Source organism: Pseudoxanthomonas sp. GM95, from assembly GCF_900109775.1.
In the GTDB taxonomy this organism is placed as follows: domain Bacteria; phylum Pseudomonadota; class Gammaproteobacteria; order Xanthomonadales; family Xanthomonadaceae; genus Pseudoxanthomonas_A.
In genome coordinates this window covers 1,144,627-1,201,203 of the sequence record NZ_FOAX01000002.1, presented here as the reverse complement: position 1 = coordinate 1,201,203, position 56,577 = coordinate 1,144,627, and the positions used below count along the sequence as shown (strand labels likewise).

Genomic DNA, 56,577 nt, shown 5'->3' with positions numbered 1-56,577 from the left:
CCGAATGCGCTACCCGGCGCCAGGCCGAGTTTGGCTTCGACCACCAGCTGTTTCGCCAAGGCCAGCGCATCGGTGTGCCCGGCCAGGCGCAGCAACACGTACATGCCACCATCGGCCGGCACGACCTCCACCCCGGGCAACGGCGCCAGCGCCTGCACCAGCGTGTCGCGGCACTGACGGAAATGCGCGACCAGCGGCGCAACCGTCGCCGAAGCCTCGATCGCCGCGATCCCGGCGCGCTGCACGAACACCGGCGCGCACGAGGTGTTGTATTCGATGACCACGCCTGCCTGGCGCAGCAGCGCCGGCGGAACGACCAGCCAGCCCAATCGCCAGCCGGTCATCAGGAAGGATTTGGAAAAGCTCTGCACGGCGATCAAGCGGTCGTCGGCGTGGGAAATATCGAGAAAACTCGGCGCGGCCGTCGCACCCTGCACGTAGTACAGGCGCTCGTAGACCTCATCGGCCAGGATCCACGTGCCGGTGCCGCGGCAGTGATCGAGGATGCGCTGCTGCTCGTCGCGCGTCAGCGTCCAGCCGGTCGGGTTGTTGGGCGAACTCAGGATCAGCAGGCGCGTGTCCGGCGTGATCGCGGCGAGCAGTTCGTCCAGATCCAGCTGCCAGCCATCGGCCGCAGGCGACAGGCTGACCTCGCGCACGCGCGCACCGAGCAGGCGCGGTTGCCAGACCAGGTTCGGCCACACCGGCGTGATCGCCACGACCTCATCGCCGGCTTCCAGCAACAGCTGGTTGGCGATCATCAACGCACTCACGCCCGAGGACGTCACCGCAATCCGGTCGGCACCGATCGGGCCATGCAACGCCGAGGCATAGCTGGCGATGGCTTGGCGCAACTCAGGCAATCCCAGGTTGTGCGAGTAGAACGTCTCGCCGCGTGCCAGCGCCGCGGTGGCCGCTGCCGTCACTTCCGGCGCGGTCGGCATGTCCGACTCGCCGAACCAGAACGGCAGCACGCCCTCGATGCCGATGCCGGCGTTGGCCACTTCGCGAATCTGCGATTCGGGCATGTCCGCCACCAAAGGACGGATGCCGAGGGAGTTATGCATGGAGAACCTTTGCGGGCACATGGAGAAGGCCTGCTAGCACTCTCATTCAAGCCAGCGCCCGAACCCAAGTCAATCGTGCACCCATAGGCAACTCGCCGATTTCGCGGCCACGCGCGCATGAAAAAAGCCCCGGCTTGCGCCGGGGCCTTTTCTGGATCACACAGCCGCTTTGGATCAGGCGAACGGATCCTGCAGGACCATGGTGTGGTCGCGGTCCGGGCCGGTCGAGACGATGCTGATCGGGCAGCCGGCCAGTTCTTCCAGCGCGCGCAGATAGGCGCGCGCGGCGGCGGGCAGCTTGTCCCACTCGGTGACGCCGTGGGTGTTTTCGCTCCAGCCCGGGAACTCCAGGTACACCGGCGTGCACTCTTCCCAGCCCTGCGCATCCAGCGGCGCGTACTCGGTGCGCTTGCCGTTGTACTCGTAGGCGATGCAGATCTTCAGCTTCTCCATGCCGTCCAGCACGTCCAGCTTGGTGATGCACAGGCCGGAGATGCCGTTGATGGCCACGGCGCGCTTGAGCGCGACGATGTCCATCCAGCCGCAGCGACGCGGACGGCCGGTCGAGGCGCCGTACTCGGCACCGCGATCGCGGATGCCCTGACCGACTTCATCGTCCAGCTCGGTCGGGAACGGACCGCCGCCCACGCGCGTAGCGTAGGCCTTGGCGATGCCCAGCACGTAGTCCAGCGACTGCGCGCCCACGCCGGTGCCGGCCAGTGCGCCGCCCACAGTGGTGTTGGAGCTGGTGACGTAGGGATAGGTGCCGTGGTCGATGTCCAGCAGCGCGCCCTGCGCACCTTCGAACAAAACACGCTTCCCCTGCTTGCGCAGGTCATGCAGGATGCCGGCCACGTCGGACTTCATCGGCTGCACGTATTCGCCGAAAGCCAGCGCTTCTTCATAGGTCTTCTGGAAATCGACTGCTTCCACGCCCAGGTACTTGGTCAGGACGAAGTTGTGATAGTCCAGCGCGGTGCGCAGCAGCTCTTCCAGCTGCTTGGGGTAATGCAGGTCGGCGATGCGGATGCCGCGACGCGCCACCTTGTCTTCGTATGCCGGACCAATGCCGCGACCGGTGGTGCCGATGGCCTTGCCGCCGGCGGCCTTCTCGCGGGCCTGATCCAAGGCGATGTGGTACGGCATGATCAGCGGCGCGGCCGGGGAAATCTTCAGACGGCTACGCACTTCGACGCCGGCCGTTTCCAGCTCGTCGATTTCCTTGATCAGCGCGGCCGGGCTGATGACCACGCCGTTGCCGATCAGGCACAGCGCGTCTTCGCGCAGGATGCCGGACGGGATGAGGTGCAGGACGGTCTTCTTGCCCTTGATGACCAGCGTGTGGCCGGCGTTGTGGCCACCCTGGAAACGCACGACCGCACCGATTTCCTCGGTGAGCAGATCGACGATCTTGCCCTTGCCTTCATCGCCCCACTGGGCACCGATAACGACGACTGACTGACCCATGACGGGTAACTCCTGGTTTGTTGCGGCCATCGGGGCCGCGGACTTGGATCGTGTTGGCTGGAGGTTGGCCTTCCGGGCGTCGATCAGGCGGCCATCGGGGCCCCCTGCGCACGGCGCCGTGCCCCAGGACACGGAAAAAGCCGGTGGGTGTGCTTCTGGTGGGAAGCGCCCGGCCGGCTTTTGTGCATTATCCGGGTTTTGGGGGACCGGGGCCACCATAGGGGGCGGGAGTGCCGTTCAGGTTACGGAGGTCATGGCATCGCCTTGGCCATTCTCTGAAATCCGAGATCGATTGGCGACGCATACGGCTGAGCGACGTTAAGCGTTAGAGCAACGGCTTTCGTGCGGCTTCGCCGCCCGACCTACTTTCTTTGCTTGTGCAAAGAAAGCTAGGCAAAGAAACACACTCCGGGCGGCACGCCTGCGCTTTGCGCAGGTCCGCTACGTGGCGAGGGATTTTTGGAAGGGACATCCATGTCCCTTCCAAAAACACCGTGCATCCATGCACGGTGCCCTGCGGGTCTTTGCCTCGCCCCCTCGCCGTGCCTCACGGAGATCTACAAGCGCAAGCAAGAGCAGCACCGCGCGCGGTGCGGATTTTGCTTTTGCTGTTGCTCTGCTCTTGATCTTCAGCGCCTTCAAAGCGAGCCGAGCACCGCAGGCGGAAACGGCCGAAGAGGCGCGGGTGTTTGAGCGAAGCGAGTTCCCGCGCCGTGCCGTTTCCGGTGAGGAGCACAGGGCACCGATGCGCAGCATCGGCGAGTGTCAGGCGCTGGCGGTTTTGCTTCCTTTTGCCAAGACAAAAGGAAGACGCGCCGCGTAGCGGCGTGGAAGCCCTGCACTTGATCTCGATCAGACAAAGAAACCTTCACCCCAAAACAAAGCGAGGCGCCCAAAGGCGCCCCGCTCCACGACATTCAATCGATCAACACCAACCGGTCAACGATCACTCTTCAGGTACTGCAGGAACGGATCGTTCTTGTCCAGCACGATCACCGCATTGCCATCGGCGAACGAATTCCGGTACGCCTCCAGGCTGCGGTAGAACGCGTAGAAGCCCGGGTCGGCCGAGCTGGCCTTGGCATACAGCTGGGCCGCTTGCGCATCGCCTTCGCCGCGCATGCGCTGGGCATCGCGTTCGGCTTCGGCGGCGATCACCACCTGCTGGCGGTCGGCTTCGGCACGGATGGTACGGGCCTGTTCCTCGCCTTCGGCGCGCAGCGCGCTGGCCACCTGCTGGCGCTGGGCACGCATGCGGTCGTAGACCTCGCCGAGCACCTTGCTGTCCTGCGGCAGGTCGATCTGCTTCAGGCGGATGTCCACCAGCTGCATGCCGAGATTCTTGATCGCCGCATTAATCGAGACCAGCTGCTTGGCGATGATCTCGCTGCGGTCGCCGGAGACCAGCTGGGTCAGCGTGCGGGCGTTGATCTCGTTGCGCAGCGAGTTGGTGATGATCGGCGCCAGGCGCTTGTTGGCCGTCTGCGCATCGCCGCCGGTGGCGCGGTAATAGGCGCGCACGTCGGAGATGAAGCCGATGGCGAAGAAGTCGACCGACACATCCTTCTGCTCGGAGGTGAAGTAGCGCTCAGGCGCGGTCTCCAGGATCTGGAAGCGACGGTCGAACACGCGCGCGGTTTCCACCACCGGCAGCTTGAAGTGCAGGCCGGGCTTGAGGTCGGCGCGGGCGACGCGGCCCAGGTTGAGGACCATCGCGGTCTGGTCCTCGCGCACGACGAACACCGAGCCCATCAGCCCCAGCAGGACGGCCACGATCACGGCCACGGTCAGGGAAGTCTTCATGGGCGGGCCTCCTGGCGGCCGGTGGGTCGCGGCGGACGCAGGCTGTCGGACGCAGATGAACTGCTGGCACTGCTGTCCACGGGAGGCAGCAGCGTGTCGGTCGGCAGGCGCGGCAGGCTGGACGCCGGCGGCAGCTTGCCTGCCTGCGCGCCCGTCTCCATCGGCACGTAGATCAGCTGGCGACCGTCGCCACCAACGACCTTGCGGTTATGGGCCAGCACCTGTTCCACCGTCTCCAGCCACAGGCGCTTGCGCGTGGACTCGGGGGCGTTGGCGTATTGCTGCTCCAGCAGGGTGAAGCGGTCGGCGTCGCCCTGCGCGTTGGCGATGGCGGCCTCCTTGTAACCCTGGGCGGCGGTGCGGGTGCGCGCAGCTTCACCGCGGGCCTCGGGCACCACGCGCGCGGCGTAGGCCTGGGCCTCGTTGACCAGGCGCTCGCGGCTCTGCTGGGCGCTGTTGACGTCGTCGAACGCCGGCTTGACCTCATCCGGCGGACGCGCGTTGGGCAGGGTCAGGTCGGTCACGACCATGCCCGAGCGATAGGCGTTGAGGGCGGCCTGCAGGCGGTCCTTGGCGGCGGTGGCCAGCGGGCCGCGCTTGTTGAGCACGTCTTCCAGCGTCGCCCGGCCGACCTGCTCGCGCACCGCGCTCTGCGCGGCCTGGGTCAGCACCTGGTCGGCGGCGGCAGTGCCGTAGAGATACTGGCGCGGGTCATCGATGCGGTACTGCACGTTGACCGTGACGCTGACGATGTTCTCGTCGCTGGTCAGCACCGGCAGGGTGTTGCTGAAGGTCTGGATGGTGGTGACCTCCACATTGGTCACGCTCTCGATCGGCCACGGCCACTTCAGGTTGGGGCCGGGCTGCATGATCCGGGCGAACTGGCCGAAGCGCAGGACCACGCCGCGCTGCTGCTCGCCAACCAGCTGGAAGCTGCTGAAGGCCACCACCAGCGCTACGGCAATGCCGATCCAGCGCAGCGGGCCGTTATTGCCGCCGAACAGATTGCGCAGCTGGCCCAGCAGGCCGTCGAGCCCGTCGCGTCCCGGCTTCCAGGAATTGCGCCCCCTGCCCGGCCCGTTGCCGTTTCCGTTGTCTCCCGAACCGCTACCAGGGGTGTTCCAGGCCATGCCCACTCCGAATTGATGAATTGCACGCGTGTCCCGCAAATCCCGGGGCGCAGCGCCGTCCGATTCTACCCGCTCGCCACCGGCGTGCCCGCTGACAGGCCCGTCATGGCGCCGCAACCCCGTCAACACAAGGCCGGACACGCCCACGGCAGGATGAATCGTCCTGTCGCAATGGCGCCCATGAGCACGCAGGGATGACACCGGCGCTGGTAGGAATGGCCCGTTTTCCTTGGAAGCAGGTTGCATGTCCACGCCGATCGAGCACTACGCCATGCTGGGCGACTGCCGCAGCGCCGCCCTGGTTTGCCGCAACGGCTCCATCGACTGGTTGTGCCTGCCGCGGTTCGACGCCGAAGCGGTGTTCGCCGCGCTGTTGGGCACCCCGGACCACGGCCGCTGGCTGCTGTGCCCGGAAGACGAGGCCGCCACCAGCCAACGCCAGTACCGCGATGGCAGTCTGGTGCTGGAGACCACCTTCACCGCCGAGGCCGGCGAAGTACGCGTGGTCGACTTCATGGTCGCCAGCCAGAACGGCCACACGCACAGCCACCTGGTGCGTCTGGTCGAAGCCGTACGTGGCGAGGTCGCGATGCGGACCGAACTGGTCATGCGCTTCGGCCACGGCCACATTGTGCCGTGGGTGACCCAACAGGACGACGGCCTGCGCGCGGTCGCCGGCCCTGACCAACTGGTGCTGCGCACGCCGGTGCCGATCGAAGGCCGCGACATGACCTCGCAGGGCCGCTTCACCCTGGCCGAGGGCGAACGCACCTGGTTCGTACTGAGCCATGGCGCCTCGCACCTGCCGCCGCCGGAGGCGGTCGATCCGGACGATGCGCTGGCGACCACGCTGGACTTCTGGGAGAGCTGGTCCGGTCAGTGCGCACACGCCGGGCGCTGGAGCGAGCAGGTCAAGCGCTCGCTTGTGGTGCTCAAGGGCCTGAGCTACCTGCCCACCGGCGCGATCATCGCCGCGCCCACCGCCTCACTGCCCGAGCAGCTGGGCGGCGAACGCAACTGGGACTATCGCTATTGCTGGCTGCGCGACAGCAGTTTCACCCTGCTGGCGCTGATGAATGCCGGTTACCGCGACGAGGCTGTGGCGTTTCGCGACTGGGTCAAGCGCGCGGTGGCCGGCACGCCAGGCCAGCTGCAGGCGCTGTACGGGGTCGGCGGCGAGCGGCGCCTGGCCGAATGGTCGGCCGACTGGCTGCCCGGCTACGAGGACTCGCGACCGGTGAACTTCGGCAATGCCGCCGCCGGCCAGTTCCAGCTCGATGTGTATGGCGAACTGATCGCACTGTTCGAAATCGCGCGCATGCGCGGCATGCCGGCCGGCGCGTATGGCGACCAGCTCGAACGCGCCTTCCTGCTGGAGTTGGAGAAACGCTGGCGCGAGCCGGACGAAGGCATCTGGGAAGTGCGCTCGGGCCGACGCCACTTCACCCATTCCAAGCTGATGGCCTGGCTGGCGCTGGACCGCGCCGCGCAGAACGACGAAAGCGACTTCAGCGACGAGGACCGCCAGCGCTGGCGACAGACCGCCGATGCGGTCCACGCGGACATCATCGCCCATGGCCTGCACCCCGATGGCTACTTCGTGCAGAGCTACGGCAGCGAGGAACTCGACGCCGCCCTGTTGCTGATGCCGTTGGTGGGCTTCCTGCCGGCCGACGATACGCGCGTGGTCGCCACGGTCGATGCGATCGCCCAGCGCCTCACCGTCGATGGCCTGGTCCAGCGCTACAGCAGCCACGGCAGCGCCGACGGCCTGCCGGCCGGAGAAGGCACCTTCCTGGCGTGCAGTTTCTGGCTGGTGGAGGCGCTGGTGATGATCGGCCGCATCGACCACGCCACCACGCTCTATGAGCACCTGTGCGGGCTATGCAACGACGTCGGCCTGCTCGCCGAGGAGTACGACCCGCGCAGCCAGCGGATGCTCGGCAACTTCCCGCAGGGCTATTCGCACGTGGCCCTGGTCAACGCCGCCTACCGCCTCAACGATGCCCACAACGCCACGCGCACCAGCGCAGAGGTTCATGCATGACCGATACCATATCCCCCGGCGTCAGCAATACCGATGCCCTGGCTCCGCCCTGCCTGCTGGTGCTGTTCGGCGCGCGTGGCGACCTGGCCCGCCGCCTGGTGATCCCGGCGCTGTACAACCTCAAACGTGCCGGGCAGCTGGATGAGCGCTTCGCCATCGTCGGTTTCGACCATGGCGATATCAGCGAAGCGTCGTGGCGCAAGAACATCGGCGATGCACTGCGCAAGCAGGCGTCTTCGCGCGGCGGTGAATTCCAGGCCGATGGCATCGACGAGGACACCTGGCGCTGGCTGAGCAAGCGCATGTATTACCAGCGCGGCGACTTCACTGCCGCCGCCGACTACCGCGCGCTCAAGGCGCGCCTGGCCGAGCTGGATGGCAAGCACGACACCCAGGGCAACGTGCTGTTTTACCTGGCGACGGCGCCACGCTTCTTCGGCGCAGCCGTGAAAGAACTCGGCCGCGCCGGCCTGGTCAAGCAGGCTGAAGAAGGCCCGTGGCGCCGGGTGATCATCGAGAAACCCTTCGGCCACGACCTGGAAAGCGCGCGCGCCCTCAACGCACAGGTCGCGCAGGTGCTGGCAGAGGACCAGGTGTTCCGCATCGATCACTTCCTGGGCAAGGAAACGGTGCAGAACATCCAGGCGTTCCGCTTTGCCAATGGCCTGTTCGAGCCGGTGTGGAATCGCGATCGCATCGACCACGTGCAGATCACCGCCTCGGAGACCATCGGCGTGGAAGGCCGCGGCAGCTTCTACGAACCCACCGGCGCGCTGCGCGACATGGTGCCCAATCACCTGTTCCAGCTGCTGGCGATGGTGGCGATGGAACCGCCCAGTGACTTCACGCCCAAGGCGATGCTGCGCCGGCGCTCGGAAGTGATCGAAGCCGTGCGTCCGCTCGCGCCGGAGGATGTGGTGCGCGGCCAGTACGCCGCCGGTTCGGTCGACAGCACCCAGGTGCCCGCGTACCGCGACGAAGACACCACCTCTTCCACATCCGAAACCGAAACCTACGTGGCGATGAAGCTGGCCATCGACACCTGGCGCTGGGCCGGCGTGCCGTTCTACCTGCGCACCGGCAAACGCCTGCGCACGCGCACCACCGAGGTCGCGATCCGCTTCAAGCCCGCGCCGCTGGCGCCATTCCGCAACACCGCCGTCGGCGGTTACGGGCCCGACTGGCTGGTGCTGCACATCCAGCCCGACGAAGGCATCTCGCTGCAGTTCGACGTCAAGCGCCCTGGCTATCCGGTGGCGCTGGCGCCGGTGCGGATGGACTTCCGTTATCGCGACTGGTTTCCGCAGGAAAACACCGTCGGCTACGAGCGCCTGCTGCACGACTGCATGCGCGGCGAGGCGGCGTTGTTCCAGGATGCGGCGATGGTCGATGCGGCTTGGCGCATCGTCCAGCCGGTGCTCGATGCCTGGGCGCACCAGCCGGCCACCGAGTTCCCCAATTACGCCGCCGGCAGTGCCGGTCCGACCGCCGCCGATGCGTTGCTGGCACTCGACGGCGGCCGCACTTGGCGTGCTCTGACGCCGGGCCGCACGCGCCCACCGCAGCGTGCACGACCGAATGCCGAAGTCAGGAAACCCTCAAAAAAATCCACCGCAGCCGCAGCCAAGCCTTCAACCCCGGACGCCTCGGGCAAGCCCAAGCGCAACGCCGCGAAGAAAGCGACCACACCTGCCGTGGCGAAAAAAACCGCAGTCAAAAAGCCCGCGACCAAGCGCGCCAGCAAACGGGCGCCCGCTTCCCGCTGACGCCACGACGCCACCTTCGACCGCACGCAACAGGAGCCAGGCCATGAACACTCCCAAGACACTCGTGGTGATGGGCGTTTCCGCCTCGGGCAAGACCACCGTGTCCAATGTGCTGGGCGCGGAACTGGATTGCCGCGTGCTGGATGCCGACGATCTGCATCCGCCGGAGAACGTCGAGAAGATGCGCGAGGGCATCGCGCTCACTGACGTCGATCGCCTGCCCTGGCTGAAGAAAGTCGCCGCCTGGATCGCCGACCAGAAGGCCGCCGGCGTGGGCGCAGTGGTGTCGTGTTCGGCGTTGAAGCGCCGCTATCGCGACGTGCTGCGCGAGGCCGATCCCGCGCTGTGTTTCATCTGGCTGGACGTGGACCGGCAGACGCTGGAGGCCCGGCTGAAGCACCGGCGCGGCCATTTCATGCCGGCCAGCCTACTCGACGATCAGCTGGCCACGCTGGAGCCGCCAGATGCCGACGAATGCGCGGTGCGCGTGGTGCCGCAGGACACGGTGGACGCCACGGTGGCCGACGCGCTGGCCGGCCTGGCCGAGCTTCGCTGACGCGCAGCTTCAGTCTTCGTCCGGCCAGCGGATCTGCGGCTTGGCCGCTTCCTGGCGCGGCATCGTCACCGCATCCACTGCGGCCCACACCTTCAGCGCATCAACCGTGGCGGCCACATCGTGCACGCGCAGGATCATCGCGCCGCGCTGCGCGGCCACCAGGTGCGCGGCGACAGAGCCGGCCGCACGTTCGGACGGCACGTCGCGCCCGGTCAGCTCGCCGATGCTGCGCTTGCGCGACAGGCCCGCTAGCACCGGCACGCCGAGCTCGGTAAAGCGCTGCAGCTGCGCCAGCAGGGTCATGTTGTGCGCGGTGGTCTTGCCAAAGCCGAAGCCTGGATCGACCACGATCTTCTTCTTGTCGATCCCGCTCATTTCGGCCGCGAAGATGCGCTCGGCCAGGAAGCGATGCACCTCGCCCACCACGTCGTCGTAGTCGGGCGCGTCCTGCATCGACTGCGGCTCGCCGAGCATGTGCATCAGGATCACCGGCACGCCGAGTTCGGCCGCCGCATCGAGCGCACCGTCTTCGCGCAGGCCACGGATGTCGTTGATGAGGCCGGCGCCGGCGGCAACGGCGGCGCGCATCACCTGCGGCTTGAAGGTATCGATGCTGATCGGCAGCGTGGTCTCGCGCGACAGGCGTTCGATCACCGGCACGACGCGGCGCAACTCTTCTTCCAGCGGCACGGCCTGCGCGCCGGGGCGCGTGGATTCGCCACCGATGTCCAGGATGTCGGCGCCCTCGGCGGCCAGTTTCAGGCCGTGCGCCACGGCCGCTTCCAGCGTGTCGTGTGCGCCGCCATCAGAGAACGAATCGGGCGTGATGTTGACGATGCCCATCACCCGCGGGCGATCCAGCCGCAGCACGCGGCCGTTGCAGTCCAGCTGGAGGGAAGTGTCGAACATGGCGCGCTCCGGGCAATTCAGCGAGCGCGCATGATACGCGTCAGGCTTGCGGCGGCTTGCGCTTGGGGAGACCGCAGCGCTGACCACCCTGCTCAAGGCCAGCCAGTAGCGACATCCAGCCTGCGCCAATCCCGGCGCCCATGCCCAGCCACAAGCCCATGTCGCCCGTCGCCGCGCCCAGCGCAGCGCCGAGGGCGATCCCGATCGCCAATGCCACCATCTTTGCGTCGCGCTTCATCATCCCGGCCTCGTGCGTGGACAGGCGGCACGGCGCCGTCCTTGCATCCCGCATGCAGGACAGGACGCATGCGGCCGCAGGATGTGACCACAGGCGGTGACGGGCCGGAAGACCCGGCGTTTCAAGCAGCGCGTCGTTGCCGACCGGATCGCACCCAAAGAAAAGGCCGGAACACGTCCGGCCTTTCTTACGATCAACGGCAGCCTGCGATCAGGTCTGCGCAGCCGGACCGGCGATCGGCGGCAACGGACGCTTGGGCGGCGTGCCACCGCCGTCGTTGTCGCTCTTGGTGCCGGTCTTGGCCCAGCCCATCGGCGGCGGCGGCTCGCGGCCTTCCATCACCGCGTCGATCTGCGGGACGTCGATGGTTTCGTACTCCAGCAGCAGCTTGCCCATCGTGTGCAGCTTGTCGATGTTCTCGGTCAGGATCTTGGTCGTGCGCTGGTAGGCGTTGTCCAGGATCTCGCGGACCACTTCATCGATCTTGCGCGCGGTGTCGTCCGAGACGCTCTTGTGCTGGGTCACCGAACGGCCCAGGAACACTTCGTCGTCTTCCTCGCCATAGGCAATCGGACCCATCTGGTCGCTCAGGCCCCACTTGGTGACCATGTTGCGGGCCATCTTGGTCGCACGCTCGATGTCGTTGGAGGCACCGGTGGTGACCTTGTCCGGCCCGAAGATCAGCTCTTCGGCCACGCGACCGCCGTATAGCGAGCACAGCTGCGATTCGATCGCGGTACGGTTGTAGCTGTACTTGTCGCCTTCGGGCAGGTACATGGTCACGCCCAGCGCGCGACCGCGCGGGATGATCGTGACCTTGTAGACCGGGTCATGCTCGGGCACCAGGCGGCCGACGATGGCGTGGCCGGCCTCGTGATACGCGGTCAGGGTCTTCTCGTCGTCGCTCATGGCCATCGAGCGGCGCTCGGCACCCATCAGGATCTTGTCGCGGGCACGGTCGAAGTGGTCCATGCGGACTTCCTTCTCGTTGCCGCGCGCGGCGAACAGCGCCGCCTCGTTGCAGAGGTTGGCCAGGTCCGCACCGGAGAAACCGGGCGTGCCGCGGGCGATGGTCATCGGCACCACGTCGTCGGCCAGCGGCAGCTTGCGCATGTGGACCTTGAGGATCTGCTCGCGGCCCTTCACGTCCGGCAGGCCAACCACGACCTGGCGGTCGAAACGGCCCGGGCGCAGCAGCGCCGGGTCCAGCACGTCGGGACGGTTGGTCGCGGCGATGATGATCACGCCTTCGCCACCCTCGAAGCCGTCCATCTCGACCAGCAACTGGTTGAGGGTCTGCTCGCGCTCGTCATGACCGCCGCCCAGGCCGGCACCACGATGACGACCGACGGCGTCGATTTCGTCGATGAAGATGATGCACGGCGCGTGCTTCTTGGCCTGCTCGAACATGTCGCGCACGCGGCTGGCACCGACGCCGACGAACATCTCGACGAAGTCGGAACCAGAGATCGAGAAGAACGGCACCTTGGCCTCGCCGGCGATGGCCTTGGCCAGCAGCGTCTTGCCGGTACCGGGCTGACCGACCATCAGCACGCCGCGCGGAATCTTGCCGCCGACCTTCTGGAACTTGGTCGGATCACGCAGGAATTCGACCAGCTCGCCGACTTCTTCCTTGGCCTCGTCGCAACCGGCGACGTCGGCGAAGGTGACTTTGACCTGGTCCTCGCCCTGCAGCTTGGCGCGCGACTTGCCGAAGGACATCGCGCCCTTGGCACCGCCGCCACCGCCCTGCATCTGGCGCATGATGAAGATCCAGAAGCCGATGATCAGGATGACCGGCAGGAAGTTGAGCAGGATCATGCCGAGCGAAATGCCGTTGTCCGGCTTCTCGCGGTTGATCTGCACGCCCTTGTTGATCAGCACGTTGATCAGGCCGTCGTCCTTCGGGCCATAGACCACGCTGGAGGTGCCGTCGCCGCGCTTATAGCTGATCGCGTTGGTGATGCCGTCGCTGTCGTTGGTGAAGTCCACCGAGCTGATCTGCCCGTTGTTCACTTCCTGCAGGAACTGGCTATAGGTGGCCTGCCCGCTTCCCTGGCCTGCGCCCGTGCGCGGCGAGAAGCTCTGGAACACCACCATGAGCACCACCGCCACAACGACCCACAGCAGTAGATTCTTGGTCAAGTCGTTCATCCTCATGGGCCTCGGTATTCCTCTGGCTCTACTACGTTAACGCGAAATTCGTCCCCGGCCCGCGGGCCGGTCTCACTTGGGCTGGATGCGCTTTCCCTGCCCGAGTGCGTAAACCTCCGGCGACCGCTTGCGCGAGGCGTCCGGCTTGCGGATCACCACGCGCTCGTAGCGCCGGCGCATGTCACGGATGTAATCGTCGAACCCCACGCCCTGGAACAACTTGATCAGGAACGCACCGCCGGGTTTGAGGTGGCCGTCGGCGAAATCGATCGCCAGTTCGGCCAGATGCATCATCCTCGGCTGGTCAACCGCATCCACACCGCTCTTATTGGGGGCCATGTCGGAAAGCACAAGGTCTACCTGCTGCCCGCCGAGCATCGCTTCCAGCTGCGATAACACGGCCTGCTCCCTGAAGTCTCCGTGAAGGAATTCGACCCCGGCCAGCGAGGGCATGTCCAGGATGTCCATGGCGATGACGGTCCCGTTATCACCCATGACCTGGCGCACGTATTGGGACCAGCCGCCGGGCGCGGCGCCCAGGTCGACCACGGCCATGCCCGGCTTGAGCAGGCGATCGCGGGCGATCAGCTCCTCCAGCTTGTAGGCCGCGCGCGAGCGCAGGCCCTCCTTCTGCGCCTTTTTGACGTAGGGATCGGCGAAGTGTTCCTTGAGCCAGCGCTGGCTGCTTTGACTGCGTTTGGCCATGGAGAGATGCCAAGCGCGCGGCCTGCGGGGGCCGCGCGGATTCCGAGAGGGGTTGGCGCCCATGATACGCTGAACACCCATCACCGCCCGAAGTCCCGTCTGCATGTCTGTCGTCCTTACCTCTGCCCAGAATCGTTTCCTGCGTGGGCAGGCCCACGGGCTCAAGGCCGTGCTGCAGACCGGTGGCAAGGGGCTGACCGATGCCTTCTTCGCCGAACTGGAAGAAGTGCTGGAGCGCCACGAACTGATCAAGGTCAAGATCGCCGCCGAAGACCGCGAGGCGCGCGACGCCATGATCCAGCAGGTGGCCGAGCGCATGGGCGCGGCGATCGTGCAGCGCATCGGCCACGTGGTCGTGCTGTACCGCCCCAGCCGCGACAAGCGCAACATCGTCCTGCCGCGGGCCTGACCCGCCGCCTGAGTCTGCGGGCCCGGCGGCCGTTGCGAGGTCGCACGCCCGCCACGGAGACCCCATGCAGCTCAACCACGAACGCCCCGATTACGCTTACAGCCTGCGTGCCGCCGACGGCCGCAGCGCCAAGGTGAACGAGCAGGTCCTGGACCGCAGCTTCATCCTGACGCCCGCCTCGCTCCATCCCGACTGGCCGGTGGCCAGCGCCCAGGCACTGGACGCCGAAGGCCTGGCGCCGCTGCTGGCCCTGAACCCGGAAATCGTCCTGCTGGGGACCGGCGCATGCCAGGTGTTTCCGCCCGCCGAGGCCATGGCCGCCTGCCTGACCCGCGGCGTGGGGATCGAGGTCATGACCAACGACGCGGCCGCGCGCACCTTCCACATCCTGGCGGGCGAAGGCCGGCGCGTGGTTGCTGGGTTCATCCTGGGCGCTTAAGTCAGGCAGGTTCGCCGGAACCGAGCAATGAAAAGGCCGGGAATGACCCGGCCTTTTCATTGCAAGCCTCAGAAACTCGCTTACTTCGGCGGCAGATAGCCCTGCGGGTCGACCGGCTTGCCGTTGTAGCGGATCTCGAAGTGCAGCATGTCGCGCGAGGCACCGCTGCGGCCCATTTCGGCGATCTGCTGGCCGGCTTTGACGTTCTGGCCTTCGTTGACCAGGCGCTTGCGGTTGTGGCCGTAGGCCGACAGCCAGGCCTCGCTGTGCTTGACGATGATCAGCTCGCCGTAGCCGACCAGGCCGGCACCGGAATACACCACCACGCCGTCGGCCGAGGCGCGCACGGCGTCGCCGCCGTTGCCGGCGATGTCCACGCCCTGGTTGGCCGCGTCACCGGCGACGAAGCGGCTCACCACCTGGCCATCGGCCGGCCAGCGCCACTTGATATCGCTCTTGACTGGCGCGGCCACGGGCGCGGGCGTCGTGCCGGAGGCCGGCGTGGCCGGACGTCCAGTGGCAATCGTGGTCCCGGCCGGACCGGCCACAGGACGCGCGCCACCGGGCGGATACAGCTTCAGCGACTGCCCCGGATAGATGGTGTACGGCGGTGCGATGCCATTCCAGGCCGCCAGGTCCGAAGCGACGATGCCGTTGTCGCTGGCGATGCGGTACAGGGTCTGGCCGCGCTGGACCGTCGCGCTCTGGCCGTATTTGGGCTCGGAAACCGGGCGCGGCGCGCTGGCCGAGGTCGAACCGCCGGCGCTGCCGCGACTGGACGGACTGCTGGTCGTCCGGGTGACCGTGGTGCTGCAACCGGCCACCAGCAGCGCGATCGCGCTGGCCGCCAGGGCCGACCGCGCCGCACGTCGTTTCAGGGACACCGTCAGGTCCATGCACTTGCTCATCCGTATTTCGCCCTCCACACCAGGTACCCCACCACGCCCACCAGCAACACGCTGGCGATCCAGCCCAGTGGTTCGATCCAGCGCCGCAGCGCCGCTTCCGCACGTTCGCCACCCAGGCGCAGCGCCAGGGCGATCAGGAACACGCGCTTGCCACGCCCCACGATCATGCTGGCGATGAACGGTAGCAGCGGCACTCCGACGATGCCTGAGGCCCACGTAAATATCTTCAGCGGAATCGGCGTGAACCCGGCCAGCACCAGCAGCCAGAACGCGCGCCACGGCGACTCGGCCACCAGCTGGCGCAGGTGTGCGACCTGCCCGTCCACGGCCTCGCGCCAGCCCATCGCATCGATCAGCGGCTGCACCGCCGCGTAGGCAAAGTGGCCCAGCGCATAGCCGACCAGCGCGCCCAGCAGCGAGCCGACCAGGCTGATGCCGGCAAAGGAAAACGCGCGCCTGGGCTGGGCCAGGCACATCGGCGCCAGCATCACTTCCGGCGGCACCGGGAAGAAGATTGCCTCGATGAAGCTCAGCCCGCACAGCAGGCGCGGCGCCTGCCGATGGCGCGACCAGGTGATGGCGCGGGCGTACAACGGTCCGAAGAGCTGCATCAGTCCAGGGTTCCAGACAGGAGGGGGACGAACATCGCCGGCGCCAGCGTGGTCTGCTGCAGCTGGCCGTCGGCGTCCTTGGTGACCTGCACCAGTTCCTGCGACGCCGCGCCGCCGACCGGGGCGACCAGCACGCCGCCGGGCGCGAGTTGTTCGATCAGGGCCGCCACCAGCGCCGGGCCGGCCGCGGTGACGATGATGGCGTCGTAGGGCGCGTGCTCGGGCCAGCCGATGCGGCCGTCGTCGTGCTTGCTGCGCACGTTCATGCCGAGCTGGCGCAGGCGCTTGCGCGCCAGGCGCAGCAGGTCGCCGATGCGCTCGACCGTATAGACCTCCAGCCCAAGCGCGGCAAGCACCGCGGCCTGGTAGCCAGAACCGGTGCCGACTTCCAGCACGGTCTTTGGATTGCGGCCGGCCAGCAGCACCTCGGTCATGCGCGCCACGACCCACGGCTGGGAAATGGTCTGGCTGTGTCCGATCGGCAGCGCGGTGTCTTCGTAGGCGCGCGTGGCCAGCGCCTCGTCGACGAACAGGTGTCGCGGCACGGTGCCGATGGCGTTGAGCACGTTTTCGTCGGCGATGCCGGCTTCGCGCAGGCGCTGGACCAGGCGATCGCGCACGCGCTGGGACGTCATGCCGGAGCCGGCGGCTTCGGCTGGGCGAACGTGAAGCCGTGGCGTCATGCCGCCGGCTCCAGGCTGGCGGTGAGCCCGCCGACCCAGCTGGCGACCGTTTCCAGCGCCTGGTAGCGGGTCAGGTCGACGTGGATCGGCGTGATCGAGATATTGCCGTGGCGCACGGCGTGGAAATCGGTGCCGATGCCGGCGTCCTGCTCCTGCCCGGCCGGCCCGATCCAGTAGACCGTGCCGCCGCGTGGATCGTTCTGCGGCATGCAGGCCTCGGAGCGATGCCGGTTGCCCAGGCGCGTGACTTCGAAGCCCTTGACTTCATCCCACGCCAGGTCGGGCACGTTGACGTTGAGGATGGTGTTGGCCGGCAGCGGATCGGATTTCAGCCGCGCCACGATCTGCACCGCGGCGCGCGCGGCGGTCTCGTAGTGATGGGCAACGTGGTCGCGGGTGACCAGCGACACCGCCACCGCCGGCAGGCCGAGGAAGCGCCCTTCCATCGCCGCTGACACCGTGCCCGAATAGATCACGTCATCGCCCAGATTGGCCGAGTTGTTGATGCCCGAGACCACGATGTCCGGATCGAAATCCAGCATCCCGGTCAGCGCCAGGTGCACGCAGTCGGTGGGCGTGCCGTTGACGCGGATGGTGCGTTCGTCGAGCTGGCGCGTGCGGATCGGCAGGTCCAGGGTCAGCGAGTTGCTGGCGCCGGAGCGATCGCGGTCGGGCGCGACCACCCAGACCTCGTGGCCGGCGGCGCGCAGGCCCTCGGCGAGGATGCGGATGCCGGGGGCGTCGACGCCGTCGTCATTGCTTACAAGTACGCGCACTGAATGTCCTTCGATGATGCCCGCCCGATGATACCGGATCGATCCGGACGCTTCGCCCTTGCGTGCCGCGCGATGCGACGTACCCTGCACGACATGAGTGACGTGCGCGACGAAGACGACGACGCCAGCCTGTTCCGCGAGGCCATCGGCCAGGTGCGGCGCATGGACGATGCGCCGACGCCACCGCGCAAGCCGCGGCCACGCCCGATCGCGCGCATGGCGCAGGCCGATGAACGAGCCGCCGCGAGCGAATTCCGCCAGGCGCTGGAAGCCATGCCGATCGGCGCCGGCGACGTGCTTTCGCACCGCGTCGAGGCGCTGCCGGTGACGTTGTTCAACCGGCTCAAGCGTGGCCAGTTTTCGGTTCAGGACGAATTGGACTTGCACGGCGCCACCGCCGGCCAGGCCGAAACCGCGCTGCGCCTGTTCCTGCGCGAGGCCCAGCGCAGCGGCACCGCCTGCGTGCGCATCGTCCATGGCAAGGGGCTGGGCTCGGATGCGGAGATCCCGGTGCTGAAGAACGTCGTGGACCGGGTGCTGCGCCATCGCAGCGACGTGCTGGCATTCCATTCGGCCGTGCCCGCGCAAGGCGGCACGGGCGCGGTGGTGGTCTTGCTGGCGGCAACGCGCTGAAGCGCTAGCGCGCGTCCAGCCGCCGCCACCACGTCTGCCAGCCCTGGTTACGCACGACGGCACCGGCAGGCGTTCCGCGTAGCAGCAGCCACACGCCCATCACATCGCCAATCGAGATCAGGCCGTTGAGTAGCGACAGCGCGGCCCAGTAACCACTGAACTGTCCAAGCGCCATGCAGAGCATCCACGGCAAGCCAGTGATCACCGACAGCGGCGTGAGCAGGATGAAGATCAATCGGCCACGCGACATTTCGCCCAGATACGCGGCGAACAGCATGCCCTGTGCGGGGATCGCGCCGAGCACCGACTCGCGCCGCGTTCCCGCGCCTGGATGCGCGAGCATATGCAGCAGCTCGTGCACCACCATCATCACTGGCAGACTGAGCAAGGTGGTCCAGGGCGGCACGGTCACCCGTGCATGAGAGGCATCCTGTGCGAACAGCGGCCAGAGCCACGCTCCAACCAACAGCGCGCTCCACGGCAGCGACCACAGCATGGCCCACACCAGAAAGCGTTGTTGGCTGGGCTCATCGAGCGGCGACCAGCGCGCGTCGTCCTGCGGCGTAAAACCTTGTGTCTCCGGGACCCCGTTGTGAAACCGCATCGTCGCCACTCCTTTGGCTTGATCGAACCGGCAATGCAACTTCAGCCGATGCGATTGGCCTCACGCACCGGGCCGAGCTCATGCAGCAGCGCCGTCGCATAGCTACCGGGCATCAGCCCGAAGCGTAGTTCCAGCGTCTGCGCATCCTGCCAGGTCCATTGCAGGTCGGCGGCCTGCTGGCGCAGCGCGCGACGCTCCTGCTTCAGGCGCGCGGCCTCAAGCCCTGCGCGTAGCGCGGGACCGTCGGCTTCGGACAGCACGCGCAGCTCCAGCGCGGCGCATTCACCTTGCGGGCGTAGTTCGCCTTCGCCCCATTGCGGACCGCTGGGATGGATGTCGAACGCATTCAAGCGCTGCGCGAGCGTGTCGTCGAACGGTTCCGGTCCGAACACGCTACGACTGCCCGCCAGCATCCAGACCTCGCCCTCCAGGCCACGCTCCCAGCTGCCGTCGCTCACGCGCGCGGACAGCACGCGATTGAACAGCTCCGAGCGCGCGGCCGAGAGCAGCATGGAGCGCTGCTCGCGCTTGACACGCCGTCCCTCGAACATCGCCAGCGCCTGGTTGACGTTGTTGCCGCCGCGACCAAAGCGCTGCTCGCCGAACCAGTTCGGCAGGCCGCGCGTGGCGATGGCCCGCAGGCGCGCATCGATGGCTGCCTGCTCGCCCTGCACCTGGCGAAGGACCAGCGTGAAGCGATTTCCGGCCAGCGCGCCGCGCGGCAGCTTGCGGTTGTGCCAGGCCGACGCGACAACCTCCAGCTGATCGCTGGCCAGCAGCGCCAGGTCCGGCGCCACGCGCTTGGGCAGGTGCACGCTGAAGCGCTGGGTGGTGACGGCGTGGCGATCCTTCATGCCGGCGTAGCCGATGCCGACCTCGCCGATGCCTGCCCACTGCGCGAGCCTGCGGGCGACATCCGAGGTATTCAGGCCGCGCTTGCGCAGGGTCAGCAGCAGGTGCTCGCCTTCACCGTGGGCGTCGAAGCCATCGACCTCATCGACCTGGAAATCCGCCAGTTCGGTGCGGAACACGGCCTCCAGTACCGGAGGCCCGAACGCCAGCGGAAGACTCACACCCGCACCAGCAGCACGACCGCCTGCGCCGCGATGCCTTCGCCGCGGCCGGTGAAGCCGAGCTTCTCGGTGGTCGTGGCTTTGACGCTCATCGCATCGACGTCGATGCGCAGCACGTCAGCCAGATGCGCGCACATCGCCGCCGCGTGCGGGCCGACCTTGGGCCGTTCGCACAGTACGGTGACGTCGGCATTGCCCACCTGCCAGCCGCGTGCGCGCAGCAGGCCGTCGCAATGACGCAGGAAATCAGTGCTGTCGGCGCCCTTCCACTGCGGATCGCTGGGCGGAAAATGCCGGCCGATATCGCCCAGCGCCAGCGCGCCCAGCATCGCGTCGCACAGCGCATGGATGACCACGTCGCCATCGCTGTGCGCCAGCACCCCGCAGCTGTGCGGCACGCGCACGCCGCCGAGCATCACGTGGTCGCCGTCGGGCGCGAAGGCATGCACATCGACGCCCTGGCCGATGCGGATCTGGGGAACGCTCATGGGATTAGTTTTCCGAAGCCGGCACGCGCAGCGACAGGATGTAGGCGAACCGATCCATGTCTGCAGGCGTGGTGATCTTGAAATTGGTTTCGCTGCCTTCGATCAGCAGCGGGCGCAGGCCCTGGCGCTCCATGGCCATCGATTCGTCGGTGACATCGACGCCGGCGCCGGCGGCCTCGTCCAGCGCGCGGGTCAGCTGCAGGCGCCGGAACATCTGCGGCGTGAGTGCACGCCACAGCCGCTCGCGCGGCTCGGTGCCATCCACGCCACCGTCGTCGCCGGCCCGCTTGAGCGTGTCGCGCACCGGCGCAGCCAGCAGCGCGCCGACCGGATCTTCGCGACCGCGTTCGATCAGCTGCTCCAGGTCGCCATCGGCCAGGTTCGGCCGCGCGGCGTCATGGACCAGTACGAAATCATCGCCGCGCACGTCCTCGGGCAGCACCTGCAGCGCGGCCAGCACCGACGCGGCGCGCGTGCCTCCGCCGACGCAGGCAATGACCGGCTTGCCGTTGAATTCGCTCCAGCCCGGCCACCACGGATCGTCCGCCGAGACGGCCACCACCGCACCTTCGATCAGCGGATGGGCCAGCAGCGTGGACAGCGTCCACGCCAGCACCGGCTGGCCGCCAACCTCCAGGTATTGCTTGGGAATTTCGCTACCGAAGCGCAACCCGCGGCCTGCCGCGGGCACGATCACCCAGACACCGCGCATCAGTTGCCCTCGGCCGCCGCGGCGGTCTGGGCATCGGCAGGATCCTGCGGTGCCGCTTGCGGCACGGCCGGCAAGGCGTTGGCGGCGCCCTGGCCCTCCGGTGTGTCGACCACGCGATAGAACTTCTCGCCCGGCTTGATCATGCCCAACTCGCTGCGGGCACGTTCTTCGACCGCCGCTTCGCCGGACTTGAGGTCTTCCACTTCGGCCGCCAGCGCGGCGTTGCGCTGGTGCAGGCCTTCGTTCTCGCGGGTCTGGCTGGCCACCTGCGCGCGCATGGTGATCACCTCGCCCGAGCTGCCACGGCCGAACCACAGGTGGTACTGCAGGAAGGCCAGCAGTAACACCAGCACCAGCAGCAGCCAGCGCGGCTTGGCCATCTCAGCGCCCCAGGCAAATGGTGAAATGGCCAGGCGTCATCGCGTCAGCTCAGCGCTTAAGCGAGACGAACGCATTGCGGCCGGCGTAGCGCGCACCCTTGCCCAGCGCTTCTTCGATGCGCAGCAGCTGGTTGTACTTGGCCACGCGGTCGCTGCGGCACAGCGAGCCGGTCTTGATCTGGGTGGCGGTGGTTGCCACGGCGATGTCGGCGATGGTGGTGTCTTCGGTCTCGCCTGAGCGGTGCGACACGATCGACGCATAACCGGCGTGGTGGGCCATCGCGATGGCTTCCAGCGTCTCGGTCAGGGTGCCGATCTGGTTGACCTTGATCAGGATGGCGTTGGCGGTCTGCGACTCGATGCCTTCCTTGAAGATCTTCGGGTTGGTGACGAACAGATCGTCGCCCACCAGCTGCACCTTCTTGCCGATGCGGTCGGTCAGCTGCTTCCAGCCGGCCCAATCGTCTTCGGCCATGCCGTCTTCGATGGTGATGATCGGGTACTGCGCGGCCCAGTCGGCCAGGAAGTCGACGAACTGCTCGCTGGTCAGGCGCTTGTTCTCACCGACCAGGTTGTACTTGCCGTTGTCGTGGAACTCCGAGGACGCCACGTCCAGGCCCAGCAGGATGTCTTCACCAGCGGTGTAGCCGGCCTTGCCGATCGCTTCCAGGATGGTGTCCAGCGCTTCGACGTTGCTGCGGAAATCCGGAGCAAAGCCACCTTCGTCGCCCACCGCCGTGCTCAGGCCGTGGCCCTTCAGCACGCTCTTGAGCGCGTGGAAGATCTCGGTGCCGGCACGCAGCGATTCGGAGAACGAATCGAAGCCCACGGGCAGCACCATGAACTCCTGGAAGTCCACGTTGTTATCGGCGTGCGCGCCACCGTTGATGATGTTCATCATCGGCACCGGCAGCTGCACGTCGGACTCGGACGTATCGGCCAGGTGCTGCCACAGCGGCTTCTTGTTGGCTGCGGCCACGGCGTGTGCGTTGGCCAGGGAAACACCGAGCAGCGCATTGGCGCCCAGGCGGCCCTTGTTCTCGGTGCCATCCAGGTCGATCAGGCGACGGTCCAGGCCTTCCTGGTCGGCGGCGTCATAGCCCTTCAGCGCGTCGGCAATCGTGGTGTTGATGTTGGCCACGGCCTTGGACACGCCCTTGCCCAGGTAACGGGTCTTGTCGCCATCGCGCAGTTCCACTGCTTCCTTGGCGCCGGTCGAGGCACCGGACGGCACGGCCGCGCGGCCAAAGGAACCATCGGTGAGCGTGACTTCCGCTTCCAGCGTGGGATTGCCACGGGAGTCGAGGATTTCGCGGGCGTGGATCTTAGTGATCTGCGGCATCGGAACGTCTCTTCCAGTATTGAAGGTTTTGGGACGGCACGCATTGTCCATCAGAAACACATGCCAGTTGAGTCATTGCGAGAACAATTGCGCGTGCATTGACGAGTTGAGAGGCCGGATCGCCTGCAGCCGCCATGCTTCCAAGCCCAAGAATCAGCAGTCGAGCCTGCTCTTCCGGGGTGTTTGAGCCTTCTGCAGCTCGTACGGAAGGGTCAGAACGGCCCAATATCCCGATGGCTTCCTGACGGAAGGCAGAAAATTCAGGGGATGCCGCTAACCTATTCGCAGCGATGGCCGCACTAACTCTGCCTGACTCTATCAACGGCCTCATGCAATCCGACAAAGGTTTGTAAGCACTAAACAACTCGATGTAGAGCTCATTTGTCGACAGCCCTGCTGCAACTCCCGGCTCGCTCACGACAGGAGTCGAGACGGCTGCACCCGTCGCAGCAAACAACAGACTGACTAGTACAGCAGAGCGAGCGACGTACATCGCTCCTCTGACAAACGATCGGCCGATTACGGCCCGATCCGAGCTAGGGGATTCCGGCGAATGACTTCGACCAGAATCCCGAGACATCAAGCGCGTGCTTCCTTGAGCAGCTTGCCGCCGGCCTTGCGCTCGCGTGCGGCGCGGATGAAGCCGACGAACAGCGGATGGCCATCGCGCGGCGTGGACAGGAACTCCGGGTGCGCCTGGCAGGCCAGGTACCACGGGTGCTTGTCGCGCGGCAGTTCGACCATTTCCACCAGCGTGTCGTCCATCGACTTGGCCGAAATCACCAAGCCGGCGTCTTCCAGCTGGGTGCGGTAGCGATTGTTGAACTCGTAGCGATGACGATGACGCTCGGAGACCACGTCGTTGCCGTACATCTCGCGGGCCAGCGTGCCCGGCTTGAGACGCTGTTCCTGCAGGCCAAGGCGCATGGTGCCGCCCAGGTCGGATTTCTCATCGCGCTTTTCCACGTCGCCCGAGCTGGTGCGCCACTCGGTGATCAGGCCGATCACCGGATGCGGGGACTGCTTGTCGTTCTCGGTGCTGTTGGCGCCGTCGAGCTTGCAGATATGGCGGGCGTAATCGACCACCGCCGCCTGCATGCCGTAGCAGATGCCGAAATACGGCACGCCCTGCTCACGCGCGTACTGCGCGGTCAGCACCTTGCCTTCGAACCCGCGATCGCCGAAGCCGCCCGGCACCAAGATGCCGTCGACGCCCTGCAGCGCGTCGGTGCCTTCCTCGATGTCCTGCGATTCCAGCCACTTCAGGTTGACGCGCGTGCGCTGGCGCAGGCCGCCGTGCTTGAGCGCTTCGCCGACGGACTTGTAGGCGTCCTTGTGATCGATGTACTTGCCGACCACGGCGATGGTGACTTCATCGAGCGGATTGACCGTGGCATCGACCGCGGCTTCCCACTCGTGCAGATCGGCTTCCTTCTGCGCCGCCAGGTGCAGGCGGTCGACCACGAACTGGTCCAGACCCTGTTCTTTCAGGTTCAGCGGGATCTTGTAGAGCACGTCCACGTCGCGCAGGGTGATCACCGCGCGCTCGGACACGTTGGTGAACAGCGAGATCTTGCGACGCTCGCCATCGGGGATTTCCTGCTCGGACCGGCACAGCAGCACGTCGGGCTGGATGCCGATCGAACGCAGTTCCTTGACCGAGTGCTGGGTCGGCTTGGTCTTCAGCTCGCCGGCGGCGGCGATGTACGGCACCAGGGTCAGGTGCATGAAGACGGCCTTCTCCGGGCCGCGCTCGGCGCGGATCTGGCGGATCGCCTCCAGGAACGGCAGCGATTCGATGTCGCCCACGGTGCCGCCGATCTCGATCAGGCCCACATCGAAGCCGGCAGTGGCCTCGTCGATGCTGCGCTTGATCTCGTCGGTGATGTGCGGGATGACCTGCACGGTCGCGCCCAGGTAGTCGCCGCGGCGTTCCTTGCGGATCACGTTTTCGTAGATGCGGCCGGTGGTGACCGAGTTCTTGCGGCTCAGGCGCGTGCGCACGAAGCGCTCGTAGTGGCCGAGGTCGAGGTCGGTCTCGGCGCCGTCGTCGGTGACGTAGACCTCGCCGTGCTGGAACGGGCTCATGGTGCCCGGGTCGACGTTGATGTACGGGTCCAGCTTCATCATCGTGACCTTCAGGCCACGCGATTCGAGGATGGACGCCAGCGACGCGGCGGCGATGCCTTTGCCCAGCGAGGACACCACGCCGCCGGTCACGAAAATCAGGGGAGTCATGGATCGGGGCTCCTGGAAAGCCATAGTTTACCGGGTGCGGCGGCTGCGGCCAAACGGCGCGATGCATCTGCCGTTCCGCCAGTCGGGGTTGGACGAACAAAAAAACGCACGCCCCAGCGAGTGGGGCGTGCGCGTGGACCTGCTGGAAACGCCGCGGTTACTGCTTGCGCGGGGCTTCTTCTTCCTCTTCTTCCCGCGGGGCCGAGCCGGCCGAGGCCTGACCCTGCTTCTTCAGGCGCTGCTCGTTGGCGGCGCGGCGTTCAGCGCGCTTCTCGGCTTCGCTGCGGGTGTCTTCGGCCTTGGCCGGACCGGAGGTGGCCGCCTTGCTTTCAGCCTGCGAACCACCGGAGGCGGCCAGCGCGACGGCGGCGGTGGACAGCGCGGCAACGGCGCCAGCCAGCAGCAATACGGTTCGGGATTTCATGGTGACTCCTGGTAAGGAACCGGGTGGGACTGCAGCGGCGCACAACGCGCCTGCAGCGCAACAAAGCCTACTCGCCGCGGTTTAGCGCGCCCTGAATGCGGGCGCCGGCGCCCAAGCACCGTCTCATTCCAGTGCGTCCAGCCGTTCGCGCAGCTGCCGGACCCGGGCTGCATCGGTGCGCCAGAAGCCGGGCGACAAGCCTACCGGGGCCGCCGCGCCCTGGCCTTCCATCAGCGCCCTGGCCGAGGCATGGAATTCGCGCACGCCGGCCTGCGACGCAAGCGCTTCCAGGGTCTCCACGGCCACGCCCGCCCCGGCCATGACCGCGATCCGCCCCGCGGACTGGGCCACGCAGCGGCCGATCAGCGCCGCACCTTCCGGCGCGCTGTCGGCCTGGCCCGAGGTCAGCAGCCGCTCGCAGCCCAGGCCGATCACCGCCTCCAACGCCGCGACCGGATCAGGCGTGCAATCGAAAGCGCGATGGAACGTCACGCCCAGCGTGCCGGCGGACTGCATCAGCGCCGCGCAGCCGGCCACATCGACCGCGCCGCCCGCCTCCAGCGCGCCCAGCACCACGCCGTCGCAGCCCAATCGGACGCACAGCTCCACATCGCGCTGCATGACCTCCCATTCGGCCGGCGAGTAGACGAAATCACCGCCACGCGGGCGGATCAGCACGTACAGCGGGATCCGCAGGCGGTCGCGCGCCAGGGCCAGTGTGCCGTAGGACGGCGTGCAGCCGCCCTCGCCCAGGTTCTCGCACAGCTCGACTCGGTCGGCGCCGCCGGCCTGGGCCGCCAGCGCCGATTCCAGCGAATTGGCGGCGATTTCCAGCACGCGCCGCGTGCCGCCCGGTCGAATCGACATCGCGCTCAGTACTTCTCGGTCGTATAGATCGCCTGCGAGCTCAGCAGCGCATCCTGCTTGCCGCTGTCGCAGACCGCGTAGGAAAAGCCCTTGTGCAGCGCAAACGCCCCGACTTCGCCCTGCTTGTTCATGGCCAGGAAGCACACCTGCAGCTCCTTGCTGGCTTCCGGACGCTTGTGCACCACGCGCGCGATCGCCTCGCGGCAGGCGTCGGCCGGCGAATGGCCTTGGCGCATCAGTTCCACCACCAGGAAGCTGCCAACGTTGCGGATCATCTCCTCGCCCACGCCGGAAGCCGTGGCGCCGCCGACGTCGTTGTCCACGTACAGGCCCGCACCGATGATCGGGCTGTCGCCGACCCGGCCGTGCATCTTCCAGGCCATGCCGCTGGTGGTGCAGGCGCCGGCCATGTGGCCGTTGGCATCGATGGCCAGCATGCCGATGGTGTCGTGATTCTCTTTATTGCCGGGCAGCTTGCGCTGCTCGATGTTGATCTCGGGCTTGTACTGGGCGGTCTTGAGCCATTCGCGCCAGGCTTTTTCGGCCTCGGGCGTGCGCAGGGACTGCGCCTTGAAGCCCTCGCTGATGGCGAACTGGCGGGCGCCGTCGCCGACCAGCATCACGTGCGGGGTCTTTTCCATCACCCGGCGCGCAACCGAAATGGGATGGTCGATGTCCTCGATCGCCGCGACCGAGCCGCAGCGGCCGTCGCCGTCCATGATGCAGGCGTCCAGGGTCACGTAGCCGTCGCGATCGGGATAGCCGCAGCGGCCGACGGTGGAATTGCACTGGCCGGTTTCGGCCCAGCGCGCGCCGGCTTCGACCGCATCCAGCGCGCTGCCGCCCTTGCCCAGCACGGTCCAGGCCGCGGCATTGGCCGGCACGCCGAAGTCCCAGGTCGAGGCCACGCGGGCGCCGCTGGGCGTGGTGGCCGCGCGGACCTTGGGCAGCGCGGTCGCACCGGCGGCCAGGAGCGAGGTCTGCAGGAAACTGCGACGTGAGGGCATGCGAGATCCTTGGGATGTGGGGGTGTTGGGGAGGAACTAGACCGCAGTGAAGCGCAAACCGTTGGCTTCGTGCCAGGCCGCCGCGCCGATCACGCCCAACCAGCCGTGGTCGATGCAGAACACCGGCACCTGGCGCAGCGCCGGTGCCAGGACGCCCTTGTCCAGGAAGCGCTGCATGAAACCGCCGCGCTGCAGGTAATGGCCGATGTGCCCGGCGATGCCGCCGGCCAGGTAGACCGATTTGGCGCAGAAGGTGATGGCCAGATCGCCGGCGTAGCTGCCCAGCCAGGCGCAGAACACTTCCAGGCAGTGCAGCGCGATCGGGTCATCGCCCGCATCGGCCGCGGCGACCACTTCGGCCGGCAGGGTCCAGCGCGGCGCGACGCCTTCGCGGCGGCACAGCGCTCCGTACAGGGTCATCAGGCCGGTGCCGGACAGGATGCGCTCGGCATCGACATGGGCGAACTGCTGCTGCAGGCCTTGCAGGATCTCCATTTCCAGCGGATTGCCCGCCGTTAGCGCGGCATGGCCGGCCTCGCTGGGCAGCACGCGGTAGCCGGACGGATCGGAGACCAGCAACGCCGCGCCCAGGCCGGTCCCCGGGCCGAGCAGCAGCGCCGGCAGCTCGGCCAGTTCCACATCAGCCGCGTGCAGCGCGGTCATCTGGGTCTGCGAGACCTGCGGCAGTGCCCAGGCCAGCGCCTGAAAATCGTTGATCAGCTCCAGCGTGGACAAGCCTGCCTCTTCGCGGGTCGCGGCCAGCGACACCGACCAAGGCAGATTGCTGTTGAGCAGGACGTCACCCTGCAGTACGCCAGCAATGGCAACCACGGCCGCGACTGGCCGTGCGCCCAGGCTTTCGGCCTTGAGTTCTTCGCCGAACCGGCGCAGCACCGCGGCCAGGCTGGGGAAGTCGGCACAGGCGTAGCGGCGCTGGCCGATGATTTCCGGCGCCTCACTGCACCCACGGGCCAGGCCGAGCCGTGCAAAGGTGCCGCCCACATCCGCGGCGATGAACGCACCGACGCTGTCGTCTTTCAAATCGCCCGCATGACGCGGCGCGGTCGTGTCCACCACCCGTGACTTCTCCTGTGTGCTGGTGTCGCGCCAGGCGCCGCGCGCCGGGCTTGGCACGCAGACCGGCTGGGCGCGCCGCCGTGGCCCGATTGTATCGGCCAAGCGCGGCCTGCATGGTGCGACGCCTGCCAAGCACGCCGGCGTCGCACCGCTTGCGCCACGGGCAACGGCCGTCACAAGCGTGCAAAAGCCCGCCCCAGACCGCACACTTGCCCGCCTTCGTGGCCTCCACACGACCTGACTGCACGCATGAATACCCGCTACAACGCCGCCGATATCGAAGTCCTCTCCGGCCTGGATCCGGTCAAGCGCCGCCCCGGCATGTACACCGACACCGCGCGCCCGAACCACCTGGCGCAGGAAGTCATCGACAACTCGGTCGACGAAGCCCTGGGCGGCCACGCCAAGATGGTGGAAGTGACCATCTTCAAGGACGGCAGTGTCGAGGTGTCCGACGATGGCCGCGGCATGCCGGTGGACATCCACCCGGAAGAGAAGATCCCCGGCGTCGAGCTGATCCTCACGCGCCTGCATGCCGGCGGCAAGTTCAACAACAACAACTACACCTTCTCCGGCGGCCTGCACGGCGTGGGCGTGAGCGTGGTCAATGCGCTCTCGACGCTGGTGGAAATCCACATCAAGCGCGACGGCAGCGAACACCGCATCACCTTCGAAAACGGCGACCGCGCCAGCCCGCTGGAAGTGGTCGGCAGCGTCGGCAAGAAGAACACCGGCACCCGCGTGCATTTCTGGCCGGACCCGAAGTATTTCGATACGCCCAAGATCAACGTACGCGCCCTGCGTCACTTACTGCGCGCCAAGGCCGTGCTGTGCCCGGGCCTGACGGTGAAGCTGTTCGACGAAGCCACCGGCGAGCGCGACACCTGGTTCTTTGAAGACGGCCTGCGCGACTACCTCAAGGGCGAGATGGGCGAGCGCGAGCTGCTGCCCGCACAGCTGTTTGTCGGCACGCTGAAGAAGGAAACCGAGATCGTCGACTGGGCCGCGGCCTGGGTGCCCGAAGGCGAGCTGGTCCAGGAAAGCTACGTCAACCTGATCCCTACCGCCCAGCACGGCACCCACGTCAACGGCCTGCGCTCGGGCCTGACCGATGCGCTGCGCGAGTTCTGCGACTTCCGCAACCTGCTGCCGCGCAACGTCAAGCTGGCCCCGGAAGACGTCTGGGACCGCGTCACCTTCGTGCTGTCGTTGAAGATGACCGATCCGCAGTTCTCCGGGCAGACCAAGGAACGCCTGTCCTCGCGCCAGGCCGCCGGCTTCATCGAAGGCGCCGCGCACGATGCCTTCAGCCTGTGGCTCAACCAGCACGTCGAGATCGGCCTACAGATCGCGCAGCTGGCCATCGACCGCGCCAGCGCGCGGCTCAAGACCGAAAAGCAGATCGTCCGCAAGAAGATCACCTCCGGCCCGGCCCTGCCCGGCAAGCTGGCCGACTGCATCAGCCAGGACCTCTCGCGTACCGAACTGTTTCTGGTCGAGGGCGACTCGGCCGGCGGCAGCGCCAAGCAGGCGCGCGACAAGGATTTCCAGGCGATCCTGCCGCTGCGCGGCAAGATCCTCAACACCTGGGAAGTGGCCTCAGGCAGCGTCCTGGCCTCGGAAGAAGTCCACAACCTGGCCATCGCCATCGGTTGCGACCCGGGCAAGGACGATATCTCCGGCCTGCGCTACGGCAAGGTCGTGGTCCTGGCCGATGCCGACTCGGACGGCCTGCACATCGCCACCCTGCTGAGCGCCCTGTTCCTCAAGCATTTCCCGGCGCTGGTCGCGGCCGGGCACGTGTTCGTGGCGATGCCGCCGCTGTTCCGCGTGGACGTGGGCAAGCAAGTGTTCTACGCGCTGGACGAGGAAGAAAAGCGCCTGCTGATGGAAAAGATCGCGCGCGAGAAGATCAAGGGCCAGGTCAACGTCACCCGCTTCAAGGGCCTAGGCGAGATGAACCCCTCGCAGCTGCGCGAGTCGGCGATCCACCCCGACACCCGCCGCCTGGTCCAGCTGACCGTGGCCGACGGCGACGACACCCACGGCCTGATGGACATGCTGCTGGCCAAGAAGCGCGCGGGCGATCGCAAGACGTGGCTGGAAACCAAGGGCGATCTGGCTTCACTGGAAGTCTGATCCCAAACGCTTGACCCACCCGAAATCGCCGCCTGATCCGCGGCGATCGAGTCAGTGCGCGCGCTGCAGCGTGCTTTCCTCGTACGGCTGCACCACCACCCAGCCTTCGCCGGCAAAACGCAGCTGCACGCTTTCGCCCGAGCCGCGGCCCAGCAGTGTGCCCAGGCTGATATCGGTGACGATCTCGGGCGTCAGCCCGCCCGACCAGGCCACCGTCGCATTGGGGTCGGTGAACACCGGCCCGGTGTCGCGCGTGACCGGCAGGGTCAGCGGCTCGTAGTGCGAGGTGATCGCCACGATGCCGTGGCCGGACAGGCGCATGTTGAACAGCCCGCCCGAGAGCATCCCGGCGACCTTGCGCATCATCGTGATGCGCGACTCGATGCCGGCCTCGACCGCCAGCACGTCGTTGCCGTTGACGTAGATCGATTCGCCAGCCAGGCGCAACAGGGTGATCTTCTTGCCCTTGTCGGCCAGGTACACGCGGCCCTGGCCCTCGACCTTCATCAATTGCAGGCCTTCGCCGCTGGCCATCTTCTTCAGCAAGGTGCCTAGGCCCTGTTCCAGCATGCCCTGGCGGGTGAACTTGACCCCGCCCAGGCGCGCGACCATCGACCCGGCCTTGGCCCAGACCAGGCCGTTGAGGCGCACCTCCAGCAGGTGCGGGCTTTCCAGCTCGAAGGCCTCACCGGTCACGTCCTTCTCGGACGAGGCGGCCACGAACTGCTGCAGGGTGCGGACGGCCATATGCGGATCCATGCTGGGGTTGATGAGCGGATCTTAAGCGTCGACCGGTGATTTCCGTTGGATCGCATCGATCGAACCTGACGCGGTCACGCGCGTCGGCTAGACTGGTCGACGTTTGCTCACACGCCCAAAGAGGCCACCCCCGATGACCGCGCCCCTCGCCTATCGCCGCATCCTGCTGAAACTTTCCGGGGAGGCGTTGATGGGATCTGAGGATTACGGCATCGATCCCAAGGTCATCGGCCGCATCGCCCGTGAAATCATCGAGGCCCGCGATGCCGGCGCCGAAGTCGCGCTGGTGATCGGCGGCGGCAACATCTTCCGCGGCGCCGGCCTGGCCGCCGGCGGCATGGACCGCGTCACCGGCGACCAGATGGGCATGCTGGCCACGGTCATCAACGCGCTGGCCATGCAGGACGCACTGGAAAAGCTTGGCGCCAAGGTCCGCGTGATGAGCGCGCTGAAGATCAATGACGTGTGCGAGGACTACATCCGCCGCCGCGCCGTGCGCCACCTGGAAAAGGGCCGCATCGCGATCTTCGCCGCCGGCACCGGCAACCCGTTCTTTACCACCGACTCCGGTGCGGCCCTGCGCGCGATCGAGATCGAGGCCGACCTGCTGCTCAAGGCGACCAAGGTCGACGGCGTCTACGACAAGGACCCGCGCAAGTTCCCCGACGCCAAGCGCTTCGACAAGCTGACCTACGACGAGGTGCTGGGCCGCGGCCTGGAAGTGATGGACACCGCCGCCTTCGCCCTGTGCCGCGACAGCGCCGTGCCGCTGCGCATCTACGACCTGTCGGTGCCGGGCAATCTGATGAACATCCTGCGTGGCGAGAACATCGGCACGCTGGTCGAGGGCCGCGGCTGAATCCACCTGGGCGCGCCACGCGCCCTGTAATTGTGTCCGCGCACGACGCGGGCCACGCTGGCCGGCATGGCAAACGCCCATTCCCACGACCACGCCGATCATGGCCACCACGGCCATGATCACGCCCACGACGCACCGGCCGCGCACGATCACGCGCATGGCAGCGCCGGCGGACACAGCCACAGCCATGACACCGGCACGCGCGGTTACGCGGTGGCGATGCTGGTCAACCTGGCCTACACCGCACTGGAGGCCGGCTACGGCTTCCACACCAACTCGCTGGCCCTGCTCTCCGATGCCCTGCACAACCTGGGCGACGTGCTCGGCCTGGGCCTGGCCTGGGCCGCGGCTGCGCTGGCCCGTCGCCAACCAACCGCGCACCACACCTATGGCTGGCGCAAGGCCACGCTGCTGGCGCCACTGGCCAATGCGATCGTCCTGATGGTGTTCTCCGGCGGCCTGGCCTGGGAGGCGATCCGCCGTTTCAGCGAGCCGCCGTCGATCCCGGCCCTGCCGGTCATCGTGGTCGCCGCGATCGGCATCGCGGTGAACCTAGGCGCGGGCTGGCTGCTGCACGGCGGCGGTGGGCACGGACATTCCCACGGCGGCCACGACCTCAACCGACGGGGCGCGATTCTGCACCTGATGGCCGATGCCGCCGTGTCGCTGGCGGCGGTGATCGCCGGCGTCGGCATGTGGTGGCTGGGTTGGGAATGGCTGGATCCGGCGACCGCGCTGCTGGTGGGCGTGGTGATCGCGGCGGGCACTTACGGCCTGCTGCGCGAGAGCTTCTCGGCGGCGATGGACGCGGTGCCTCAACACATCGACCAGGCCGCGGTGGGCGACTTCCTCGCCACCCAACCTGGCGTCAGCGCGATCCACCACCTGCACATCTGGCCGCTGGGCGCGGGTGAAGTCGCCCTGACCGCGCACCTGGTCCGGCCGGTGGCCGAGCACGACGACGCCTTCATCGACGCCACCGCCAAGGCCTTGGCCGAACGCTTCGGCATCAGCCACGCCACCCTGCAGCTGGAACGCGGCCAGGCCTGCACCCAGCCCTGCCACGGCGCCCATGCCGCCGGCCACGCGCCACACCCCTGAATCACCGATTGCGGCATCGCAAACCCGGCCGGCGCTGCCTTTCGCCTATAATCCCGGGTTTGACGAACCTCTGGACCCGACGATGCTGAACGACATCAAGAACGACGCGCAGACGCGCATGAACAAGAGCGTCGAGTCGCTGCGTCACGACCTGACCAAGCTGCGCACCGGCCGCGCCACCACCGCGCTGGTCGACCATCTGAAGGTCAACTACTACGGTTCGGACATGCCGCTGACCCAGGTGGCCTCGGTCGTGGTGAGCGACGCGCGCTCGCTGACCATCACCCCGTGGGAAAAGCAGATGGTGTCGGCCGTGGAGAAGGCGATCCTGGGCTCGGACCTGGGCCTGACCCCGAACACCGCCGGCACCGTCATCCGCATCAACATCCCGGCCCTGACCGAGGAGCGCCGCAAGGACCTCTCCAAGGTCGTGCATTCCAACGGCGAAGACTCCAAGGTCGCGATCCGCAACATCCGTCGCGACGCCAACCAGCAGGTCAAGGACCTGCTGAAGGAAAAGGAAGTCACCGAGGACGACGTGCGCCGCAGCGAAGAAGAGATCCAGAAGATCACCGACAAGGCCATCAAGGATGTCGACGAGGTGGTCAAGGCGAAGGAACAGGAACTGATGGCGGTCTGAGCGGGTCACATCGTCTCCGTGACCGCCATGCCACCACCCCTGCCCCCGGTCCCGCGCCACCTGGCCATCATCATGGATGGCAACGGGCGCTGGGCCGAACGCCGCCGCCGCCCGCGCATGATCGGCCATCGTGCCGGCGCGCGCGCGGTCAACCTGTGCATCGATTTCTGCCTGGAACGCGGCGTCCAGGCGCTGACCCTGTTCGCCTTCTCCAGTGAAAACTGGGGCCGCCCGGCCGAGGAGGTCGGTGCGCTGATGAAGCTGTTCATGGGCGCGCTGGAGCGCGAAGTCGATGAGCTGCATCGGCGCGGTGTGCGCGTGCGCTTCATCGGCCAGCGCGACCGTTTCGCACCCGGCATCGTCCAGCGCATGGATGCAGCCGAAGCCCTGACCGCCGCCAACACCGCGCTGACCCTGGTCATCGCCGCCAGTTACGGCGGCCGCCAGGACATGGCCCAGGCCGCGCGCACGCTGGCGATCGAAGTCGCCGCCGGCCGTTTGAAGCCCGAAGACATCGACGAGGCCCGCCTCGGCGCCCAGGTGGCGCTGGCCGACCTGCCGGCGCCGGACCTGTTCATCCGCACCGGCGGCGACCATCGCATCAGCAATTTCCTGCTGTGGCAGCTGGCCTATACCGAGCTGTGGTTCACCGAGACCCTGTGGCCCGACCTGGACGCCACGGTCCTGCAAGCCGCCCTGGACGACTTCGCCATGCGCGAACGCCGCTTCGGCCTCACCGGGGCCCAGGTGGCCGCGACTGGAACCGCGCCATGACCCGTACCCGCGTGCTTGCTGCCCTGGTCATGGCCCCACTGGCCATCCTGGCGATCCTGTTCCTGCCAACGCCGTGGATGGCCGCGCTGGCCGCGGCGATGTTCCTGATCGGGCTGTGGGAATGGCTGAAGCTGGCCGAGATCGAGGACACCCTCTCGCGCACCGTGCTGGTGCTGCTCAACCTGGCATTGATGGTGGTGCTGACCTGGGCCAGCCGCTCCAGCGCAGGGTTCTCGCCGGCGCTGTTCCAGATCGTGTCGCTGGTCGGCGCCATCTGGTGGCTGGCCGCGCTGCTGTGGCTGCGCTTCTACACCTTCGCCTCGGACCACCAGACCTGGGCGCGGCTGTTCAAGCTGGCCGCCGGCACCCTGGCCATCGTGCCGGCCTGGTGCGCGCTGTGCCTGATCCACTCGGGCAACTTCGCCAGCCTGGGCAGCCTGTCCGAACACCTGTGGCTGCTGACCGCGCTCGCCATCGTCTGGGCCGCCGACAGCGGCGCGTACTTTGCCGGCCGCGCATTCGGCAAGCGCAAGCTGGCCCCGCGCATCAGCCCGAACAAGACGATCGAAGGCCTGCTGGGTGGCCTGGTCGCCGGCGTGGTCGTCGGCCTGCTGGGCGGCTGGCTGGCCGGCGTCGAACTCTCGCAGATCGGCGCCCTGGCCCTGGTCAGCATCGCCACGGTGCTGATCTCGGTGGTTGGCGACCTGTTCGAAAGCCTGCTCAAGCGGCATGTCGGCGCCAAGGATTCTGGCCACCTGATTCCCGGCCACGGCGGCATATTGGACCGCATCGACGGCGTGGTCGCCGCGCTGCCGGTGTTCCTGATCGGCCGCGAGCTGCTGGGCTTCTAGAGGATGGACCTGATGCCTCTCGTTTCACGCCGCGTCGCGGTCCTGGGCGCCACCGGGTCAATCGGCACCTCGGCGCTGGACGTCATCGCCCGCCATCCGGGCACCCTGCGCGCCACCGTCCTGGCGGCCGGCAGCAACGTGGCCGCCTTAGTCGCCCTGTGCCGCACGCACGCGCCCGATCATGCGGTGATCGCCGACGAAAGCCGTTTCGCCGAACTGCGCGACGCCCTGGCCGACGCCGGCCTGGCCACCCAGCCACACGCGGGCAACGCAGCGCTCGACGCCCTGGTCGCCGGCGATGCCTGCGACACCGTGGTTGCCGCGATCGTCGGCGCCGCTGGCCTGTCCTCGACCCTGGCCGCGGCCCATGCCGGCAAGCGCCTGCTGCTGGCCAACAAGGAATCGCTGGTCCTGGCCGGCGCGCTGGTCATCGCCGCAGCCGATGCCGCCGGCGCCGAAATCATCCCGATCGACAGCGAGCACAACGCGGTTTTCCAGTGCCTGGGCTCGCGTGAAGCCGGCGCCCAGGTCCGCAAGATCGTGCTGACCGCCTCGGGCGGGCCCTTCCGCGGGCGCAGCCGCGCTTCGCTCGAAGCGGTCACCGTCGCCCAGGCCGTGGCCCACCCCAAGTGGTCGATGGGCCCCAAGATCTCGGTCGATTCGGCCACCTTGATGAACAAGGGCTTGGAGCTGATCGAGGCCGCGCACCTGTTCAATGTCGGTCGCGACCGCCTGGATGTGCTGGTCCATCCGCAGAGCCTGGTGCATTCGCTGGTGGAATTCATCGACGGTTCCACCCTGGCCCAGCTGGGATTGCCGGACATGCGCACCGCGCTGTCGATCGGCCTGGGCTGGCCGCAGCGCATCGACTCGGGCGTGGGCGGGCTGGACCTGTTGCGCCACGGCAGCCTGGATTTCGAGGCGCCTGACATGGACGCCTTCCCCTGCCTGCGTCTGGCCTGGCACGCGCTGGAAGCCGGCGGCGCGGCCCCGGCCGTGCTCAATGCGGCCAATGAATCCGCTGTTTCAGCGTTTCTTCAGGGCAAAATCGGTTTCCTAGCGATCCCTGCATTGGTCGAGGATGCCCTCGCCGCCCATGCGCACGCCCCGGCCGACAGCCTGGACGCGCTGCTGGCGGCCGACGGCCTCGCGCGGCAATTCAGCCAGGGCTGGATCCATCGCACCACCACAGGCCAAGCCCGTTCCGCATGAGTGAAATCGCAGGCTCCATCTGGTGGATGATCGTCGCGCTCGGCGTGCTGGTCACCTTCCATGAGTTCGGCCATTACTGGGTCGCGCGCCGTTGCGGCGTGGGCGTGCTGCGTTTTTCCGTGGGCTTCGGCAAGCCCATCTGGTCGCGCCGCAACAAGCACGGCACCGAGTTCGCGATCGCGCCGATCCCGCTGGGCGGCTACGTCAAGATGCTGGACGAGCGCGAGGCCGACGTCCCCGCCGAACGCCTTGGCGAAGCCTTCAACCGCAAGCCGGTCCTGCAGCGCATCGCCGTGGTGGCCGCCGGTCCGATCGCCAACCTGATCCTGTGCGTGGCCCTGCTGTGGGCCATGTTCGTGATCGGCAAGGAAGATTTCGCGCCGGTGGTCGGTCGCGTCGACGGCATCGCGCAGCAGTCGGGCTTGCGCCCGGGCGATCGCCTGCTGGAACTGGATGGCCGCAGCATCGCCACCGCGACCGAAGCCACCATGGGCCTGGTCGGCGCGGCGATGGACAACCGCGATGTCGATGTCCAGGTCGAGGACGCCGCCGGCAACCGCATTACCCGCAAGGTCTACACCTCGCGCCTGCCGGCTGGCTTCGACCAGCAGAACGTCACCGGTGGCATCGGGCTGCGCTGGCAGTTCGCGGTGGAACCGGCCGAAGTGCGCGAGATCGCGCCGGGCTCGGCTGCCGCCGGCGCCTTGCAGCCGGGCGACCTGATCACCGCCGTCGATGGCGAGCCCGTCGATGACGCCAGCGCCCTGCGCCCGATGATCCAGCGCTTGGGCGCGCGCGGCGGCGAAGTGATGGTCGAGGTCGAGCGCGAAGGCAGCCGCCTGGCCCTGCCGCTGCAGCCGCAGCGCATGACCGATCCCAACACCCAGGCCGATTTCTGGGGCCTGGGTATCGTCCTGGGCCGCGGCACGCCGCCGGCCTACGACGCCCTGCAGCGATACGGCCCGCTGGCGGCGATCCCGGTCGCCGTGCGCCAGACCGGGCAGCTGGCGTCCGATTCGTTGGGCATGATCCGGCGCATGTTGACCGGCCACGCCTCGCTCCAGAATGTGTCGGGCCCGGTCACGATTGCCAAGGTCGCGAACGCCTCTGCCGAACGCGGTCTCACCTGGTTCCTGCAGTTCCTGGCGCTGCTCTCGCTGAGCCTGGCGATTGTGAACCTGCTGCCGATCCCGGTCTTGGACGGCGGACACCTGCTGTATTACCTTATTGAGTTGGTCAAGGGCAGCCCGCTGAGCGAGCGGGCCATGGCCGCGGGCCAGTTCGCTGGCCTGGCCATCCTGGCCGGCCTGATGGGGCTGGCGCTTTACAACGACATCCTGCGCCCGGTGATCTGATGCCCTTCACTGCTCCACTCTTGGCCGCCATCCGGCGGCCTGTCCCCTGCGGGGGTCTTTCCGAAACCAGTTCTCCGACGGATGTGATGATGACGCGACTCCCGACCCGCCGCCTGCTTGCCCTCGCCCTGGCGTCCGCCATCGCGACTCCGGCCTGGGCCCAGTCGACCGCCCCGAGTGCGCCCGCGTTCGGCACGCCACAGTCCGCATCGCCTGCCGCCTTCGGCATGCAGCAGCCGCCGGCATCGCCTTCCGACTTCGTCGCCACCGACATCCGCGTGGACGGCGTGCAGCGCATCTCCAGCGGCACGGTGCTGACCTACCTGCCGGTCGAGCGTGGCGACACCATCACCCAGGCCAAGATCGGCGATGCGATCCGCGCGCTGTACAAGACCGGGTTCTTCGAGGACGTGCAGCTCTCGCGCCAGGATTCGATCCTGGTGGTCACGCTGAAGGAGCGTCCGGCGATCAACAAGCTGACGCTGACCGGCAACAAGGACATCAAGACCGAGGACCTGACCAAGGGCCTGAACGACATCGGCCTGTCAGAGGGCGGCACCTTCGACCGCCTGGCGCTGGACCGCGTCACCCAGGAACTGGTGCGCCAGTACAACAACCGCGGCAAGTACAACGTGGTGATCACCCCGACGGTGAGCCCGCTGGACCGCAACCGCGTGGACGTCACCATCGCGGTCAAGGAAGGCAAGGCGGCCAAGATCCGCCACATCAACCTGATCGGCACCGAGAAGTTCCCGAACGAGGACATCACCGCCGGCTGGGAATCGCAGGAGCATAACTGGCTGTCCTGGTACCGCCGCGACGACCAGTACTCCAAGGAAAAGCTCTCCGGCGACATCGAGAAGCTCAACTCGTATTACCTGGACCGCGGCTACGTCGACTTCAGCCTGGACTCGACCCAGGTTGCGATCAGCCCGGACAAGAAGGACATGTTCCTCACCGCCGGCGTGACCGAAGGCGAACAGTACACCGTGTCCGACGTGAAGGTCAGCGGCGACACGATCCTGCCGCAGGAGCGCGTCGAGAAGATGGTGCTGGTGCGCAAGGGCCAGATCTTCTCCCGCCGCCTGCTGGAGATCACCTCCGACTCGATCACCGCGACCCTGGGCAACGTCGGCTATGCCTTCGCCCAGGTGAACCCGATCCCGACCGTGGACCGCGAGAAGCGCACCGTCGCCATCAACATGCAGGTGGTGCCGGGTCCGCGCGTCAACGTGCGCCGCATCGAATTCAAGGGCAACGCGCGTACGGCCGATGAAGTGCTGCGCCGCGAAATGCGCCAGTTCGAAGGCGCCTGGTATTCGCAGGCCGCGATTGATCGTTCCAAGGTTCGCCTGCAGCGCCTGGGTTACTTCGAGACCGTGGACGTGACCACCCAGCCGGTGCCGGGCACGCGCGACCAGGTCGACGTGATCTACAACGTCAAGGAAACCACCTCGGGCAGCTTCACCTTCGGCCTGGGTTACTCGCAGCTGGGCGGCGTCACCACCTCGGTGCAGCTGTCGCAGAACAACTTCCTGGGCGGCGGTAACCGCGTGGCCGTCGAAGCCTCGCGCAGCTACTACCTGGACCGCTACTCGTTCTCCTTCACCAACCCGTACTTCACCGACGACGGCGTGTCGCTGGGCTACAACCTGTCCTACAGCAACCTGGACTACTCGGACTACAACACCGCCGCGTACTCGTCCAAGAACACCGCTGCGCAGGCGATCCTGGGCATTCCGCTGAGCGAAAGCGACAGCGTGTCGCTGATGTTCGGCATCGACTCGACCCAGGTCAGCGTCTACGAAGGCACCACGCCGCAGGCGATCGTCGATTACGTCAAGGCGCTGGGCAGCCGCACCTTCCACGCCTGGCGTTCGCAGATCGGCTGGGCGCGCGATACGCGCAACGACTACTTCATGCCGACCCAGGGTATCTACCAGCGTGTCTCGGCGGAAATCACCCTGCCCGGCTCGACGGTCGAGTACTACAAGCTCAACTACGAGTTCTCCAAGTACTGGATGCTGAGCCCGGCCTTCGTGCTGCGCACCGGCGCGGAACTGGGTTACGGCGACAGCTGGGGCAAGGACACCACGCGCACCATCTGCACCGTGTCCGACACCAACCTGGCCGCCACTGACTGCGGCAATGCCGGCGCGGTTGCGACCACTTACACCGCCAGCGGCCTGCCGTTCTACGAGAACTTCTACGCCGGCGGCGTGCGCTCGGTGCGCGGCTTCGAGGACAACACCCTGGGTCCGCGTTCGGAAGCGACCGCGTACTACAGCAAGGGCCAGCCGCTGGGTGGTTCGCTCAAGACGATCGGCCAGCTGGAGCTGATCTTCCCGAAGCTGTTCGACTCCAACGCTGCGCGCATCTCGGCCTTCGTCGACGTGGGTAACGTCTACAACGGCTACAACGAGTTCCACGCCAACGACCTGCGTGCCTCCACCGGCGTGGCGCTGCTGTGGCGCGCACCGGTCGGCCCGATCTCGATCAGCTACGCGTTCCCACTCAAGACCCAGCCGGGCGATGAGATCGAGCGCCTGCAGTTCACCTTCGGCGGATCGTTCTAAGTTCCGGCGCTCGCGCTGGCACGACGAGGCCCGGCTTGTCCGGGCCTTCGTTTGTGCGGTGCGGGCTCGGGGTAAAATCCCTGAATGAGCACATCCCCCCATACCGCCGGTGACCTGGCTGAGCGCTTCGGCCTGACGTTGCATGGCGATGCGAAGGTCGCCGTGACCGGCGCGGCCACGCTGGCCGCCGCGCAACCCGGACAACTCGCCTTCCTGGCCAATCCGCGCTACGCCGAGCTGCTGGCCACCACGCAGGCCTCCATCGTGATCGTCTCGCCCGACCACGTCGAAGGCGTGCGCGGCACCGCGCTGGTGGCCAAGGATCCACACGTGGCCTTCGCCAAGGTTTCCGAGCTGTTCGAATCGAAGTTCGAGCGCCCAGCCGGTATCCATCCCACCGCAGTGATCCATCCCAGCGCGCAGATTGCCGCCAGCGCCAGCATCGGACCGCACGTGTGCGTGGGCGAAGGCAGCAGCATCGGCGAGCGCAGCGTGATCGGCCCGGGCAGCGTGATCGGCGAGCATTGCATCGTGGGCGATGACTGCGAGCTGGTCGCACGCGTAACCCTGGTGCTACGCGTGCGCCTGGGCCGCAACGTGCGCATCCATCCGGGTGCGGTGCTGGGCGCGCAGGGCTTCGGCATGGCCATGGAACATTGCCGCTGGCTCAACGTGCCCCAGCTCGGCGGCGTGGTGGTCGGCGACGATTGCGAGATCGGCGCCAACACCACCATCGATCGCGGCGCACTGGAAGACACCGTCCTGGAAGAGGATGTCCGCCTGGACAACCAGATCCAGATCGCCCACAACGTCCACGTCGGTGCGCACACCGCCATGGCCGCGCAGGTGGGCATCGCAGGGAGTGCGAAGATCGGCCGCTATTGCATGCTGGCCGGCAAGGTGGGCGTGTCAGGCCACCTGGAAATCTGCGACAAGGTCACCATCCTGGCCATGTCGATGGTCGCCGGTCCCGTGACCGAGCCCGGCGTCTACGCTTCTTCCCTTCCCATCACCGATGTCCGCACCTGGCGCAAGAACGCAGCGCGTTTCCGCCAGCTGGACGCCCTTGCGCGACGCATCCCTTCGGCTGCGCGCGGAGACTCAGAACAATGAACGACGAAGTCCAAATCCAGCTGCCGATCCGCATGCCAGAACTGCTGAAGCTGCTGCCGCACCGCTATCCGTTCCTGCTGGTGGACAAGGTGGTCGAGCTTGAACCGCACAAGCGGATCAAGGCGGTCAAGAACGTCACCATGAACGAGCCGTTCTTCCAGGGCCATTTCCCCGGCCATCCGGTGATGCCGGGCGTGCTGGTGATCGAGGCGCTGGCCCAGACCGGCGGCATCCTCACCCAGGTCTCGCGCAATACCAACGCGTCCGATCGCGAGTTCTACCTGGTCAAGATCGAAGGTGCCAAGTTCTCGCGCATGGTCGTGCCCGGCGACGTGCTGGAGCTCAATGTCGAGATCAAGCGCGTGATCCGCAACATGACCTTCTACAGCTGCGTGGCCAGCGTCGATGGCGAACAGGCCGCCTGCTGCGAAGTCCTGTGCGCCGAAGCCCCCAAGAAGGAGTAATCCGATGACCGACACGCTGATCCATCCTTCCGCGGTCATCGACCCGGGCGCGAAACTGGGCGCCGGCGTGCAGGTCGGCGCGTTCACCCTGATCGGCGCCGAGGTGGAAATCGGCGATGGCACCATCGTCGGCCCGCATTGCTCGATCACCGGTCCGACGACCATCGGCCGCGACAACCATTTCGTCGGCCATGTCGCCGTCGGTGGCCAGCCGCAGGACAAGAAGTTCGCAGGCGAGCGCACCGAGCTGGTGATCGGCGACCGCAACGTGTTCCGCGAGTTCGTCACGCTCAACCGCGGCACCGTGACCGGCACCAGCGTCACCCGCATCGGCAACGACAATTGGCTGCTGGCCTACACGCACGTCGCGCACGACTGCGATGTGGGCAACCACTGCGTGTTCTCCAACAACACCACGCTGGCCGGCCACGTGACCGTCGGCGATTGGGTGATCTTCAGCGGCTTTTCCGGTGCGCATCAGTTCTGCCGCGTCGGTGACCACGCCTTCATCGGCATGGGCGCGCTGCTGGGCGGCGATGTCACGCCGTTCACCATGGTCGCGGCGGACGAACACGGCCGCCCGCGCGGCATCAACAGCGAAGGCCTCAAGCGCCGTGGCTTCGATGCCGAGCGCATCTCGGCGATCAAGCGCGCTTACCGCACTCTGTTCGTGGCCGGCCTGCCGCTGGCCGAAGCGCAGCAGCAGCTGGCCGAACAGGCGCAGGGCAGCGAAGACGTCAAGGCGATGCTGGACTTCATCACCCGTGGCGAGCGTCGCCTGCTGCGCTGAGCGCACGCATGCACGCCATGGATACGATCAACACCGCCTCCCACCAGACTCTGGCCGAACTCACCGCAGGCGCGGGCGCAACGCGCCGCCTGCGGATCGCGCTGGTCGCCGGTGAAGCCTCCGGTGATGCGCTTGGCGCGGACCTGATCGCGCAGCTGCGCCAGCGCCATCCCGATGCGGTGTTCGCCGGGATCGGCGGCGACGCGATGCGCGCGGCCGGGCTGGAAGCCTGGTTCGACGCCAGCGAACTGGCGGTGATGGGCCTGGCCGAAGTGCTGCGCCACCTGCCGCGCCTGCTCAAGCTGCGCAAGTCACTGCGCCAGCAGCTCGTCAACTGGCAGCCGGATGTCTTCATTGGCATCGACGCGCCGGACTTCAACCTGCCGGTGGAGCGCTGGTTGAAGCAGCGCGGCCTGCGCACCGTGCATTACGTCAGCCCGTCGGTCTGGGCCTGGCGCGAGAAGCGCGCGCAGAAGATCGGTCGCAGCGCGGACCTGGTGCTGTGCCTGTTCCCGATGGAGCCGGAGATCTACGCGCGCCACGGCATCGACGCGCGCTACGTCGGCCATCCGATGGCCGATGCCTTGCCGCTGGTGCCCGATCGCGACGCGGCACGCGCGCAGTTGGGCCTGAGCCCGCGGCCGGTGCTGGCGGTGCTGCCCGGCAGCCGGCTGGGCGAGATCGGCCGGCTGGCTGAACCCTTCATCGAAGCCGCGCGCCTGGTCGCCGAGCAGGTACCGAACCTGCAGGTCGTGATTCCCGCGGCCAACGCCGCCTGTCGCGCCGCGCTGGAGCCGCTGCTGGCGGCCACGCCGTTTCCCTCGCCGCGTCCGCAGTTGCTGGACGGCCAGGCGCGTGAAGCAATGGTGGCCAGCGATGTGGTCCTGCTCGCTTCGGGCACGGCGACGCTGGAGGCGATGCTCGCCAAGCGCGCGATGGTGGTCGGCTATAAGGTCGCGCCGCTGTCGGCGTGGATCGCGCGCACGCTGCGGCTGCTCAAGGTCAAGCGTTTCGCCCTGCCCAACATCCTGGCCAACGCCGACCTCGCGCCCGAGCTGATGCAGGAAGACTGCACCCCGGAAGCCCTCAGCGCCGCCGTGCTGCAGTGGCTGCAGACGCCCGCCGCGATCGATGCGCTGCAGTCGCGTTACGCACAGCTGCACGCAGAACTGCGCCAGGACGCCTCGGCCCGCGCCGCAGACGCCATCGACGCGCTGGTGCACACCACGCCATCGAAGGCCGCATGAGCGAAGCCGCCGCATTGCTGGTTGCCGGCGTCGACGAAGCCGGCCGCGGCCCGCTCGCCGGGCCGCTCACCGTCGCGGCGGTGGTGTTCGATCCGGCACGTCCACGCATCAACGGGCTGGACGATTCCAAGCAGCTCAACGCCGCCAAGCGCGAACTGCTCTATGGCCGCATCGTCGAGCGCGCCCTGGCCTGGCACGTGGTGGTGATCGACGTGGCCGACATCGACCGGCTCAATATCTACCAGGCCACGATGCGCGGCATGCGCCTGGCAGTGGAAGCCGTGTCTCACGTCGCGGGCGTGGCCCACATCGACGGCAACAAGGTGCCGCCCGGCCTGCCCTGCCCCGGCCATGCGCTGATCGGCGGCGATGGCCTGGACCGCGCGATCATGGCCGCCTCGATCCTGGCCAAGGTCACCCGCGACCGGATGATGCTGGCCCTGCACGATCAACATCCCGAATACGACTTCGCCGCGCACAAGGGCTACGGCACGCCGACCCACCTGGCGGCGCTGCGCGCACACGGCCCCTGCGTGCAGCACCGCCACAGTTTCGCGCCCGTGCGCGAGGCCGCCGCGGCCCGTGCCGGGCGGGGCCAGGTCGCGCTGTTCTGAATCCAGCCGGCGCAGCGCGGCTTGCCTGCGCCGCCCCGCCTTGCCATCCCACACGCTGCGCGCCTGAACACGCGTCGGCCTGCCCGTTTTCCGTCCGATCCGCGGCACGGCCGGGTGCTGTCAAGCCTGCCCTGCCGCCCCCGCCTTGCGTACACTGACCCCGATGTCCTCGCGCTTCATCCACCTCCACCTGCACACCGAATTCTCGCTGGCGGATTCGACCATCCGCGTGCCCGAGAAACCGGACGAAGGCTTCCCGGCCAAGGCCAAGCGGCCCAACCTGGTGAGCACCGCGGTACAGCTGCAGGCACCGGCACTGGCGGTCACCGACCGCAACAACCTGTTCGCGCTGGTGAAGTACTACAAGTCGTGCGAAGCGGTGGGCATCAAGCCCATCGCCGGCGCCGACGTGAGCATCGTCGAGGAAGACGGCACGCCCTGGTCGATCACCCTGCTCTGCCGCGACCATGGCGGCTACCTCACCCTGTCGCGCCTGCTAACGCGCGCGTGGATGGAAGGCCACCGCACCGATGGCGTGGCGATCGATCCGGCGTGGCTGCGCGACGACACCAGCGGCCTGTTCGGCATCATCGGCCGCAACAGCCAGGCCGGGCGCCTGGCCTTTGGCAACCGCCACGACCTGGCCGAGCAGAACCTGGCCGACTGGCAGCGCGCCTTCGGCGAGAACCTGCACCTGGAGCTGACCCGCACCGGCCGCGAAGGCGAGGACGCGTTCAACGCCTTTGCGCTGCATGCTGCCGCGGCGCGCGGCCTGCCGGTGGTGGCCAGTAATGATGTGCGCTTCCTGGAGGCCTCGGGCTTCGACGCGCACGAGGCGCGCGTGTGCATCTCTTCCGGTCGCGTGCTGGACGATCCCAAGCGCCCGCGCGACTACAGCGCCGAGCAGTACTTCAAGTCGGCCGAGCAGATGTCGGAACTGTTCGCCGACGTGCCCGATGCGATCGACAACACTTGGGCGCTGGCGCAGCGCTGCAACATCGAGCTGCGCCTGGGCACCTACTTCCTGCCCGCCTATCCGGTGCCCGACGACGAGACGCTGGACAGCTGGATCCGCGCCGAATCGCGCCGCGGCCTGGACGCGCGCCTGGAGAAGAATCCGCTGGCGCCGGGCAAGACCCGCCAGGACTACGTCGACCGGCTGGAATTCGAGCTGGACACCATCATCAAGATGGGCTTCCCCGGCTACTTCCTGATCGTGGCCGACTTCATCCAGTGGGGGAAGAACCAGGGCATTCCGATCGGCCCGGGCCGCGGTTCCGGCGCCGGCTCGCTGGTGGCCTGGGCGCTGCAGATCACCGACCTGGATCCGCTGCCGTACAACCTGCTGTTCGAGCGCTTCCTGAATCCAGAGCGCGTGTCGATGCCCGACTTCGACATCGACTTCTGCATGGACCGGCGCGAAGAGGTCATCGACTACGTCGCGCGCAAGTACGGCCGCGACCGCGTCAGCCAGATCATCACCTACGGCACCATGGCCGCCAAAGCCGTGGTGCGCGACTGCGGCCGCGTGCTGGGCTTCCCGTACGGTCTGGTCGACGGCGTCGCCAAGCTGATCCCCAACATCCTGGGCATCACGCTCAAGGACGTGATGGGCGAAGGCAAGGAAGGCCCCAGCTCGGAAATGGCCTCGGGCGAGCTGATCCAGCGCTACCAGGACGAGGACGACGTCCGCGACCTGATGGACCTGGCGCGCCAGCTCGAAGACCTGACCCGCAACGCCGGCAAGCACGCCGGCGGCGTGGTGATCGCGCCCTCGCCGCTGTCCGATTTCAGCCCGCTGTTCGCCGAACACGACGAAGGCGGCCTGGGCCGCAACCCGGTCACCCAGTTCGACAAGGACGACGTCGAAGCCGTCGGCCTGGTGAAGTTCGACTTCCTCGGCCTGCGCACGCTGACGATCATCGACTGGGCGGTGAAGGCCATCAACGTGCGCCACGAACGCGCAGGCATCCCGCCGGTGGACATCGCCGCGCTACCACTGGACGACAAGCCGACCTACACCGGCATCTTCGCCAACGGCAACACCGGCGCGGTGTTCCAGTTCGAATCCTCGGGCATGCGCCGCCTGCTCAAGGACGCACGCCCCGACCGCTTCGAAGACCTGATCGCGCTGGTGTCGCTGTACCGACCCGGCCCGATGGACCTGATTCCTTCCTTCAACGCGCGTAAGCACGGGCAGGAAGACATCATCTACCCCGACCCGCGCACCGAAGCGATCCTGAAAGACACCTACGGCATCATGGTGTACCAGGAGCAGGTCATGCAGATGGCGCAGATCGTCGGCGGCTACTCGCTGGGCGGCGCCGACCTGCTGCGCCGCGCGATGGGCAAGAAGGTGCCGGCCGAAATGGCCAAGCACCGCGAGATCTTCCGCGAAGGCGCGGCCAAGGGCGACGTCAACGGTCCCAAGGCCGACGAAATCTTCGACCTGATGGAGAAGTTCGCCGGCTACGGCTTCAACAAGTCGCACGCCGCCGCCTACGCGCTGGTCAGCTACCAGACCGCGTGGCTCAAGAAGCACTACCCGGCCGAGTTCATCGCCGCCACGCTGTCCTCGGACATGGACAACACCGACAAGGTGGTCGGCTTCCTGGCCGAGGCGCGCGGACTGGAGCTCGACGTCCTGCCGCCCGTGGTCAACCACTCGGACTACATGTTCGTGGCCACCGATGCCAAGACCGTGCGCTACGGCCTGGGCGCGATCAAGGGCGTCGGCCAGGGTGCTTGCGAGGCGATCGTCGCCGAGCGCAAGGCCGGTGGCGAATTCAAGGACCTGCTGGATTTCTGCAAGCGCGTCGGCTCGGCCAAGCTCAACCGGCGCACGCTGGAAGCCATGATCAACGCCGGTGCGCTGGATGAGCTGGGCCGCAACCGCGCCTCGCTGATGCTGCAGCTGCCCGAGGTGATGAAGGCCGTCGACCAGCTTGCCAAGAACCGCAACGCCGGCATCGTCGACATGTTCGGCTCCAGCGCGGCGGGCGACGACATCCACATCGAGCTGGCCGAATGCGACGAGGCGCCGCTGGCGCACAAGCTGCAGGCCGAGCGCGACACCCTGGGCCATTACCTGTCCGGCCATCCGATGGATCCGTATCGCGACGATCTCAAGGCGCTGGTCGGCAACGATCTGGGCAGCCTGGAGACCATCGTCGGCAATCCGTTCAACGGCGGTGGCGGCGGCGAGAAGAAATGGCGCCCGGGCGTGGTCGCGGTGCTGGCCGGCAAGGTCGTGGCGGTTCGCCAGAAGGGCGACAGCCAGAGCTTCGTCACTCTCGAAGACGGCCGCGGCCGGGTGGAATGCAGCGCGTTCTCCGATGCGATGGGCGAGTTTGGCCACCTGCTCACGCGCGATCGCATCCTGGTGGTCAAGGGCGACCTGCGCGAGGACGAATTCAACGGCGGCTACGCGCTGCGCCTGCGCCACTGCTGGGATTACGCACAGCTGGTGCAGCAGTCGCAGAAGCTCTCCATGCGCCTGGACCTGCGCGTGCCGGGCGTGCTGGAGCGCATCGAAGCACTGCTGGCCGAGCGCCGCCCCGGCAAGACCAGCCTGCGCCTGGACCTGCTGCTGCCCGGCGGCGTGGCCGGCATGCTGGAAATCAACGGCAGCCAGTCCGTGCGCGTGGATGCCGACCTGGTCGGCACCCTTCGCGAGCTGCCCGGCGTGCGCGCGGTCAAGATGGCCATGGGCCACCGCCCCTGGGCGCATTGAGCGCCTTTCACACGCCACCACACTGCCGGGTACGGGGCCTTTGCGCGCCTTCGGCTAAACTTCCCTTTTTACGGCCGACCGCTTGTCGATGAATCCAAACTACCTCGATTTCGAACAACCCATCGCCGACCTGGAAGCCAAGATCCAGGAGCTGCGCAGCGCAAGCGCCGGCCCTGCGGTCAATGTCGATACCGAAGTGCGCGCCCTGCAGGACAAGCTGCGCCTGCGCACCGCGCAGATCTTCCGCGACCTGACACCCTGGCAGGTTTCGCAGCTCTCGCGCCACCCGGCCCGTCCCTACACCGCCGATTACATCAAGGTGTTCTGCGACGAGTTCCAGGAGCTGGCCGGTGACCGCGCCTTCGCCGACGACAAGGCCATCATCGGTGGCCTGGGCCGCATCAATGGCCGCTCGGTCATGATCATCGGCCACCAGAAGGGCCGCGCGACCAAAGAGAAGATCATGCGCAACTTCGGCATGCCCAAGCCCGAGGGCTACCGCAAGGCGCTGCGCCTGATGAAGATGGCCGAGCGTTTCGGCCTGCCGATCATCACCCTGATCGACACCGCCGGCGCGTGGCCGGGCATCGATGCCGAAGAGCGCGGCCAGTCCGAAGCCATCGCGCGCAACCTGATCGAGATGGCCGAGCTGAAGGTGCCGATCATCTGCACCGTGATCGGCGAAGGCGGTTCCGGCGGCGCGCTGGCGATCGGCGTGGGCGATCGCACGATCATGCTCGAATACAGCACCTACTCGGTCATCACGCCCGAAGGCTGCGCCTCGATCCTGTGGAAGGACGCCGGCAAGGCCAAGGACGCGGCCGAACAGCTCGGCCTGACCGCCAAGCGCCTGCACGGCTTGGGCCTGGTCGACAAGGTCGTGCGCGAGCCCACCGGTGGCGCCCACCGCAACCCGCGCGCCATGGCCACCCGCCTCAAGGCCGTGCTGATCGGCGAGCTGGACGCGATGGACAACGTGCCGGTCGACGCCCTCCTGCAGCGCCGCTACGAGCGCCTGCGCGGCTACGGCGCGTACGAGACGATCTGAGTCCTCGCCTCAACGCGCCGGCGTCCAACTGACCCGGCGCGAAATACCTGCAGCATCGCTCGCCACGCAAGGGAACCTGCAGGCGAGCCGCCGGTCAGTGACCGGTGCGTTCCATCCACCAGGGCGCCATGTCCTGCGACATGGCGACCCGCCAGACCGGAGTGTCTTGCCGCATGAGCCCGATCCTCATCCTGTCCATTGCCCTGCAGGTCGCCTGCTGCGTGCATGTCGCGCGTAGTGGCCGGCCCTGGTACTGGATGATCTTCCTGATGATGTTTTCGTACCTGGCGGTGCTGGTGTACGTGATCGCCGCGGTGATCCCCGACCTGCGCCATGACCCATCCGGCCAGCGCGCGATGCGCAAGGTCCGCGCGCAGCTCGATCCCGGCCGCGGTGCACGCGATGCCAACCGCCAGCTGCAGGTCGCCGATACGCCCGAGAACCGCCGCCGCCTGGCCGAGGAAAGTCTGCGCACCGGCGATTTTGCCAGTGCAGAGGCCGCCTATCGCGGCGCGCTCAAGGGCCTGTACGCCGATGATCCGGATCTGATGCTCGGCCTGGCCCAGGCGCAGCAAGGCCTCGGCCAGCCGGCCGATGCGCTGCAGACGCTGCAGTCCCTGCGAGCCGCCAATCCGCAATACCGCTCGCACCAGGCCGACCTGCTGCACGCACGCGTGCTGGCCGAGACCGGCGCCACCGAAGAAGCCTTGCAGCGCTTCGACAACGTCTCGCGCGGCTATCCCGGCGAGGAAGCCCGCGTGCGCTACGGCCAGCTGCTGCGCCAAGGCGGCCACACCGAACAGGCCGCCGCGCAGTTCCGCGAAAGCCTGCAGCGCTCGCAGACCGCGCCCGGCTATTACAAGCGCGAACAGAAGGCCTGGCTGGAAATCGCCAAGCGCGAGCTGGCGGCGATCGGCGGTTGAGCCAAGAAGTTCTCGTCCGCACGCAATGCAAAAGAAAAAGGCCGCGCAATGCGGCCTTTTTCCTGTCCGATCGTCGTCGCGACTCCTGTCGCGACGACGCAACTCCAGCGCTTACTTGCGCGGCTTCAGCAGCTCGCTCAGCGTGTCGGTGGTGCCGGCGATGCGCTCCAGCGACGGATACTGCAGGCCACCGTGGTAGTCGATCTTGAAGGTTTCGTAGCGGTCGAAGCGCTTGACCAGCAGTTCGATCGGCGCCTTGTCGGTCTTGGCCGCGGTGACCGCGTCCTTGATCGCATCGGCGGAGAACGCAGCGCCGTTGACGGCCACGATGCTCATCTCCGGCGCGATGCCGGCCTGGAAGGCCGGGCCGTCCCACAACACATCGCCGACGCTGCCGTCGTTGCCCACGGCCATGCCCAGCGAATAGGTCAGGTTCACGTACTTGCCGCGCGTCTCGCCCGACTTCACCGCGGCGCTGGGCTTGTCGTTGAACACCAGCTTCCAGCCGCTGGCCTCGATGCCGCCGGTCAGCGGCTTGCGGCCATCCAGGCGATCACGCAGGAAGGTCGCCCAGTCGTAGGCGGCGACGCCGTTGAGCGTGGACACCACTTCCTCGAAGTCGTACGGCTTGACCACGTAGCTGCCGTTGTCCATGCCGAAGAAGGCCCTGGCGAAATCGTCGATCGACTTCTTGCCCTTGCTCAGCTCACGCAGCTTGGCGTCGGCTTCCAGCCACACCATCTGGCCGCCGGAGTAGTAGTCCTCGCTCAGCTGGTAGTTGCGGTAAGCCTGCGGCGAACGGCGGTTGATGGTCGGATCGTTGGTGGTGTCCTGCAGCGGACGCCATTCCAGGCCCGGACGGCCCTTGGCGTAGGTCGCCGCGACATTGGCCAGCGAATCCATCGTCTGGTCCTTGGACCACAGGCCCGAACGCGCGGCCATCACGTAGCCGAAGAACTGGGTCTGGCCTTCGTACACCCACAGCAGGCTGTCGCCCATCGGCACGTTGAAGTTGGGCGTGGCCAGGTCCGCGCCGCGGCGGAACTTGCCGTCCCAGGAGTGGTTGAACTCATGCGGCAGCAGGTCGCGGCCGCCCCAGGTCTCGTCCCACTTGGTGAAGTAATCCGGGCTGCCGCTGTTCTCGCTGGAACGGTGGTGCTCCAGGCCGATGCCGCCCATCTGCTTGGTCAGCGCCAACAGGAAATCGTAGTGGTCGTAGTGGTGCGCGCCGTACATCTTGTACATCTGCTCGACCAGCGCCTTGTGCTTGGCGATCTGCTCGGGCTTGGCGTCCAGCGACTTGGGCTCGTCGGCGAATACGTTGAGCTTGACCGGCGTCTGCCCCACGCTCAGGTCGAACTGCTTGTAGTACTTGCCGGCGAACAGCGGCGAGTCCTGCAGCACGTTCCACTTGAGTTCCTTGAACTGGATCGTGTCACCGGTCTTGGTCGCCGTTTCAGCGGCAGTCGCATACGACCAGCCGGCCGGCAGCTTGACGCTGGCCTGCACCGGGATCTGGCGCGAGTAGTAGCCGGCCGGATACAGCGTGGTCAGGTTCCACTGCAGGTTGAGCATGCTCGGCGTCATCACCACGCGGCCCTGGCTTGGGGCCAGCGGCGAGAGGTACTGGAACTCGACCTGCAGCTCGCTGGCGCCTTCGGGGATCTGCACCTTGAACGCGTACACGTCGTACTGGTCGCGCTTCCACTCCAGCTTCTTGCCGTTGACGGTGAAGGTCAGGCCGGCGACTTTGTTGATCTGGCCGCTGGGGCTGTGGTTGCCCGGGATCCACTGCGGATACAGCAGGGTCAGCTCGCCCGGCTTGACCGGCATGGTCTCGCGCACCTTGAAGATGCGGCGATTCAGATCGGTGGCGTCCACGTCCAAGCGCAGCGTGCCCGGATACGGAATGTCCTGCGGCGCAGGGGTCTGCGAGGTGGACTGGGCCTGGGCGGTACCGGCCAGTGCGCACAGCACGGCCAGCGCGATGGGGGACGCGTGGATCTTCATGGCAACTCCAAGAAACGGGGGCGAGAGGGGGTTTGAGGCAGTCGTCGATCGTATCGCCTGCCGGGTTGCTGACGTTCCTGCCATTGGTCATGGTCGCCCTGCCAACGCTGCGCCCTGCAAGCAAAAAGGCCGCCCCCGCGGGCGGCCTTTTCAAGGCGAAACCGATGGGCCGGTTGCCTCAGTGCATCATGTTCGCGTTCATGTTGTGCATGACCCACAGCGTGCCCACGATCACGATGCCGATGATGAGCACCGTGGACAGGAACACCAGCACATTGCCGCGCTGACCGGCGGTGCGGTCCATGTGCAGGAAGTACACCAGGTGCACCACGATCTGCACCGCAGCGCAGAGCGCGGCGATGCCGGCGGTGACGCCGGCCGGGAAGAACCCGGTCATGGCCAGCGCGAACGGGATCACCGTCAGCACCACGGCCCAGACGAAGCCGATCAGGTACGACTTGACGTCGCCGTGCGAAGCGCCCGCGTGGGCATGGTCATCGGAATGATGGACAGGACCGCTCATCACAGGGCTCCCAGCAGATAAACAACAGTGAAGACGCCGATCCAGATGATGTCCAGGAAGTGCCAGAACAGGCTCAGGCACGACAGGCGGGTCATGTTCTTCGGCGTCAGGCCGCGCATCAGGACCTGGATGACCAGCACGATCATCCAGATCATGCCCGAGGTGACGTGCAGGCCGTGCGTGGCCACCAGCGTAAAGAACGCCGACAGGAACGCACTGCGACCCGGGCCGGCACCTTCTTCGATCAGGTGGTGGAACTCATAGAGCTCCATGCCCAGGAAGCCGGCACCCAGCAGGAAGGTCACCAGCAGCCAACCCAGCAGCTGGCCCTTGCTGCCCTTGTGGGCACCGATCATGGCCAGGCCGAAGGTCAGGCTGGAGAACAGCAGCAGGAACGTCTCGCCCAGCACGAACTTCAGGTCGAACAGTTCCTTGGCCGTCGGACCGTCCACGGTCGCGCCGGACAGCACGGCGTAAGCAGCGAACAGGCCCGAGAACAGCAGGCAGTCGCTCATCAGGTAGACCCAGAACCCGAAGACGGCGTTGGCGCCGGCGTCGTGGTGGCCGTGGTCGTGACCAGCAGCGTGGTCGTCGTGGTGACTCATCGAAGTACTCGCGGACATGTCAGAGGGCTCCCGTCTTGGAAGCGCGCAGTGCGTCGAGCTGGTCGAAGCGTGCATTTTCGATCGCAGCCACTTCGGCGGCGGGCACGTAGTAATCGGTGTCCTCGTCGAAGGTGCGCGCGATGTAGGCGCCGATCATGCCGACCAGGCCGATGATGGCCATCCACCAAATGTGCCAGATCATGCCGAAGCCCAGCAGCACGCTGAAGGCGCCCATGATCACGCCGATCGAGGTGTTGCGCGGCATGTGGATGTCTTCGAAGTGGGTCGGACGCTGGTAGGCGGTGCCGGCCTGCTTGTCGATCCAATGCTGGTCAAGGCCACGGATCACCGGCAGGTGCGCGAAGTTGTAGAACGGCGCCGGCGAAGAGGTTGCCCACTCCAGCGTACGGCCATCCCACGGGTCGCCCGTCAGGTCCGGATTTTCCTTGCGCTTGAAGATGCTCCAGCCGATCTGGATGAAGTTCAGGGCGATACCGCAGCCGATGATCAGCGCGCCGCAGGCAGCGACGTACAGCCACGGCACCCACTCCGGGTTGTTGTAGGTGTTCAGGCGACGGGTCATGCCCAGGAAGCCCAGCACGTACAGCGGGGTGAAAGCGACGAAGAAGCCGACGATCCAGCACCAGAACGAGGCCTTGCCGATCTTGTCGATCAGCTTGAAGCCGAAGGCCTTCGGGAACCAGTAGGTCAGGCCGCACAGGTAGCCGAACACCACGCCGCCGATGATCACGTTATGGAAGTGCGCGATCAGGAACAGCGAGTTGTGCAGCACGAAGGACACGGCCGGGATCGCCATCATCACGCCGGTCATGCCGCCGATGGTGAAGGTGATCATGAAGCCCACGGTCCAGTACATCATCGAGGTCATCTCGATGCGGCCACGGAACATGGTGAACAGCCAGTTGAAGATCTTCACGCCGGTCGGCACCGCGATGATCATCGTGGTGATGCCGAAGAACGCGTTGACGTTGGCGCCCGAGCCCATCGTGAAGAAGTGGTGCAGCCACACGATGAAGGACAGCACGCCGATCGCGCTGGTGGCCCACACCATCGAGGTGTAGCCGAACAGCGGCTTGCGCGAGAAGGTCGACACCACTTCGGAGAACACGCCGAAGGCCGGCAGGATCAGGATGTAAACCTCCGGGTGGCCCCAGATCCAGATCATGTTGATGTACATCATGGCGTTGCCGCCACCGTCATTGGTGAAGAAGTGGGTGCCCAGGTAACGGTCGGCAGCCAGCAGCGCCAGAGTGACGGTCAGGAACGGGAACGCGGCGATGATCAGGATGTTGGTGATCAGCGCGGTCCAGGTGAAGATCGGCATGCGCATCAGGGTCATGCCCGGCGCGCGCATCTTGAAGATGGTCACCAGGAAGTTGATGCCCGTCAGCGTCGTGCCGAGACCGGAGATCTGCAGCGCCCAGATGTAGTAGTCGACACCGACGCCTGGACTGTATTGCAGCCCCGACAGTGGCGGGAACGCCAGCCAGCCGGTCTGGGCGAACTCGCCCACGAACAGCGACAGCATGATCAGCACCACGCCCGCCACGAACAGCCAGAAGCTGAGCGAGTTCAGGAACGGATAGGCCACGTCGCGCGCGCCGATCTGCAGCGGCACGATCAGGTTGACCAGGCCGGTCAGGAACGGCATGGCCATGAAGAAGATCATGATCACGCCGTGCGCGGTGAAGATCTGATCGTAGTGATGCGGTGGCAGGATGCCCTCGCTGCCGCCATGGCCCAGCGCCAGCTGGATGCGCATCATGATCGCGTCGGCAAAACCGCGCAGCAACATGACCAGTGCCACGACGATGTACATCACGCCGATCTTCTTGTGGTCGACCGAGGTCAACCATTCACGCCACAACCAGCCCCACAGCTTGAAATAGGTCATCAGACCCAGGACCGCGGCGCCGCCCAGGCCAACGCCCGCTGCGGTCGCGATCAGAATCGGCTCGTGATACGGAATCGATTCGAGCGTAAGTTTGCCCAGCAACATTAGTGCTTCTCCTGCGGATTCTGCGTCTCACCCGCCGGCGCCTGGGCGTCGTCGTGGTGCATGTCTCCCATGCCGGGCATGGAATCCATCGAATGCATGTCGTGGCCATCGGCCTGGCCCGGCGCCGGCGTGGCGTAGCCGCCGTCGTGGGCGTGGGCCTGCGCGGCCGCTTCGGTGCCCGGCTCGGCGTTGTTGTCCATGCCGAGCATCTTGTGCCCGCCCTTGCCGTGCGAACCCATCATGTATTTGGCGATGATGGTGTTGAACAGGTCAGGCTGCGCCGAGGCGTAATAGGTCGGCGCCACGTCTTCGCTGGGCTTGGCCAGTTCGGCGTAAGCCGCCGCGTCCAGGCTCTGGCCCGAGGCCTTGACCTTGGCGACCCAGGCGTCGAAGCCGGCCTGGTCGGTGGCGATGGCATTGAAATGCATGCCCGAGAAGCCCTTGCCGCTGTAATGCGAGGACAGGCCACGGAAGGTGCCCTGCTCGTTGGCGATCAGGTGCAGCTTGGTTTCCATGCCGGCCATCGAATAGATCATCGTGCCGAGCTGCGGGATGAAGAACGAGTTCATCACCGAATCGGAGGTGATCCGGAAGTTCAGCGGGGTCTTTTCCGGGAACGCGATCTCGTTGACCGTGGCGATGTTCTGGTCGGGGTAGATGAACAGCCACTTCCAGTCCAGTGACACCGCTTCGATCGTCACCGGCGCC

Annotated in this window: 53 protein-coding genes (2 of these 53 cut by a window edge); 23 read left to right on the top strand and 30 right to left on the bottom strand. The window is 67.0% G+C overall.

All coding sequences use genetic code 11. The features are described 5' to 3' along the window. The 4 genes from BMZ17_RS13365 to hflK form a co-directional block, all read right to left on the bottom strand. Positions 1–1,067: the 5' portion of a pyridoxal phosphate-dependent aminotransferase gene (locus BMZ17_RS13365; RefSeq protein ID WP_217645797.1), read on the bottom strand. Its footprint begins 100 nt before the window's first position; only the first 1,067 of its 1,167 coding nucleotides appear in the window; it begins with the start codon at positions 1,065–1,067; its stop codon lies beyond the left edge, outside the window. A gap of 174 nt (positions 1,068–1,241) precedes the next feature. Then, positions 1,242–2,534 (bottom strand): adenylosuccinate synthase, encoded by a 1,293-nt coding sequence (locus tag BMZ17_RS13360; RefSeq protein ID WP_093139042.1) that lies wholly within the window; start codon positions 2,532–2,534, stop codon positions 1,242–1,244. Between the two features lie 939 nt (positions 2,535–3,473). Beyond that, entirely contained in the window at positions 3,474–4,337 is an 864-nt protein-coding gene (gene hflC, locus BMZ17_RS13355) for a protease modulator HflC (protein ID WP_093139041.1), read from the bottom strand. Then, positions 4,334–5,467: an FtsH protease activity modulator HflK gene (gene hflK / locus BMZ17_RS13350; RefSeq protein ID WP_093139040.1), complete on the bottom strand. Its 1,134-nt coding sequence runs from the start codon at positions 5,465–5,467 to the stop codon at positions 4,334–4,336. Before hflK ends, hflC begins: the two co-directional genes overlap by 4 nt. A 244-nt stretch (positions 5,468–5,711) precedes the next feature. Between hflK and BMZ17_RS13345 the strand changes: the two genes are divergently transcribed. From BMZ17_RS13345 to BMZ17_RS13335, 3 genes are read left to right on the top strand one after another with little or no spacing between them, the layout of a single operon-like run. Next, positions 5,712–7,514, top strand: a complete 1,803-nt coding sequence (locus BMZ17_RS13345) for a glycoside hydrolase family 15 protein (RefSeq protein ID WP_093139039.1) — start codon at positions 5,712–5,714, stop codon at positions 7,512–7,514. Next, a complete protein-coding gene (zwf, locus tag BMZ17_RS13340) occupies positions 7,511–9,280 on the top strand; it encodes a glucose-6-phosphate dehydrogenase (protein WP_093139038.1) in 1,770 nt (589 codons plus the stop codon). The genes BMZ17_RS13345 and zwf overlap by 4 nt, the downstream gene beginning before the upstream one ends. Positions 9,281–9,323: 43 nt before the next feature. Continuing rightward, entirely contained in the window at positions 9,324–9,836 is a 513-nt protein-coding gene (locus tag BMZ17_RS13335; protein ID WP_254775296.1) for a gluconokinase, read from the top strand. Positions 9,837–9,845: 9 nt separating this feature from the next. Here the strand turns inward: BMZ17_RS13335 and folP are convergent, their stop codons facing one another. From folP to rlmE, 4 genes are all read right to left on the bottom strand, one after another. Next, positions 9,846–10,745: a dihydropteroate synthase gene (folP, locus tag BMZ17_RS13330; protein ID WP_093139037.1), complete on the bottom strand. Its 900-nt coding sequence runs from the start codon at positions 10,743–10,745 to the stop codon at positions 9,846–9,848. Positions 10,746–10,785: 40 nt separating this feature from the next. Continuing rightward, a complete protein-coding gene (locus BMZ17_RS13325; RefSeq protein WP_175485531.1) occupies positions 10,786–10,983 on the bottom strand; it encodes a hypothetical protein in 198 nt (65 codons plus the stop codon). A gap of 210 nt (positions 10,984–11,193) precedes the next feature. Next, positions 11,194–13,137: an ATP-dependent zinc metalloprotease FtsH gene (gene ftsH / locus BMZ17_RS13320; RefSeq protein ID WP_175485579.1), complete on the bottom strand. Its 1,944-nt coding sequence runs from the start codon at positions 13,135–13,137 to the stop codon at positions 11,194–11,196. A 72-nt stretch (positions 13,138–13,209) separates the two neighbouring features. Next, positions 13,210–13,842: a 23S rRNA (uridine(2552)-2'-O)-methyltransferase RlmE gene (rlmE, locus tag BMZ17_RS13315; RefSeq protein WP_093139034.1), complete on the bottom strand. Its 633-nt coding sequence runs from the start codon at positions 13,840–13,842 to the stop codon at positions 13,210–13,212. Positions 13,843–13,945: 103 nt separating this feature from the next. On the opposite strand from rlmE, the gene yhbY reads away from it, so the two are divergent. Further along, positions 13,946–14,251, top strand: a complete 306-nt coding sequence (gene yhbY, locus BMZ17_RS13310; RefSeq protein ID WP_093139033.1) for a ribosome assembly RNA-binding protein YhbY — start codon at positions 13,946–13,948, stop codon at positions 14,249–14,251. Positions 14,252–14,315: 64 nt separating this feature from the next. Beyond that, positions 14,316–14,690 (top strand): Mth938-like domain-containing protein, encoded by a 375-nt coding sequence (locus BMZ17_RS13305; RefSeq protein WP_093139032.1) that lies wholly within the window; start codon positions 14,316–14,318, stop codon positions 14,688–14,690. Between the two features lie 80 nt (positions 14,691–14,770). Here the strand turns inward: BMZ17_RS13305 and BMZ17_RS13300 are convergent, their stop codons facing one another. The 4 genes from BMZ17_RS13300 to surE are packed head-to-tail and all read right to left on the bottom strand — an operon-like array spanning position 14,771 to position 17,668. Then, complete coding sequence (locus BMZ17_RS13300) at positions 14,771–15,586, bottom strand: peptidoglycan DD-metalloendopeptidase family protein (RefSeq protein ID WP_254775328.1); 816 nt, start codon at positions 15,584–15,586, stop codon at positions 14,771–14,773. An 8-nt stretch (positions 15,587–15,594) separates the two neighbouring features. Then, positions 15,595–16,209 (bottom strand): YqaA family protein, encoded by a 615-nt coding sequence (locus BMZ17_RS13295; RefSeq protein WP_093139030.1) that lies wholly within the window; start codon positions 16,207–16,209, stop codon positions 15,595–15,597. After that, entirely contained in the window at positions 16,209–16,892 is a 684-nt protein-coding gene (locus tag BMZ17_RS13290; RefSeq protein WP_093139029.1) for a protein-L-isoaspartate(D-aspartate) O-methyltransferase, read from the bottom strand. Before BMZ17_RS13290 ends, BMZ17_RS13295 begins: the two co-directional genes overlap by 1 nt. Continuing rightward, positions 16,889–17,668 (bottom strand): 5'/3'-nucleotidase SurE, encoded by a 780-nt coding sequence (gene surE / locus BMZ17_RS13285; protein ID WP_093139763.1) that lies wholly within the window; start codon positions 17,666–17,668, stop codon positions 16,889–16,891. Before surE ends, BMZ17_RS13290 begins: the two co-directional genes overlap by 4 nt. Positions 17,669–17,761: 93 nt before the next feature. Between surE and BMZ17_RS13280 the strand changes: the two genes are divergently transcribed. Further along, positions 17,762–18,301, top strand: a complete 540-nt coding sequence (locus BMZ17_RS13280) for a Smr/MutS family protein (RefSeq protein ID WP_093139028.1) — start codon at positions 17,762–17,764, stop codon at positions 18,299–18,301. Positions 18,302–18,305: 4 nt separating this feature from the next. On the opposite strand, the gene BMZ17_RS13275 is transcribed toward BMZ17_RS13280, so the two are convergent. From BMZ17_RS13275 to glk, 12 genes are all read right to left on the bottom strand, one after another. Beyond that, entirely contained in the window at positions 18,306–18,905 is a 600-nt protein-coding gene (locus tag BMZ17_RS13275; RefSeq protein ID WP_093139027.1) for a DUF3267 domain-containing protein, read from the bottom strand. Between the two features lie 41 nt (positions 18,906–18,946). Further along, a complete protein-coding gene (gene truD, locus BMZ17_RS13270) occupies positions 18,947–19,978 on the bottom strand; it encodes a tRNA pseudouridine(13) synthase TruD (protein WP_093139026.1) in 1,032 nt (343 codons plus the stop codon). Next, positions 19,975–20,466, bottom strand: a complete 492-nt coding sequence (gene ispF, locus BMZ17_RS13265) for a 2-C-methyl-D-erythritol 2,4-cyclodiphosphate synthase (protein ID WP_093139025.1) — start codon at positions 20,464–20,466, stop codon at positions 19,975–19,977. The genes truD and ispF overlap by 4 nt, the downstream gene beginning before the upstream one ends. 4 nt (positions 20,467–20,470) lie before the next feature. Beyond that, the gene (ispD, locus tag BMZ17_RS13260) at positions 20,471–21,181 is read right to left on the bottom strand and encodes a 2-C-methyl-D-erythritol 4-phosphate cytidylyltransferase (protein ID WP_175485619.1); all 711 of its coding nucleotides are present in this window, start codon (positions 21,179–21,181) and stop codon (positions 20,471–20,473) included. Continuing rightward, entirely contained in the window at positions 21,178–21,558 is a 381-nt protein-coding gene (ftsB, locus tag BMZ17_RS13255; protein WP_093139023.1) for a cell division protein FtsB, read from the bottom strand. Before ftsB ends, ispD begins: the two co-directional genes overlap by 4 nt. Before the next feature lie 49 nt (positions 21,559–21,607). Continuing rightward, positions 21,608–22,900, bottom strand: a complete 1,293-nt coding sequence (gene eno / locus BMZ17_RS13250) for a phosphopyruvate hydratase (RefSeq protein WP_093139022.1) — start codon at positions 22,898–22,900, stop codon at positions 21,608–21,610. Continuing rightward, the gene (locus tag BMZ17_RS20965; protein WP_139202919.1) at positions 22,884–23,318 is read right to left on the bottom strand and encodes a hypothetical protein; all 435 of its coding nucleotides are present in this window, start codon (positions 23,316–23,318) and stop codon (positions 22,884–22,886) included. The genes eno and BMZ17_RS20965 overlap by 17 nt, the downstream gene beginning before the upstream one ends. Before the next feature lie 161 nt (positions 23,319–23,479). After that, positions 23,480–25,138, bottom strand: coding sequence for a CTP synthase (locus tag BMZ17_RS13245; protein ID WP_093139021.1), 1,659 nt, complete (start codon positions 25,136–25,138; stop codon positions 23,480–23,482). 157 nt (positions 25,139–25,295) lie between these two features. After that, on the bottom strand, positions 25,296–25,562 hold the full coding sequence (locus tag BMZ17_RS13240; protein ID WP_139202917.1) for a hypothetical protein: 267 nt from the start codon (positions 25,560–25,562) through the stop codon (positions 25,296–25,298). A 123-nt stretch (positions 25,563–25,685) separates the two neighbouring features. After that, the gene (locus tag BMZ17_RS13235) at positions 25,686–26,429 is read right to left on the bottom strand and encodes a copper homeostasis protein CutC (protein ID WP_093139019.1); all 744 of its coding nucleotides are present in this window, start codon (positions 26,427–26,429) and stop codon (positions 25,686–25,688) included. 5 nt (positions 26,430–26,434) lie between these two features. Continuing rightward, positions 26,435–27,436 carry a N(4)-(beta-N-acetylglucosaminyl)-L-asparaginase gene (locus BMZ17_RS13230; RefSeq protein WP_093139018.1) on the bottom strand — a complete coding sequence of 334 codons (1,002 nt, stop codon included), beginning with the start codon at positions 27,434–27,436 and terminating at the stop codon, positions 26,435–26,437. 36 nt (positions 27,437–27,472) lie between these two features. Next, entirely contained in the window at positions 27,473–28,615 is a 1,143-nt protein-coding gene (gene glk / locus BMZ17_RS13225) for a glucokinase (RefSeq protein WP_254775295.1), read from the bottom strand. A gap of 147 nt (positions 28,616–28,762) precedes the next feature. On the opposite strand from glk, the gene parE reads away from it, so the two are divergent. Continuing rightward, complete coding sequence (gene parE / locus BMZ17_RS13220) at positions 28,763–30,652, top strand: DNA topoisomerase IV subunit B (protein WP_093139017.1); 1,890 nt, start codon at positions 28,763–28,765, stop codon at positions 30,650–30,652. A gap of 51 nt (positions 30,653–30,703) precedes the next feature. Here parE and BMZ17_RS13215 read toward each other — a convergent pair whose 3' ends face one another. Beyond that, the gene (locus tag BMZ17_RS13215) at positions 30,704–31,399 is read right to left on the bottom strand and encodes an AIM24 family protein (RefSeq protein ID WP_093139016.1); all 696 of its coding nucleotides are present in this window, start codon (positions 31,397–31,399) and stop codon (positions 30,704–30,706) included. A gap of 145 nt (positions 31,400–31,544) precedes the next feature. Here BMZ17_RS13215 and pyrH point away from each other — a divergent pair, with 145 nt between their 5' ends. The 16 genes from pyrH (at position 31,545) to BMZ17_RS13135 (ending at position 50,711) form a co-directional block, all read left to right on the top strand. Beyond that, positions 31,545–32,270, top strand: coding sequence for a UMP kinase (gene pyrH / locus BMZ17_RS13210; protein WP_093139015.1), 726 nt, complete (start codon positions 31,545–31,547; stop codon positions 32,268–32,270). Positions 32,271–32,336: 66 nt separating this feature from the next. Further along, a complete protein-coding gene (locus tag BMZ17_RS13205) occupies positions 32,337–33,371 on the top strand; it encodes a cation diffusion facilitator family transporter (protein WP_093139755.1) in 1,035 nt (344 codons plus the stop codon). Positions 33,372–33,453: 82 nt separating this feature from the next. Beyond that, positions 33,454–34,011 carry a ribosome recycling factor gene (gene frr, locus BMZ17_RS13200; RefSeq protein WP_093139014.1) on the top strand — a complete coding sequence of 186 codons (558 nt, stop codon included), beginning with the start codon at positions 33,454–33,456 and terminating at the stop codon, positions 34,009–34,011. 27 nt (positions 34,012–34,038) lie between these two features. After that, positions 34,039–34,785 (top strand): polyprenyl diphosphate synthase, encoded by a 747-nt coding sequence (gene uppS, locus BMZ17_RS13195; RefSeq protein WP_093139013.1) that lies wholly within the window; start codon positions 34,039–34,041, stop codon positions 34,783–34,785. Further along, entirely contained in the window at positions 34,782–35,636 is an 855-nt protein-coding gene (locus BMZ17_RS13190; protein WP_093139012.1) for a phosphatidate cytidylyltransferase, read from the top strand. The genes uppS and BMZ17_RS13190 overlap by 4 nt, the downstream gene beginning before the upstream one ends. Before the next feature lie 12 nt (positions 35,637–35,648). Further along, positions 35,649–36,848 carry a 1-deoxy-D-xylulose-5-phosphate reductoisomerase gene (gene dxr, locus BMZ17_RS13185; protein WP_093139750.1) on the top strand — a complete coding sequence of 400 codons (1,200 nt, stop codon included), beginning with the start codon at positions 35,649–35,651 and terminating at the stop codon, positions 36,846–36,848. Next, on the top strand, positions 36,845–38,203 hold the full coding sequence (gene rseP, locus BMZ17_RS13180; protein WP_093139011.1) for an RIP metalloprotease RseP: 1,359 nt from the start codon (positions 36,845–36,847) through the stop codon (positions 38,201–38,203). Before dxr ends, rseP begins: the two co-directional genes overlap by 4 nt. Positions 38,204–38,292: 89 nt before the next feature. Continuing rightward, positions 38,293–40,779 carry an outer membrane protein assembly factor BamA gene (gene bamA / locus BMZ17_RS13175; RefSeq protein ID WP_093139746.1) on the top strand — a complete coding sequence of 829 codons (2,487 nt, stop codon included), beginning with the start codon at positions 38,293–38,295 and terminating at the stop codon, positions 40,777–40,779. Positions 40,780–40,863: 84 nt separating this feature from the next. Beyond that, entirely contained in the window at positions 40,864–41,892 is a 1,029-nt protein-coding gene (gene lpxD / locus BMZ17_RS13170) for a UDP-3-O-(3-hydroxymyristoyl)glucosamine N-acyltransferase (protein WP_093139010.1), read from the top strand. Further along, complete coding sequence (fabZ, locus tag BMZ17_RS13165; protein WP_093139009.1) at positions 41,889–42,356, top strand: 3-hydroxyacyl-ACP dehydratase FabZ; 468 nt, start codon at positions 41,889–41,891, stop codon at positions 42,354–42,356. The genes lpxD and fabZ overlap by 4 nt, the downstream gene beginning before the upstream one ends. A 4-nt stretch (positions 42,357–42,360) precedes the next feature. Then, positions 42,361–43,146, top strand: a complete 786-nt coding sequence (gene lpxA, locus BMZ17_RS13160) for an acyl-ACP--UDP-N-acetylglucosamine O-acyltransferase (protein WP_093139008.1) — start codon at positions 42,361–42,363, stop codon at positions 43,144–43,146. 17 nt (positions 43,147–43,163) lie between these two features. Next, positions 43,164–44,393, top strand: coding sequence for a lipid-A-disaccharide synthase (gene lpxB, locus BMZ17_RS13155; RefSeq protein WP_254775294.1), 1,230 nt, complete (start codon positions 43,164–43,166; stop codon positions 44,391–44,393). Continuing rightward, positions 44,390–45,007 (top strand): ribonuclease HII, encoded by a 618-nt coding sequence (locus tag BMZ17_RS13150; RefSeq protein ID WP_093139006.1) that lies wholly within the window; start codon positions 44,390–44,392, stop codon positions 45,005–45,007. The genes lpxB and BMZ17_RS13150 overlap by 4 nt, the downstream gene beginning before the upstream one ends. A gap of 163 nt (positions 45,008–45,170) precedes the next feature. Next, positions 45,171–48,740 carry a DNA polymerase III subunit alpha gene (gene dnaE, locus BMZ17_RS13145; RefSeq protein ID WP_093139005.1) on the top strand — a complete coding sequence of 1,190 codons (3,570 nt, stop codon included), beginning with the start codon at positions 45,171–45,173 and terminating at the stop codon, positions 48,738–48,740. 88 nt (positions 48,741–48,828) lie between these two features. After that, positions 48,829–49,788, top strand: a complete 960-nt coding sequence (locus BMZ17_RS13140; protein ID WP_093139004.1) for an acetyl-CoA carboxylase carboxyltransferase subunit alpha — start codon at positions 48,829–48,831, stop codon at positions 49,786–49,788. Between the two features lie 173 nt (positions 49,789–49,961). Beyond that, on the top strand, positions 49,962–50,711 hold the full coding sequence (locus tag BMZ17_RS13135) for a tetratricopeptide repeat protein (protein ID WP_093139003.1): 750 nt from the start codon (positions 49,962–49,964) through the stop codon (positions 50,709–50,711). A gap of 111 nt (positions 50,712–50,822) precedes the next feature. Here the strand turns inward: BMZ17_RS13135 and BMZ17_RS13130 are convergent, their stop codons facing one another. The 5 genes from BMZ17_RS13130 to cyoA form a co-directional block, all read right to left on the bottom strand. After that, entirely contained in the window at positions 50,823–52,721 is a 1,899-nt protein-coding gene (locus BMZ17_RS13130) for a M61 family metallopeptidase (RefSeq protein ID WP_093139002.1), read from the bottom strand. 178 nt (positions 52,722–52,899) lie between these two features. Further along, positions 52,900–53,244 (bottom strand): cytochrome o ubiquinol oxidase subunit IV, encoded by a 345-nt coding sequence (gene cyoD, locus BMZ17_RS13125; protein WP_093139001.1) that lies wholly within the window; start codon positions 53,242–53,244, stop codon positions 52,900–52,902. Continuing rightward, positions 53,244–53,867, bottom strand: coding sequence for a cytochrome o ubiquinol oxidase subunit III (gene cyoC, locus BMZ17_RS13120; RefSeq protein WP_093139000.1), 624 nt, complete (start codon positions 53,865–53,867; stop codon positions 53,244–53,246). The genes cyoD and cyoC overlap by 1 nt, the downstream gene beginning before the upstream one ends. A 1-nt stretch (position 53,868) precedes the next feature. After that, complete coding sequence (gene cyoB, locus BMZ17_RS13115; protein WP_093139742.1) at positions 53,869–55,866, bottom strand: cytochrome o ubiquinol oxidase subunit I; 1,998 nt, start codon at positions 55,864–55,866, stop codon at positions 53,869–53,871. A gap of 2 nt (positions 55,867–55,868) precedes the next feature. Further along, on the bottom strand, positions 55,869–56,577 hold the 3' portion of the coding sequence (cyoA, locus tag BMZ17_RS13110) for a ubiquinol oxidase subunit II (RefSeq protein ID WP_093138999.1). 368 nt of this gene lie beyond the right edge of the window; only the last 709 of its 1,077 coding nucleotides appear in the window; its start codon lies off the right edge, out of view — the gene reads right to left on this strand; it ends in the stop codon at positions 55,869–55,871.

Excerpts from the sequence above, each read along its gene's own strand:
- BMZ17_RS13130 (WP_093139002.1), bottom strand. The coding sequence starts at position 52,721 with ATGAAGATCCACGCGTCCCCCATCGCGCTGGCCGTGCTGTGCGCACTG.
- cyoC (WP_093139000.1), bottom strand. The coding sequence starts at position 53,867 with ATGTCCGCGAGTACTTCGATGAGTCACCACGACGACCACGCTGCTGGT.
- BMZ17_RS13245 (WP_093139021.1), bottom strand. The coding sequence starts at position 25,138 with ATGACTCCCCTGATTTTCGTGACCGGCGGCGTGGTGTCCTCGCTGGGC.
- BMZ17_RS13345 (WP_093139039.1), top strand. The coding sequence starts at position 5,712 with ATGTCCACGCCGATCGAGCACTACGCCATGCTGGGCGACTGCCGCAGC.
- BMZ17_RS13305 (WP_093139032.1), top strand. The coding sequence starts at position 14,316 with ATGCAGCTCAACCACGAACGCCCCGATTACGCTTACAGCCTGCGTGCC.
- BMZ17_RS13295 (WP_093139030.1), bottom strand. The coding sequence starts at position 16,209 with ATGCAGCTCTTCGGACCGTTGTACGCCCGCGCCATCACCTGGTCGCGC.
- BMZ17_RS13300 (WP_254775328.1), bottom strand. The coding sequence starts at position 15,586 with ATGGACCTGACGGTGTCCCTGAAACGACGTGCGGCGCGGTCGGCCCTG.
- hflK (WP_093139040.1), bottom strand. The coding sequence starts at position 5,467 with ATGGCCTGGAACACCCCTGGTAGCGGTTCGGGAGACAACGGAAACGGC.
- cyoD (WP_093139001.1), bottom strand. The coding sequence starts at position 53,244 with ATGAGCGGTCCTGTCCATCATTCCGATGACCATGCCCACGCGGGCGCT.
- frr (WP_093139014.1), top strand. The coding sequence starts at position 33,454 with ATGCTGAACGACATCAAGAACGACGCGCAGACGCGCATGAACAAGAGC.
- uppS (WP_093139013.1), top strand. The coding sequence starts at position 34,039 with ATGCCACCACCCCTGCCCCCGGTCCCGCGCCACCTGGCCATCATCATG.
- parE (WP_093139017.1), top strand. The coding sequence starts at position 28,763 with ATGAATACCCGCTACAACGCCGCCGATATCGAAGTCCTCTCCGGCCTG.
- BMZ17_RS13325 (WP_175485531.1), bottom strand. The coding sequence starts at position 10,983 with ATGAAGCGCGACGCAAAGATGGTGGCATTGGCGATCGGGATCGCCCTC.
- zwf (WP_093139038.1), top strand. The coding sequence starts at position 7,511 with ATGACCGATACCATATCCCCCGGCGTCAGCAATACCGATGCCCTGGCT.
- pyrH (WP_093139015.1), top strand. The coding sequence starts at position 31,545 with ATGACCGCGCCCCTCGCCTATCGCCGCATCCTGCTGAAACTTTCCGGG.
- BMZ17_RS13360 (WP_093139042.1), bottom strand. The coding sequence starts at position 2,534 with ATGGGTCAGTCAGTCGTCGTTATCGGTGCCCAGTGGGGCGATGAAGGC.
- lpxA (WP_093139008.1), top strand. The coding sequence starts at position 42,361 with ATGACCGACACGCTGATCCATCCTTCCGCGGTCATCGACCCGGGCGCG.
- BMZ17_RS13230 (WP_093139018.1), bottom strand. The coding sequence starts at position 27,436 with ATGCCCTCACGTCGCAGTTTCCTGCAGACCTCGCTCCTGGCCGCCGGT.
- BMZ17_RS13240 (WP_139202917.1), bottom strand. The coding sequence starts at position 25,562 with ATGAAATCCCGAACCGTATTGCTGCTGGCTGGCGCCGTTGCCGCGCTG.
- ispF (WP_093139025.1), bottom strand. The coding sequence starts at position 20,466 with ATGAGCGTTCCCCAGATCCGCATCGGCCAGGGCGTCGATGTGCATGCC.
- dxr (WP_093139750.1), top strand. The coding sequence starts at position 35,649 with ATGCCTCTCGTTTCACGCCGCGTCGCGGTCCTGGGCGCCACCGGGTCA.
- ftsB (WP_093139023.1), bottom strand. The coding sequence starts at position 21,558 with ATGGCCAAGCCGCGCTGGCTGCTGCTGGTGCTGGTGTTACTGCTGGCC.
- lpxD (WP_093139010.1), top strand. The coding sequence starts at position 40,864 with ATGAGCACATCCCCCCATACCGCCGGTGACCTGGCTGAGCGCTTCGGC.
- BMZ17_RS13235 (WP_093139019.1), bottom strand. The coding sequence starts at position 26,429 with ATGTCGATTCGACCGGGCGGCACGCGGCGCGTGCTGGAAATCGCCGCC.
- BMZ17_RS13150 (WP_093139006.1), top strand. The coding sequence starts at position 44,390 with ATGAGCGAAGCCGCCGCATTGCTGGTTGCCGGCGTCGACGAAGCCGGC.
- folP (WP_093139037.1), bottom strand. The coding sequence starts at position 10,745 with ATGTTCGACACTTCCCTCCAGCTGGACTGCAACGGCCGCGTGCTGCGG.
- eno (WP_093139022.1), bottom strand. The coding sequence starts at position 22,900 with ATGCCGCAGATCACTAAGATCCACGCCCGCGAAATCCTCGACTCCCGT.
- BMZ17_RS13215 (WP_093139016.1), bottom strand. The coding sequence starts at position 31,399 with ATGGCCGTCCGCACCCTGCAGCAGTTCGTGGCCGCCTCGTCCGAGAAG.
- dnaE (WP_093139005.1), top strand. The coding sequence starts at position 45,171 with ATGTCCTCGCGCTTCATCCACCTCCACCTGCACACCGAATTCTCGCTG.
- bamA (WP_093139746.1), top strand. The coding sequence starts at position 38,293 with ATGACGCGACTCCCGACCCGCCGCCTGCTTGCCCTCGCCCTGGCGTCC.
- rseP (WP_093139011.1), top strand. The coding sequence starts at position 36,845 with ATGAGTGAAATCGCAGGCTCCATCTGGTGGATGATCGTCGCGCTCGGC.
- yhbY (WP_093139033.1), top strand. The coding sequence starts at position 13,946 with ATGTCTGTCGTCCTTACCTCTGCCCAGAATCGTTTCCTGCGTGGGCAG.
- rlmE (WP_093139034.1), bottom strand. The coding sequence starts at position 13,842 with ATGGCCAAACGCAGTCAAAGCAGCCAGCGCTGGCTCAAGGAACACTTC.
- lpxB (WP_254775294.1), top strand. The coding sequence starts at position 43,164 with ATGGATACGATCAACACCGCCTCCCACCAGACTCTGGCCGAACTCACC.
- BMZ17_RS13280 (WP_093139028.1), top strand. The coding sequence starts at position 17,762 with ATGAGTGACGTGCGCGACGAAGACGACGACGCCAGCCTGTTCCGCGAG.
- ftsH (WP_175485579.1), bottom strand. The coding sequence starts at position 13,137 with ATGAACGACTTGACCAAGAATCTACTGCTGTGGGTCGTTGTGGCGGTG.
- fabZ (WP_093139009.1), top strand. The coding sequence starts at position 41,889 with ATGAACGACGAAGTCCAAATCCAGCTGCCGATCCGCATGCCAGAACTG.
- BMZ17_RS13275 (WP_093139027.1), bottom strand. The coding sequence starts at position 18,905 with ATGCGGTTTCACAACGGGGTCCCGGAGACACAAGGTTTTACGCCGCAG.
- BMZ17_RS13135 (WP_093139003.1), top strand. The coding sequence starts at position 49,962 with ATGAGCCCGATCCTCATCCTGTCCATTGCCCTGCAGGTCGCCTGCTGC.
- BMZ17_RS13290 (WP_093139029.1), bottom strand. The coding sequence starts at position 16,892 with ATGACGCCACGGCTTCACGTTCGCCCAGCCGAAGCCGCCGGCTCCGGC.
- BMZ17_RS13335 (WP_254775296.1), top strand. The coding sequence starts at position 9,324 with ATGAACACTCCCAAGACACTCGTGGTGATGGGCGTTTCCGCCTCGGGC.
- BMZ17_RS13190 (WP_093139012.1), top strand. The coding sequence starts at position 34,782 with ATGACCCGTACCCGCGTGCTTGCTGCCCTGGTCATGGCCCCACTGGCC.
- hflC (WP_093139041.1), bottom strand. The coding sequence starts at position 4,337 with ATGAAGACTTCCCTGACCGTGGCCGTGATCGTGGCCGTCCTGCTGGGG.
- BMZ17_RS13140 (WP_093139004.1), top strand. The coding sequence starts at position 48,829 with ATGAATCCAAACTACCTCGATTTCGAACAACCCATCGCCGACCTGGAA.
- BMZ17_RS13205 (WP_093139755.1), top strand. The coding sequence starts at position 32,337 with ATGGCAAACGCCCATTCCCACGACCACGCCGATCATGGCCACCACGGC.